The sequence below is a fragment of the Oxalobacteraceae sp. CFBP 8761 genome, assembly GCA_014841595.1.
Taxonomy (GTDB): domain Bacteria; phylum Pseudomonadota; class Gammaproteobacteria; order Burkholderiales; family Burkholderiaceae_D; genus Telluria.
On record JACYUE010000001.1, the window covers coordinates 57672 to 113929 of the forward strand.

Annotated in this window: 55 protein-coding genes (2 of these 55 cut by a window edge); 35 read left to right on the forward strand and 20 right to left on the reverse strand. The window is 64.1% G+C overall.

Annotation, left to right across the window (positions count from 1 at the left end):
• From IFU00_00220 to IFU00_00245, 6 genes are all read left to right on the forward strand, one after another.
• On the forward strand, positions 1-1369 hold the 3' portion of the coding sequence (locus IFU00_00220; protein MBD8540699.1) for an NAD-glutamate dehydrogenase. The gene continues 3338 nt to the left of window position 1, outside the view; only the last 1369 of its 4707 coding nucleotides appear in the window; the start codon falls outside the window, past its left edge; its stop codon occupies positions 1367-1369.
• Between the two features lie 13 nt (positions 1370-1382).
• Positions 1383-2384, forward strand: a complete 1002-nt coding sequence (locus IFU00_00225) for a succinylglutamate desuccinylase (GenBank protein MBD8540700.1) — start codon at positions 1383-1385, stop codon at positions 2382-2384.
• Positions 2385-2697: 313 nt separating this feature from the next.
• Positions 2698-3810, forward strand: a complete 1113-nt coding sequence (locus IFU00_00230; protein ID MBD8540701.1) for an NADH:flavin oxidoreductase/NADH oxidase — start codon at positions 2698-2700, stop codon at positions 3808-3810.
• A gap of 124 nt (positions 3811-3934) precedes the next feature.
• Positions 3935-4798 carry a DUF2807 domain-containing protein gene (locus tag IFU00_00235; GenBank protein MBD8540702.1) on the forward strand — a complete coding sequence of 288 codons (864 nt, stop codon included), beginning with the start codon at positions 3935-3937 and terminating at the stop codon, positions 4796-4798.
• A gap of 140 nt (positions 4799-4938) precedes the next feature.
• The gene (locus IFU00_00240; protein ID MBD8540703.1) at positions 4939-6423 is read left to right on the forward strand and encodes an amino acid permease; all 1485 of its coding nucleotides are present in this window, start codon (positions 4939-4941) and stop codon (positions 6421-6423) included.
• A 16-nt stretch (positions 6424-6439) separates the two neighbouring features.
• Positions 6440-7090, forward strand: coding sequence for a hypothetical protein (locus IFU00_00245; protein MBD8540704.1), 651 nt, complete (start codon positions 6440-6442; stop codon positions 7088-7090).
• A 396-nt stretch (positions 7091-7486) separates the two neighbouring features.
• Here the strand turns inward: IFU00_00245 and IFU00_00250 are convergent, their stop codons facing one another.
• From IFU00_00250 to IFU00_00260, 3 genes are all read right to left on the reverse strand, one after another.
• Positions 7487-9646 carry a S46 family peptidase gene (locus tag IFU00_00250; GenBank protein ID MBD8540705.1) on the reverse strand — a complete coding sequence of 720 codons (2160 nt, stop codon included), beginning with the start codon at positions 9644-9646 and terminating at the stop codon, positions 7487-7489.
• 163 nt (positions 9647-9809) lie between these two features.
• Positions 9810-11087, reverse strand: a complete 1278-nt coding sequence (locus tag IFU00_00255) for a cardiolipin synthase B (protein ID MBD8540706.1) — start codon at positions 11085-11087, stop codon at positions 9810-9812.
• Positions 11088-11157: 70 nt separating this feature from the next.
• Entirely contained in the window at positions 11158-11427 is a 270-nt protein-coding gene (locus IFU00_00260; GenBank protein ID MBD8540707.1) for a GlsB/YeaQ/YmgE family stress response membrane protein, read from the reverse strand.
• Positions 11428-11707: 280 nt separating this feature from the next.
• On the opposite strand from IFU00_00260, the gene IFU00_00265 reads away from it, so the two are divergent.
• A complete protein-coding gene (locus IFU00_00265) occupies positions 11708-13030 on the forward strand; it encodes a hypothetical protein (GenBank protein MBD8540708.1) in 1323 nt (440 codons plus the stop codon).
• 102 nt (positions 13031-13132) lie between these two features.
• On the opposite strand, the gene IFU00_00270 is transcribed toward IFU00_00265, so the two are convergent.
• The 3 genes from IFU00_00270 to IFU00_00280 all read right to left on the reverse strand — a co-directional run bounded on the left by IFU00_00270 (position 13133) and on the right by IFU00_00280 (position 14966).
• On the reverse strand, positions 13133-13702 hold the full coding sequence (locus IFU00_00270; GenBank protein MBD8540709.1) for a polyisoprenoid-binding protein: 570 nt from the start codon (positions 13700-13702) through the stop codon (positions 13133-13135).
• 146 nt (positions 13703-13848) lie between these two features.
• Entirely contained in the window at positions 13849-14421 is a 573-nt protein-coding gene (locus IFU00_00275) for a YceI family protein (protein ID MBD8540710.1), read from the reverse strand.
• A complete protein-coding gene (locus IFU00_00280) occupies positions 14418-14966 on the reverse strand; it encodes a cytochrome b (protein MBD8540711.1) in 549 nt (182 codons plus the stop codon). Before IFU00_00280 ends, IFU00_00275 begins: the two co-directional genes overlap by 4 nt.
• Positions 14967-15237: 271 nt before the next feature.
• Between IFU00_00280 and IFU00_00285 the strand changes: the two genes are divergently transcribed.
• Positions 15238-17097 (forward strand): TonB-dependent receptor, encoded by a 1860-nt coding sequence (locus IFU00_00285; GenBank protein ID MBD8540712.1) that lies wholly within the window; start codon positions 15238-15240, stop codon positions 17095-17097.
• A 72-nt stretch (positions 17098-17169) separates the two neighbouring features.
• Here the strand turns inward: IFU00_00285 and purB are convergent, their stop codons facing one another.
• A complete protein-coding gene (gene purB, locus IFU00_00290; GenBank protein ID MBD8540713.1) occupies positions 17170-18549 on the reverse strand; it encodes an adenylosuccinate lyase in 1380 nt (459 codons plus the stop codon).
• A gap of 157 nt (positions 18550-18706) precedes the next feature.
• On the opposite strand from purB, the gene IFU00_00295 reads away from it, so the two are divergent.
• Together IFU00_00295 and IFU00_00300 are read left to right on the forward strand one after the other, a co-directional pair.
• Positions 18707-19324, forward strand: a complete 618-nt coding sequence (locus IFU00_00295) for a glutathione S-transferase N-terminal domain-containing protein (protein ID MBD8540714.1) — start codon at positions 18707-18709, stop codon at positions 19322-19324.
• Complete coding sequence (locus tag IFU00_00300; protein MBD8540715.1) at positions 19324-20256, forward strand: fructokinase; 933 nt, start codon at positions 19324-19326, stop codon at positions 20254-20256. The genes IFU00_00295 and IFU00_00300 overlap by 1 nt, the downstream gene beginning before the upstream one ends.
• A 55-nt stretch (positions 20257-20311) precedes the next feature.
• Here the strand turns inward: IFU00_00300 and bfr are convergent, their stop codons facing one another.
• Entirely contained in the window at positions 20312-20782 is a 471-nt protein-coding gene (gene bfr, locus IFU00_00305) for a bacterioferritin (protein MBD8540716.1), read from the reverse strand.
• Positions 20783-21031: 249 nt separating this feature from the next.
• A complete protein-coding gene (locus tag IFU00_00310) occupies positions 21032-21241 on the reverse strand; it encodes a (2Fe-2S)-binding protein (protein MBD8540717.1) in 210 nt (69 codons plus the stop codon).
• Between the two features lie 248 nt (positions 21242-21489).
• Here IFU00_00310 and IFU00_00315 point away from each other — a divergent pair, with 248 nt between their 5' ends.
• The 6 genes from IFU00_00315 (at position 21490) to IFU00_00340 (ending at position 25945) form a co-directional block, all read left to right on the forward strand.
• Complete coding sequence (locus IFU00_00315) at positions 21490-21744, forward strand: ferrous iron transport protein A (GenBank protein ID MBD8540718.1); 255 nt, start codon at positions 21490-21492, stop codon at positions 21742-21744.
• 4 nt (positions 21745-21748) lie between these two features.
• Positions 21749-23629 carry a ferrous iron transporter B gene (locus IFU00_00320; GenBank protein MBD8540719.1) on the forward strand — a complete coding sequence of 627 codons (1881 nt, stop codon included), beginning with the start codon at positions 21749-21751 and terminating at the stop codon, positions 23627-23629.
• A gap of 2 nt (positions 23630-23631) precedes the next feature.
• Positions 23632-23892 (forward strand): hypothetical protein, encoded by a 261-nt coding sequence (locus tag IFU00_00325; protein MBD8540720.1) that lies wholly within the window; start codon positions 23632-23634, stop codon positions 23890-23892.
• A gap of 70 nt (positions 23893-23962) precedes the next feature.
• Positions 23963-24643: a glutathione S-transferase gene (locus IFU00_00330; GenBank protein ID MBD8540721.1), complete on the forward strand. Its 681-nt coding sequence runs from the start codon at positions 23963-23965 to the stop codon at positions 24641-24643.
• A 90-nt stretch (positions 24644-24733) separates the two neighbouring features.
• Positions 24734-25516, forward strand: coding sequence for a 5'-3' exonuclease (locus IFU00_00335; protein MBD8540722.1), 783 nt, complete (start codon positions 24734-24736; stop codon positions 25514-25516).
• A 33-nt stretch (positions 25517-25549) separates the two neighbouring features.
• A complete protein-coding gene (locus tag IFU00_00340) occupies positions 25550-25945 on the forward strand; it encodes a response regulator (protein ID MBD8540723.1) in 396 nt (131 codons plus the stop codon).
• 6 nt (positions 25946-25951) lie between these two features.
• On the opposite strand, the gene IFU00_00345 is transcribed toward IFU00_00340, so the two are convergent.
• A complete protein-coding gene (locus tag IFU00_00345; GenBank protein ID MBD8540724.1) occupies positions 25952-26698 on the reverse strand; it encodes a helix-turn-helix domain-containing protein in 747 nt (248 codons plus the stop codon).
• Positions 26699-26865: 167 nt separating this feature from the next.
• Between IFU00_00345 and IFU00_00350 the strand changes: the two genes are divergently transcribed.
• Complete coding sequence (locus IFU00_00350; protein MBD8540725.1) at positions 26866-28644, forward strand: EAL domain-containing protein; 1779 nt, start codon at positions 26866-26868, stop codon at positions 28642-28644.
• A gap of 7 nt (positions 28645-28651) precedes the next feature.
• Here the strand turns inward: IFU00_00350 and mnmA are convergent, their stop codons facing one another.
• Both mnmA and IFU00_00360 read right to left on the reverse strand, forming a co-directional pair.
• Entirely contained in the window at positions 28652-29764 is a 1113-nt protein-coding gene (gene mnmA, locus IFU00_00355) for a tRNA 2-thiouridine(34) synthase MnmA (GenBank protein ID MBD8540726.1), read from the reverse strand.
• A gap of 21 nt (positions 29765-29785) precedes the next feature.
• Positions 29786-30268 (reverse strand): NUDIX hydrolase, encoded by a 483-nt coding sequence (locus IFU00_00360; GenBank protein MBD8540727.1) that lies wholly within the window; start codon positions 30266-30268, stop codon positions 29786-29788.
• Between the two features lie 248 nt (positions 30269-30516).
• Here IFU00_00360 and IFU00_00365 point away from each other — a divergent pair, with 248 nt between their 5' ends.
• The 5 genes from IFU00_00365 to IFU00_00385 all read left to right on the forward strand — a co-directional run bounded on the left by IFU00_00365 (position 30517) and on the right by IFU00_00385 (position 34955).
• Positions 30517-31629 carry a Re/Si-specific NAD(P)(+) transhydrogenase subunit alpha gene (locus IFU00_00365; protein MBD8540728.1) on the forward strand — a complete coding sequence of 371 codons (1113 nt, stop codon included), beginning with the start codon at positions 30517-30519 and terminating at the stop codon, positions 31627-31629.
• A gap of 38 nt (positions 31630-31667) precedes the next feature.
• Positions 31668-31988, forward strand: a complete 321-nt coding sequence (locus IFU00_00370; protein ID MBD8540729.1) for an NAD(P) transhydrogenase subunit alpha — start codon at positions 31668-31670, stop codon at positions 31986-31988.
• A complete protein-coding gene (locus IFU00_00375; GenBank protein MBD8540730.1) occupies positions 31985-33442 on the forward strand; it encodes an NAD(P)(+) transhydrogenase (Re/Si-specific) subunit beta in 1458 nt (485 codons plus the stop codon). Before IFU00_00370 ends, IFU00_00375 begins: the two co-directional genes overlap by 4 nt.
• A 131-nt stretch (positions 33443-33573) precedes the next feature.
• Positions 33574-34179 (forward strand): TetR/AcrR family transcriptional regulator, encoded by a 606-nt coding sequence (locus IFU00_00380; protein ID MBD8540731.1) that lies wholly within the window; start codon positions 33574-33576, stop codon positions 34177-34179.
• Positions 34180-34268: 89 nt separating this feature from the next.
• A complete protein-coding gene (locus IFU00_00385; protein MBD8540732.1) occupies positions 34269-34955 on the forward strand; it encodes a type 1 glutamine amidotransferase domain-containing protein in 687 nt (228 codons plus the stop codon).
• Between the two features lie 111 nt (positions 34956-35066).
• On the opposite strand, the gene IFU00_00390 is transcribed toward IFU00_00385, so the two are convergent.
• The 4 genes from IFU00_00390 to IFU00_00405 are packed head-to-tail and all read right to left on the reverse strand — an operon-like array spanning position 35067 to position 39352.
• A complete protein-coding gene (locus IFU00_00390; protein MBD8540733.1) occupies positions 35067-36215 on the reverse strand; it encodes an FAD-dependent monooxygenase in 1149 nt (382 codons plus the stop codon).
• The gene (gene pepP / locus IFU00_00395; protein MBD8540734.1) at positions 36212-37558 is read right to left on the reverse strand and encodes a Xaa-Pro aminopeptidase; all 1347 of its coding nucleotides are present in this window, start codon (positions 37556-37558) and stop codon (positions 36212-36214) included. The genes IFU00_00390 and pepP overlap by 4 nt, the downstream gene beginning before the upstream one ends.
• A complete protein-coding gene (locus tag IFU00_00400; protein MBD8540735.1) occupies positions 37555-38277 on the reverse strand; it encodes a nucleotidyltransferase family protein in 723 nt (240 codons plus the stop codon). Before IFU00_00400 ends, pepP begins: the two co-directional genes overlap by 4 nt.
• 10 nt (positions 38278-38287) lie before the next feature.
• Positions 38288-39352: a phosphotransferase gene (locus IFU00_00405; GenBank protein ID MBD8540736.1), complete on the reverse strand. Its 1065-nt coding sequence runs from the start codon at positions 39350-39352 to the stop codon at positions 38288-38290.
• Positions 39353-39465: 113 nt separating this feature from the next.
• On the opposite strand from IFU00_00405, the gene IFU00_00410 reads away from it, so the two are divergent.
• The 4 genes from IFU00_00410 (at position 39466) to rsmA (ending at position 45083) form a co-directional block, all read left to right on the forward strand.
• Entirely contained in the window at positions 39466-41742 is a 2277-nt protein-coding gene (locus IFU00_00410) for an LPS-assembly protein LptD (GenBank protein ID MBD8540737.1), read from the forward strand.
• Positions 41743-41817: 75 nt separating this feature from the next.
• Positions 41818-43230, forward strand: a complete 1413-nt coding sequence (locus tag IFU00_00415) for a peptidylprolyl isomerase (GenBank protein MBD8540738.1) — start codon at positions 41818-41820, stop codon at positions 43228-43230.
• Positions 43231-43233: 3 nt separating this feature from the next.
• The gene (gene pdxA, locus IFU00_00420) at positions 43234-44292 is read left to right on the forward strand and encodes a 4-hydroxythreonine-4-phosphate dehydrogenase PdxA (GenBank protein ID MBD8540739.1); all 1059 of its coding nucleotides are present in this window, start codon (positions 43234-43236) and stop codon (positions 44290-44292) included.
• 14 nt (positions 44293-44306) lie between these two features.
• Positions 44307-45083 carry a 16S rRNA (adenine(1518)-N(6)/adenine(1519)-N(6))-dimethyltransferase RsmA gene (gene rsmA / locus IFU00_00425; GenBank protein MBD8540740.1) on the forward strand — a complete coding sequence of 259 codons (777 nt, stop codon included), beginning with the start codon at positions 44307-44309 and terminating at the stop codon, positions 45081-45083.
• A 233-nt stretch (positions 45084-45316) separates the two neighbouring features.
• On the opposite strand, the gene IFU00_00430 is transcribed toward rsmA, so the two are convergent.
• The 3 genes from IFU00_00430 to IFU00_00440 all read right to left on the reverse strand — a co-directional run bounded on the left by IFU00_00430 (position 45317) and on the right by IFU00_00440 (position 46788).
• Positions 45317-45961: a hypothetical protein gene (locus tag IFU00_00430; GenBank protein MBD8540741.1), complete on the reverse strand. Its 645-nt coding sequence runs from the start codon at positions 45959-45961 to the stop codon at positions 45317-45319.
• A gap of 19 nt (positions 45962-45980) precedes the next feature.
• On the reverse strand, positions 45981-46574 hold the full coding sequence (locus IFU00_00435) for a hypothetical protein (GenBank protein MBD8540742.1): 594 nt from the start codon (positions 46572-46574) through the stop codon (positions 45981-45983).
• Positions 46575-46647: 73 nt separating this feature from the next.
• Positions 46648-46788: a hypothetical protein gene (locus IFU00_00440; protein MBD8540743.1), complete on the reverse strand. Its 141-nt coding sequence runs from the start codon at positions 46786-46788 to the stop codon at positions 46648-46650.
• Positions 46789-46807: 19 nt separating this feature from the next.
• On the opposite strand from IFU00_00440, the gene IFU00_00445 reads away from it, so the two are divergent.
• Positions 46808-47569, forward strand: coding sequence for an HAD family hydrolase (locus tag IFU00_00445; protein ID MBD8540744.1), 762 nt, complete (start codon positions 46808-46810; stop codon positions 47567-47569).
• 91 nt (positions 47570-47660) lie between these two features.
• Positions 47661-48677 (forward strand): heat-inducible transcriptional repressor HrcA, encoded by a 1017-nt coding sequence (hrcA, locus tag IFU00_00450; protein MBD8540745.1) that lies wholly within the window; start codon positions 47661-47663, stop codon positions 48675-48677.
• 89 nt (positions 48678-48766) lie between these two features.
• Here hrcA and fur read toward each other — a convergent pair whose 3' ends face one another.
• Positions 48767-49198, reverse strand: coding sequence for a ferric iron uptake transcriptional regulator (gene fur / locus IFU00_00455; GenBank protein ID MBD8540746.1), 432 nt, complete (start codon positions 49196-49198; stop codon positions 48767-48769).
• Between the two features lie 153 nt (positions 49199-49351).
• Between fur and IFU00_00460 the strand changes: the two genes are divergently transcribed.
• The 7 genes from IFU00_00460 to IFU00_00490 form a co-directional block, all read left to right on the forward strand.
• The gene (locus IFU00_00460; GenBank protein MBD8540747.1) at positions 49352-49885 is read left to right on the forward strand and encodes an outer membrane protein assembly factor BamE; all 534 of its coding nucleotides are present in this window, start codon (positions 49352-49354) and stop codon (positions 49883-49885) included.
• Positions 49886-49893: 8 nt separating this feature from the next.
• Positions 49894-50703: a 4-hydroxy-tetrahydrodipicolinate reductase gene (gene dapB, locus IFU00_00465; protein ID MBD8540748.1), complete on the forward strand. Its 810-nt coding sequence runs from the start codon at positions 49894-49896 to the stop codon at positions 50701-50703.
• 1 nt (position 50704) lies between these two features.
• Entirely contained in the window at positions 50705-51031 is a 327-nt protein-coding gene (locus tag IFU00_00470) for a barstar family protein (GenBank protein MBD8540749.1), read from the forward strand.
• 129 nt (positions 51032-51160) lie between these two features.
• Positions 51161-53803 (forward strand): leucine--tRNA ligase, encoded by a 2643-nt coding sequence (locus IFU00_00475; protein MBD8540750.1) that lies wholly within the window; start codon positions 51161-51163, stop codon positions 53801-53803.
• Positions 53804-53805: 2 nt separating this feature from the next.
• Positions 53806-54372, forward strand: coding sequence for a hypothetical protein (locus IFU00_00480; protein ID MBD8540751.1), 567 nt, complete (start codon positions 53806-53808; stop codon positions 54370-54372).
• Between the two features lie 3 nt (positions 54373-54375).
• A complete protein-coding gene (locus tag IFU00_00485) occupies positions 54376-55389 on the forward strand; it encodes a DNA polymerase III subunit delta (GenBank protein MBD8540752.1) in 1014 nt (337 codons plus the stop codon).
• Between the two features lie 81 nt (positions 55390-55470).
• Positions 55471-56258, forward strand: partial view of a glutamate-5-semialdehyde dehydrogenase gene (locus IFU00_00490; GenBank protein MBD8540753.1) — the 5' portion only. It continues 478 nt past the right edge of the window; 788 of the gene's 1266 nt are visible here — the first part of the coding sequence; its start codon is at positions 55471-55473; its stop codon lies beyond the right edge, outside the window.

Consider the following 56258-nt stretch of genomic DNA (forward strand, 5'->3'; position numbering starts at 1 on the left):
TCTGGGCGCGACCCAGGCCGGCCGCATCGAGTTCGCGCTCGCCGGTGGCCGCATCTTCACCGATGCGATCGACAACTCGGCCGGCGTGGATTGCTCGGACCATGAAGTCAACGTCAAGATCTGGCTCGACACCGAAGTCAATGCCGGTCAGTTGTCGGAAACGGACCGTAACCGCACGCTGAACGAAATGACGGGTGAAATCGAGCGCCTGGTCCTGCGCGACAACACGCTGCAGACGCATTTGCTGACGCGCGAAGTGCAGGCGCAAGCCACAGGCGCGGTGGTCGATGGCTACATCGCCCTGATCGCCAACCTGGAAGCCGAAGGCGCCGTCTCGCGCGAGCTCGAACAGCTCCCGAGCGACGCCGAACTGCTGCGCCGCAAGGCGCTGGGCCTGGGCCTGACCGCGCCGGAACTGGCCGTGGTCATTGCCAACGTCAAGAACCGCTTCAAGCGTACGCTGGCTGCACTGCCGCTGACCGACGAAGTCTGGGCCGATTCGCTGCTGCGGCCTTACTTCCCGGCGCAACTGGTCGCCACCCGCGATCCGCTGGACCATCCGCTGGCCAACGCCATCCTGGCCACCGTGCTGGCCAACGAAGCCGTCAACCGCTGCGGTCCGCTGATGCTGCGCGACCTGGCGCTGGAACACCGCATCGACGACACCGAAGTCGTCAAGGCGTGGGCCAAGGCCTGGGCTGCGCTGCACCTGGCGCCGGTGTTCGATGCGCTCGACGCCGACGCCCTGGTGGTGCCGCGCGACGTGTCGGTCTCGGTCGACAACCGCACACGCGCGCTGCAACGCGCCACGATCGAAGGCGTGCTGTCGCTGCCACCTGGCTCGCAAGGCCTGGACGAGCTCTCGACGCTGTTCGCCGAAGCCGACGAGAGTGCGGCCGCCAAGTTCCGCTCCGAGGCCGATGGCCACACGGGCCTGCCGCCGCAGTTTGCAGCGGCCTGGAAGGCGGTCGAGATCATCGAGTCGCAAGCCTCGTTCCTGTTCGCGGCGGTCTCGGTGCCACGGCCAGAGGGCATGTCGCTGCTGCAGTTCCTGCAGGTCGGCACCTTGCTGCGCCAGCAGGTCGGCATCGACACGCTGGAACTGGGCCTGAAGCTGCCGGCGCAGAGCAAGTCGCAGGAACAGCTGCGCAACTACGCGCTGCAGTCGCTGCGCCGCGCGCAACAGCGCCTGCTGCTGCAGGTGATCGAGCATGCGGGCCACAACGGCAACGACATGCAGGCAGCGGTGGACGAAGTGACCGCCGCGCGCGGGTTGACGGGCTTTGCCCCGCCGACCGAATTGGAGCAGGCGATGCTGGACGTGTGGGCGCTGTCGGAAGGCCTCTCGCCAGAACGTCTGGCTGCATAAGGTGAGCACTGAGATGAGCACCGCAGCTGCAGCAGGGTTGCCGGAAGCGGTGCGCGCGCTGGCCGAAGCCGACTTCGGCGCGGTCGCGCAGCGTTTTCGTGACGCCGGCTTTGTCGTCGCGTTGCCAGCGTCGGGCATCCTGACGGTGCGCGCCGCAACGCCGGACGCCAACCGCCCCAGCGTGCTGGTGTCGGTCGGCGTGCATGGTGACGAGACGGGGCCGATCGAGATGGTGGCGTATCTGGTCGACGCGCTGTCGCGTTCCGCCAGTGCGCTGGCGGTGGACCTGATGCTTTGTGTCGGGCATATCGACGCCATTCGCGCCGGCAAGCGTTTCATCGACGCAGACCTGAACCGGATGTTCCGCGCCGAACGCGGCTCCCTCGCCGGGACATTCGAGGCAGGGCGCGCCGATGTGCTGATCGAGGCGACCCGCGCGTTTTTCGAGGGCAGTGGCCCGGCGCGCTGGCACCTCGACCTGCACACGGCGATCAGGCCGTCGCACTATCCGATGTTCGCGATCGTGCCGGAACTGATTGCCGACGCAGCGCGCGAGGGATTGATGGGGTGGCTGGGCGAGGCAGGGATCGAAGCGATCATCATGAACCCCGAATCGGCCGGCACCTACAGTTACTTCACCGCCGAGCATCTCGGCGCGGCCAGCAGCACGGTCGAACTGGGTCGTGTTGGCACGCTGGGGCAGAATGACCTGTCGCAGTTTGCCGCCGCCTCAAGCGCGCTGGATCGCCTGCTGCGCGGCCAACCGGCGCAGCCAGCAACGGCGCCACCGCGCGTGTTCGCAACAGCGCAGTCGATCATCAAGCTGTCCGACGCGTTCAGCATGCGGGTAGGGCGCGAGACCTGGAACTTCACGCCGATGCAAAAAGGTGACGTCATCGCGCAGGATGGTGCAACGACCTACACGGTGCAGCACGACGAAGAACTGGTCGTGTTCCCGAACCCGGATGTCCGGGTGGGACTACGCGCCGGAATCATGGTAGTGCGCATCCGGTAACACCAAGCGGGCCACGGCCCGCTTTTTTCGGTCGACGACACGTATTTTCATAACACAGCCGGGGTCAGGTCTGACATTCGGACACGACCTCAGCCTTACAGCCGGGGTCAGGTCTGACATTCGGACACGGCCTCAGCCTTAGCCACTTCCAACAGTGTCTTTCCCGTATTAGCATGGCCTGGTGCCAGCTGGTTCGCACTACGCGATTGTCGAGATCGTGTCCGAATGTCAGACCTGACCCCCGCTTTTTTGGGTCGACGACACGAATTTTCATGGCGGGCTAGACTGGTGCTCTTGATATGCAGGAGCCACCATGACCATGCTGTTTTCACCGTACTCGCTCGGCCCCCTCGAGCTGTCCAACCGTATTACCATCGCCCCGATGTGCCAGTATTCGGCTGTCGATGGCCTGGCCACCGATTGGCACATGATCCATCTCGGCAGCCTGGCGCTGTCCGGCGCCGCGCTGATCACGTTAGAGGCCACGGCCGTCGTACCGGAAGGCCGCATCTCGCCGAATGACCTGGGCCTGTGGTCCGATGCGCATGCCGCCGCGCTCGCGCCGATTCTGGCAGCGATGCGTCGTCATTCGCCGATCAAGATCGGCATCCAGCTGAGTCATGCAGGCCGCAAGGCGTCGACGAACGTGCCGTGGGAAGGTGGCACGCAGATCGCCCCCGAAGCCGCCAATGGCTGGCAGACCGAAGGCCCGTCCGCCGTGCCGCATACCGGGGGCGACGCCGCGCCGCTGGCGCTCGATGCCGCCGGCCTGGAACGGGTGCGTGACAGCTTCGTTGCCGCTGCACGCCGCGCGCACGCGCTGGGTTTTGATGCGATCGAGCTGCACGGCGCCCACGGCTACCTGCTGCACCAGTTCCTCTCGCCGCTGGCCAACCACCGCACCGACGCATACGGCGGCTCGCTCGAGAACCGCATGCGCTATCCGCTGGAAGTCTTTGCGGCCGTGCGCGCTGCCGTGCCGTCGATGACGCTCGGGATGCGCATCTCGGCCACCGACTGGGTCGACGGCGGCTGGGACCTCGAACAGAGCGTGCGCTTTGCGCAGGAACTGGAGCGCATCGGGTGCGACTTCATCCACGTCTCGAGCGGTGGCGTGTCGCCTGCCCAGAAGATTCCGGTGGAGCCGGGCTACCAGATCGGCTTCGCTGAACGGATCAAGCATGACACGGGCCTGCCAACGATCGGCGTGGGCCTGATTACCGAGGCGCGCCATGCTGAAGCCATTTTGCAGGCGGGCCAGGCGGACGTCATCGCCCTGGCGCGCGCGATGCTGTATGACCCGCGCTGGCCATGGCACGCGGCGGCTGAACTGGGGGCGCAGGTGAGCGCGCCGCCGCAGTACTGGCGCTCGCAGCCGCACGAATTCAAGACGCTGTTCGACACCACGCAGCCTGGCAAGGGCTGACACGGTTCGCGCCGGGGGCATGCAGTCCACGGCGCCGTTTTTGCAGTTCGTCGCATGCAGCACGTTGCAGGGCAGGGCGGTTGGTAGAGTGCCATCACCCGAACAACAACCTGTCAGGACTGCCATGCGTACCCTCATCGCCCTTGCCGCTCTTGCTGCCCTTGCCGGCTGCGCCATCATCGTTGCGCCGCAGGATGGCAGCGACATGCGCTTTCATACGTCGTGGAGCAGCGGTACGACGGAGGGGAACGGTGTCGCGGCGCGTGATGCCCGCGCCATCGCGGCGCTGCCGGCGCTGGACGTGAGCGGCGCGCTGCCGGTCGATGTGCGCGTGGGGCCGGTGGCGTCGCTGGTGGTGGAAGCCGACAGCAACCTGCTGCCGCTGATTCGCACCGAAACGCAGGGCGACACGCTGCGCATCTGGTCCGAGCAGAACCTGCGCAGCAAGACGCCGCTGCGCATCATCTACACGACGCCGCGCCTGACCGAGGTGCGCGCGTCGGGCGCGACCCGCGTCGACGTGAGCGGCCTGAATGGCGCGCCGCTGGACGTGCGCAAGAGCGGTTCGGCCAGCGTGACGCTGGCCGGCACCGCCGGCAACCTGCATGCGCGGGCGAGCGGCTCCGGTCTACTGGATGCGGCCCGGCTCACCAGCAACAGCATCGATGTCACGCTGTCCGGGTCGAGCCGGATGCGCCTCGGACCGGTCAGCGGCGAGGTCGCGCGCATGGAGCTGAGTGGATCGAGTTCGCTCGAGGCCAGTGGCGCGGTGCGCTCGCTCAACGCCCGCGTGAGCGGCTCGGCCAGCGCCGACCTGGCGGGCCTGACGACGCAGGACGCCGACCTGGGCGCGAGCGGCGGCAGCAGCATCCGGGCCACGGTCAGGCAGTCACTGTTTGCCCGTACCTCGGGCTCGGGCGGCATCCGCGTGTATGGCCAGCCGGCCCAGCGCAGCATGACGGGCGAGCGCATCCACCTGCTCGATTGAGGTCTTGTCGCGCGTGCAAACAAAATGTCTTCAGCGACAGCAGAGTCCCCTATAATCGCAGCTTCGTTTTGAGACTGCGTTTGGGGACTGCTTACCGGCGGCATCGAACGCGATTGCAACCGCGTACTGAAGGACTCGCCGTGAATCAGACTCTGGGCCAAAAGCTGCTACGTACCAAACCGGCGGGACGCCATCACGACGAGGGCACATCCGTTGGCGTTGCCGGCGCCTTGCCCGGCCTGCACCGATCGCTCGGGCTGTTTCCGCTGACGATGATCGGCGTGGGCGCCACCATCGGTACCGGCATCTTTTTCACGATGGTCGAAGCGGTGCCGAAAGCCGGTCCGGCCGTGGTCCTCTCGTTTCTGCTTGCGGCGATCACCGCCGGCCTGACCGCGCTGTGCTACGCCGAACTGGCCGGGCGCGTGCCGGCATCGGGCTCCTCGTACTCGTTCGCCTACGCGACGCTGGGCGAATTCGCGGCGTTCATCGTTGCCGGCTGCCTGCTGCTCGAATACGGGCTGGCGGCCAGTGCGACATCGATCGGCTGGTCCGATTACCTGAACAACTTCCTGCTCAACGCGTTTCACTGGCAGATACCCATCGAGTTGCGCTCGCCGATGTTCGTGTCGGACCACCATAATGTCTCGTTCAATCCGGGCCACATCAACCTGCCGCCGATCCTGCTCGTGATCATGTGCGGCATCATGCTGGTGCGCGGGACGAAGGAATCGGCCACGACCAACGCCATCATGGTGATGATCAAGCTGGCGATCCTGGTGTTCTTTGCCGCGATCGCGTTCACCGGCTTTGACGCCAACAACTTCCAGCCATTCTTCAATATGGACGAGAGCAAGGGTTATGCGGGCATGGCCGGCGTGACCGCCGCTGCCGGCACCGTGTTCTTCTCGTTTATTGGCCTGGACACCATCGCCACCGCCGGCGAAGAGGTCAAGGACCCGCGCCGCAACGTGCCGATCGGGATCCTGTCGGCGCTGGTCATCGTCACCGTGTTCTACATGCTGGTGGCGGTTGCCGCGATGGGCGCGCAGCCGGCGCACCTGTTCGAAGGCCAGGAAGCCGGCTTGTCGGTGATCCTGCAAAACGTGACGGGCCAGGCCTGGCCGGCGCTGATCCTGTCGGCTGGCGCCGTGGTGTCGGTGTTCTCGGTGACGCTGGTGACGATCTACGGCCAGACCCGCATCCTGTACGCGATCAGCCGCGATGGCCTGATCCCGAAGGTGTTCCAGAAAGTCAGCCCGCGCACGCAGGCGCCGGTGGGCAATACGATCATCGTGTGCACCGTCGTGGGCCTGGTGGCCGGTACGGTCGACTCGACCTTCTTGTGGGACATGGTCAGCATGGGAACGCTGACGGCGTTCATGGTGGTGTCGATCGCGGTGCCGGTGATCCGCCACAAGCAGGGCCCTGACGCGCCACCGGGCTTCCGCGTGCCGTTTGGTCCGTATGTAGTGCCGGGCCTGTCGGTCCTGGCCTGCCTGTACATCATGAAGGATTTGTCGAGCACGACGTTCCGCGTGTTCTTCATCTGGATGGGCGTGGCGGTCGTGACCTACTTCGTCTACAGCATGCGCAACAGTCGCCTCAACAAACAGCAGGCGTAAGCGGCTGGCGATCACGATGGACAAGTTCGAACGACGGCGCGACCGCTTCGCGCTGTTCGACAGTATGGACAGCCCGGCGCTGAACCTGTGCTTCACGCTGACACTGCCGGACTTTCGTCCCTGGTGCCGCGCGCAGGGCCTGGCGCCATTCCACGTGCTGCTGTGCGCCACGCTGCGCGCGGTGCTGAAGATCGAGAATTTCTGCTACCGCATCGTGGACGGCGAGGTCATTCGCATCGAACGCCTGCGCCCGTCGTTCACCGTCACGAACGTCAACGACGACCTGAATTTCGCGATGTTCGCATGGTCCGACGACCTGCACACGTTTGTCGCCCGCAGCCGCGCCGCCGGCGCCGAAGCGGCAGGCATGACTGCGTTGAACACGCAGTACGCCGCCTTGTCACCGCGCCAGGCGAAAGAGCAAGTCTTCGTCACCTGCATCCCCTGGCTCGACTTCACCTCGATCCAGCATCCGACCGCAACGCTGGCGCAGCCCGACATCCCGTCACTGGCCTGGGGGCGCTTCCGCGATGCGCCGAACGGAGAATTGACACTGCCATTCTCGGTCCAGGCCCATCACGGCTTCGTCGACGGTCTCCACATCCACCGCCTCGCGGAACAAATCACCGCCGAACTCACTACCATCCTCCAATTAGGGTCAGAGTAGAATTATTGGCCAATTGCCCCAGAGATAACTAGGGTCGGAGTCGCATTAACGGCTCATCCGCAAAAGTTGTCAAACAATCCGACTCTGACCCTCATTGTTTTTGGGGTGTTTTTCTGCTTGAGTTTGGTAGAAGTTACGGCACGTCTAAATACTCCCGACATTAATTTCTCGCAGCTACCGATACCGCTGAATTTGACTAAAAAATTAATTAGGGTCAGAGTCGAATTATTGGCCAATTGCCCCAGAGATAACTAGGGTCAGAGTCGCATTAACGGCTCATCCACAAAAGTTGTCAAACAATTCGACTCTGACCCTAATTGTTGGGAATTTCTTTGGGATATTAAAAAGGCCGCGCTCCTTTCGGTAGCGCGGCCTTTGGCAGGATTGATACGCGATTTACAGCGCGTTCATTTCTTTCAGCAGGTTATCTGCCTTGTCGACGTACTGCATATTCCACAGCATGTAACGGGTATCGACCTGGATCGAGCGGGTCATGGCTTTGTTGAAGTCCCAATCCGAAATGATCGAGTCGAGCGTGCCGTCGAATGCAAGGCCGATCAGCTCGCCCTTGGCGTTCAGTGCGGCCGAACCCGAGTTGCCGCCCGTGATGTCCAGCGTCGCCAGGAAGTTCACTGGCAGCGTTTTCAGTTTCGGGTCGACGTACTTGCCGAAGTTCTTCGTCTGGATGGCGGCCAGCTGGTTGTCCGGTGCGTCGAACTCGCCTTCGCCCGTGTGCTTGGCGGTGACGCCGGCAATGGTGGTGAATGCGGTCCAGCCGGTGGTGCCGTCGGCGCCTTGCGGGCGGCCGGCGATCTTGCCGAAGGTGACGCGCAGCGTGCTGTTGGCATCCGGGTAGACGGCCTGGCCGCGGCTGTTCATGTAGGCAATCTTGGCCTTCATGTAGTTGCCGTAGGCTTGCTGGATCTTGCCGGCCGACTCTTCCTGCTTTTCTTCATCCTTCATGTCGGCGTCATACATCGCGACCGCTGCCTTGATGAAGCTGTCGTTCGATGCCTTGAACTCGGCTGGCGTCTTTTTCAGCCACGCGGTGCGCGCTGCCTTGTCGGCCAGTTTCGAGCCTGCATAGATGCGGTCCAGCGCGGCCTTCAGTTCGGCCTCGCTCATGCCGGCGCGGATGCCCAGTGCAGCGTCGAACGCGGCGTCGTGCTCGGCGGCCGGTTGCGCGTTGTACTTGGTCAGGAAGTTCAGCACCAGCGCCTTGTCGACTTTTTCGTCGTAGGTGCGGTCCTGGCCTTCGACGACGGACGTCAGGCGTGGCAGGTCGCGTTCCTGGTAGCCGGTCTTGCGCTCGGCGTCCGGCTTGGTGCGCTCGTTGGCCAGGCGGTACAGCGTGCGTGCCGACGACAGGAACTTCGGTTGCGCATAGGTCTGGAAGAAGCTCTTCTTGGTGCCCGCATCGCGTTCGGCGATCAGCTTTTCGGCCATGTCGATGTCGGCTGCGTACTGCGCCTTGCGCGCGGCGTCGCCATTGACCCAGGCCTTGAGCGCATTGTGCTCGGCCGTTTTACGCTGCAGGAAGTCGCTGCCCTGGTACGAGACCAGCATGCCCTTGCGATTCTTGTAGTAGTTATTCACGCCCGCGATCTGGCCCGCGTATTTCAGGCGGGCAGCCGGATCGGTCTTGGTTTCGCGGTCGATAATGGCCAGCGTCTCGCTCGAGGCCTGGATGAAGGCCGGGTAGTTCCAGTCGAACGTGAACGCCACTTCGGACGGCAGGCGGTGACGGTTGGTGCGGCCCGGGTAGCCCAGCACCATCACGAAGTCGCCTTCTTTCGGATTGTCCTTGGCAATCTTGATGATGTGCTTCGGCTGGTACGGCACGTTGTCCTTCGAGAACTCGGCCGACTTGCCATCCTTGCTGACATACGCACGGTAGAAACCGTAGTCGCCCGTATGGCGTGGCCACATCCAGTTGTCGGTGTCGCCGCCGAATTTACCTACGCCCGACGCCGGCGCATGCACCAGGCGCACGTCGCGGATCTCGAGCTGCTTCAGGCGATAGAATTCCAGGCCGCCGTAGAAGCTGGCCACGGTGCAGCGGTAGCCGGCATCTTTTTCGCAGGCCGCCACCAGGGTTTTCTGGTTCTTTTCGATGGCGTCGATGCGGGCCTTGCCGGTCAGTTTGGCGACTTCAGGGGTGATGACCTGAGCACTGACATTGGCCACTTCGTCGGTGACATACACGCGGCTGCCGGGCGATGCTGGCAGCTCGTCGGCCATGGTCTTGGCCAGGAAGCCGTTGGCCAGCAGGTCGCGTTCAGGCGTCGAGTTGACGGCGATGCTGTTGTAGACGCAGTGGTGGTTGGTCACGACCAGACCTTGCGGCGAGACGAACGACGCCGAGCAGCCACCCAGGCTCACGATCGCGCCCATCGGGAATTCAGTCAGCTTGGTCAGATTTGCCGGATCCAGCTTGAGGCCGGCGGCTTTCAGTTGCTTGGCTACTTGTGGCAGCTGTTGCGGCATCCACATGCCTTCGTCCGCTTGGGCGGCGAAGCTGGTCAGGATGGCGAGCGAGAGAAGGGTCTTTTTCATGCGCTTTGGTCTGGTTGGGAAGGGATATTCATGGACTCCGGAGAGTGTCCGTGAGTATGGTTAATCCGCTATCGGATCGTCAACCTGTATTTCAGCCACACCAATGAAAAAGCCCGCGCCTGTCCCGGCGCGGGCTCCTTTGCAACGGTGCCTGCAACGGCGCTTACAACTGCGCCTCGAACAACGACGCGAACCAGGTGCTCACGTGTTCCCACCATGGCCGCTTGGCGAGGGCATGCGGTGTTACCGGCTTGGCCAGCTTCCAGTCGGCGTCAAAGACGTCCGTCATCTGCGTCGCAAACCCGGCATCGAGCACGTTCAGGTTGGCCTCGTCATTGATACTGAACGAGCGGTTGTCGAAGTTGGTCGAGCCCACCGACACCAGCAGCTTGTCGACGATCAGCGTTTTGACGTGGTACATCGTCGGCTGGTATTCCGAGATATGCACCCCGGCCGCCAGCAACTCGGGCCAGCGATCGCGCGAGGCGGCCCGCACGAGATCCGAATCGATGATGTGGCCCGGCGTGATCAGGCGTACCTTCACGCCGCGCTTGGCAGCGGCGATCAGTGTGCGTACCGTCAGTTCATCCGGCACGAAATACGAGGCCGACAAATCGATCGTCTCGCGCGCCGACGTGATCGCCATCAGGTACATCAGGTGCATGCTCTCGCTGCCGCCCGTGGGCGAGCTGGAGAACATCTGCGCCGGCATCGTGCCCTTCGCCTGCAGCGGCGGGAAGTATGCCGGGCCATCGAGCACGACGCCCGTGGCCTTGGTCCAGTTGTCATTGAACACGGCCTGCATCTGCCCGACGACCGGGCCTTCGACGCGGAAGTGGCTGTCGCGCCAGTGGTCTTCGTCCTGCGCGTTGCCGCGCCATTGGTCGGCAATGCCCACGCCGCCCGTGAAACCGACCAAACCGTCGACGATCAGCAGCTTGCGGTGGGTGCGGTTGTTCATGCGCGCCAGCTTCCACCAGACGGGCTTGTGATAGCGCTGTACCTGCACGCCGGCCGCCTTCATCTTGTCGACCTGGGCATTGTCCATCTTCATGCTGCCCATGAAGTCGAGCATCACGTGCACTTTCACGCCAGCGCGCGCGCGCTCGGCCAGGGCTTCAGAAAACTCGGTGCCGATCGATTCGGACCAGTAGATATAGGTTTCCAGCGTGATGGTCTTTTTCGCCCCGCGAATGGCCTCGAGCATCGCCGGGAAAATCTGGTCGCCATTGAGCAGCGCGTCGACCTGGTTGCCTTCGATGATCGGCGGACCCAGCAAGACGCCAAGCGAGCGGCGGAACTGCGGATCGGCCGTGTCGTACTGCCGTGTCAGTTGCCGTTCGATCTGTTTTTCGCCCGGCATGAAATTCAATGCGAGCACCCCCAGCACGAGGGTGGCGGCCACTGTCAGCAACAGCGTCCAGAACTTTTTTGAGCTCATCAGTAAAATCGCAGAGGAAAAAAAACCAACGCACAAGGCGTTGGTTTTTTATGGGTGGCGAACCACCATATTAGCGAACGCGACCGCGACGCAGCAGATTCACGATTGCCAGCAGGATGACTGCACCCAGGAACGACACCAGGAGCGAAGCAACACTGAAGTCGTCGGAATTGATGGTGCCGGTACCGAACAGTGGCGAGAGCAACCAGCCGCCCAGGAAGGCGCCGATGATACCGACCACAACGTTCAGGATGATGCCTTGCTCGGCATCGGTTTTCATGACCATGCTGGCCAGCCAACCCAGAATACCGCCAACGACGATCCAGATAATGAATAACATGGTGCTTCCTCCTCAAGTAAAAAGACAGATCCCCAGGGCCAACGAATGCCGTGACCATGTGAAAAATTTTAAAGACGCTACAAAGGCGGGTCGGTGCGGCAGCGTACCTTCGATGACGAATTTGCATCATGATGAAAATTCTTTGCGGCAAGATGCTGTCAGTCATCCGAGCGTGCGTCATCGAACAGAGCCGGAACACGCCCAGGCCTAAGGTGAAGGTCCTTGGCAGCAACAGCTCATCCGTAGCCGGCTGCCGAAACCAACCAGCAAAGGATTCATCATGAGCAGCTTCGATACCACCCGCACCACGGATAACCAGCGCATGGTCACTGGCCTGTTCCCTGACCGCGCCAGCGCCGAGCGTGCGTATGGCACCGTGTCCGAGCGCGGCTATAACCGCGATGACGTCAACCTGATGATGTCCGATTCCACCCGTCAAACCCACTTCGCCGACACGGACACCGAACTGGGCACCAAGGCGGCTGAAGGCGCGGGCATTGGCGCCGGTATCGGCGGCACCATCGGCGCCGTGCTGGCCGGTATCGCAGCAGTGGGCACCACGCTGGTGCTGCCAGGCCTGGGCCTGGTCGTCGCAGGTCCTCTGGCAGCGGCGCTGGCCGGCGCCGGTGCGGGTGGTATCACCGGTGGCCTGATCGGCGCGCTGATCGGTGCCGGCATCCCTGAAGAACGCGCACAGCACTATGAAGACGGCATCAAGGGCGGCGGCATCCTGCTGGGCGTGAATGCACGCTCGGATGAAGATGCAGCGCACATCCACAAATCGTGGACCGAACAGGGCGGCTCGCACGTTCTGGGCGCTGGCCTGGGCGTGGCAGGCGGCGCAGCACTGGGCGCGACCGTCGGCACCGTCGCCGGTCCGATCGGCATGGCAGCAGGCGCGGTTGTCGGCGGCATCGCTGGCGGCATTGCTGGCCAGGGCGCAGCTGAAGTCGTCAATCCAAAAGCCAACGACGACCTGTCCGAGCACCATCTGGCCAAGGGCGTGGGCGCAGGTTCGGGCGCAGCAGCGGGCGCACTGGTGGGTGCTGTCGGTGGTCCGATCGGCATGGCAGCAGGCGCTGTCGTCGGCGGCCTGGCAGGCGGTGCAGCCGGCCGTGGCGCGGGCGAAGTGGTCAATCCAAAAGCGACCGATGAACTGAGCGACCATAACCTGGCGCAAGGCGTCGGTGCTGGTGGCGGCGCGACGGTAGGCGCCGTGATCGGTGCAGCAGCCGGCCCACTGGGCGTGGCGGCAGGCGCAGCGATCGGCGGCATGGTCGGCGGCGCAGCAGGCAAGGGCGTGGGCCACGTGGTCAATCCAAAGGCCGAGAATGACTACTGGCGCAACGAGTACCAGACCCAGCCTTACTACACGCCAGGCTACACGTATGACGACTACGAGCCAGCCTATGCACTGGGCTACAACAACTACGACAAGTACGACGGCGGCTACGATGCCAACGAAGGTCGTCTGTCGACCGAGTGGGACCGCTCGAAAGGCAATTCGCGCCTGAGCTGGGACCAGGCCAAGTCGGCCACCCGCGCCGGCTGGCACCGTGTCGAGCGCGCGATCCCGGGCGACTTCGACCGTGATGGCCGTTAATTTGCACTGAGCAGCACTGAGCTGCACTGATTCGTCAGCGCGCTGATCAAAAAAAATCCCCGCCGGTGCGAACCGGCGGGGATTTTTCATGGTCGAACCAGATTACTTTTTCACTGCTTCAACCTGGATTGCCAGCTTCACTTCCGGCGAGAAGTTCGGCAGGCCGAAGCTGATGCCGAAGTCGTCGCGCTTGAAGGTGCCGGTCACGTCCGCGCCGCATGCTTCTTTCTTGAGCATCGGGTGCATGATGCATTTGAACTTGTTGATCTGCAGGGTCAGTGGCTTGGTCACGCCGTGCAGGGTCAGTTCGCCGTCGACCGAGGTCGGCACGTCGCCCGTGAACTTGATCGCCTTCGACTTGAAGGTGGCGGTCGGGTATTTGGCAGCATCAAAGATGTCCGGCTTTTTCGCGTGCTCGTTCATCTTTTCGTGGCCGAAATCGATGCTGTTGATGTCGACAGTGATGTCCAGCGAGCCGGTCTTGGCTTCGCGGTCGATGGTGACGCTGCCGCTCGACTTGTTGAACTTGCCGCGCCATACCGACAGGCCCATGTGGTCGGCTTCGAAGCTTGGGTAGGTGTGGTTCGGCTCGATGTCGTACGTGACTGGCGCGGCGAAGGCCGACGTGGCGGCAAAGGCGGCGGCGGCTGCGATCAGGTGCTTGATGTTCATGGCTGCAATTCCTGTAAAAAAGTTAAAAGGACGGTTTGTTTTTCTGCGTAGGGTGGGCGTTTGTGCCGCCCACGCGTTCAAACTGATCAAGCTTCGTTGAACGCGTGGACGGGAAACCCGTCCACCCTACGTGGTGGTGAAACAGTTTATTTTGCTGCAGTAGCTGGTGCTGCGGTAACGCGAAACTTGATGACAACTTCATCGGCGACCATGCTCGTGTCTTTCCACTCGCCTTCGCCGATATTGAACGCCAGACGCTTGATTGGCAACTGGCCTTCGAACACGGTTTTCGCACCGGCCGCCTTGACCGTCAGCGGGAACGTGACATTGGCGCTCTTGCCTTTCAGGGTCAGCTTGCCCGACACCGTCAGCTTGCCGGCGCCGGCCGGTGCGATGCTGGTCGAGACGAAGGTGGCCTTCGGAAATTGCACCGAATTGAACCATTCTTTCTTGGCCACTTCCTTGTTGTACATGGCGTCGCCGATATCGAAGCTGGCCGTCGTGATCTCGACGCTGGCGCTCGCCGCCGCCGGCTTGGCGGCGTCGTAATCGATCTGCGCCGCGAACGTGCGAAACGGTGCTTCCACCGGCACGTTCATCTGCTTGAAGACAGCCGAGACGCCGCTGGCTGCCAGGTCGGTCTTGAGTGGCGCGGCCTGCACGGCAGCGACGCTGCCGGCAACCAGGCTCGCCAGCAGCAGGGCCTTGATGGAATTCATGATTTTTCCTTCGGGGTAGGGATGGGGAGCATGCGCTGCATGATGCCGTCGCGGTCGATGAGCAGGTGCTTGAGCGCGGCAAGCACGTGCAGCGCCACCAGGCCGGCCAGCAGCATATTGAGCCAGTAGTGCAGGCCGCGCAGCGTCTCGCGCAGCACCGGGTCGGGGCCGATCAGCACCGGCAGCGGGAACTTGCTGAAATAGACGACCGGGTAGCCGGCCGCCAGGCTGAAGAAATAACCGGACAGCGGCACGGCGAACATCAGCACATACAGCGCCAGATGCAGGCCGTGGGCGGCGCCATGCTGCCAGCGCGGCAACCCGGCAGGATACGCAGGTGGCTTGTTGAACAGGCGCCATAACAGGCGCAGCGCGGCCAGCGCCAGGATCGTCACGCCGGCCCACTTGTGCCAGCTCGTGTAGCGCAGCTTGGCCATGCTGATGCCCTGGATGTCGGTCATCACGAGGCCAAGGGTAAAGGTACCGATGATCGCGATGGCCATCAGCCAGTGCAGCACGATCGCTGGAATCGAATAGCGGCGCATTTTTCTTATAAGTAATTAGTACGGGCTAGAACTAACTCACTATAGCAAAAAAGGCCGTCGTGGTGTTGACACGCTTTTTCACGTCCGACAAACCACACGGGATTGCAAAAGATACACCACCACGTTCTGCCGAATGTAATATCTGGTAATGAGCGCATTCATACCCTGCATGCCGTTTGCTGCCAGCCCTCGTGTTGCTGCTGTCTGGGTTGCTCTTGTCTGCGCCGCGCCGGTTCTGGCGCTCGCGCATCGTCAGGCCAACCCTGTCGATCTGGCCGATCTGGCCGACCTGTCGATCGAGGAACTGGCCAATATCCAGGTGACGTCGGTCTCGAAGCGGCCCGAGCGTTTGCAGGACGCATCGGCGGCAGTCTTCGTCATCACCGCTGACGACATCCGCAGCTCCGGCGCCGATTCGCTGCCCGAGGTATTGCGTCTGGCGCCCAACCTGCATGTAGCGCGCATCAATGGCTATGCCTACTCGATCAGCGCGCGCGGCATGAACAGTGGGCCAAGCGTCTTGTCCAACAAGATCCTGGTGCTGATCGATGGCCGCTCGGTGTATACGCCGCTGTTTTCGGGCGTGTTCTGGGATGCGCAGGACGTGCTGCTCGAAGACATCGCGCGCATCGAGGTAGTCAGCGGACCGGGTGGCGTGATGTGGGGCCTGAACGCCGTCAGTGGCGTCATCAACATCAGCACGCGCTCGGCCCGCGATACGCAGGGCAGCATGCTGGCGCTGCACGGCGCCAGCGATGGCGCGGCCGGCGCCGCGTTTCGCCAGGGTGGCACGAGCGATGGCGGCGTGGCCTGGCGCGCCTATGGCAAGGTCACGCGGCGCAGCGATAGCGAACGCATTGGTGACGGGCGCATCGACGACGGCCACCGGCGCGCGCTGGTGGGCGTGCGCGCCGACTGGGAGCAAGGGGCCGATGCCTTCTCGGTCATCGGCAACGTCAATCGCGGGCGCCTCGACCAGCCGGCGCCCGGTGAACTGGCCACGCCGTTCGGCCCGTCCACATTTGGCCGCGTGCGCTCGGACGGTGCCAACCTGCTGGCGCGCTGGCAGCGCACGCTCGACGCGGGCGCCAGCGTGTCGCTGCAAGCCTTTCTCGACCATACGGTGCGCGAATCGCCGCCGCTGTTTGCCGAGCGCCTCACGACCGCTGACGTGCAGTTCCAGCACACGCTGGCCACGAAGGGCCGCCACGATCTCGTGTGGGGCGCCAACTACCGCAGCACGCGTGACCGGGCCACCAACAGCCCCTGGGTCGCGTTTCTGCCGGCGCGCGCACTGCTGCGCTGGGGCAGCCTGTTCGTGCAGGATGAAATCCTGCTGAACGACGACTGGCGCCTGACGCTGGGCGGGCGCGTCGAATACAACCATTACACCGGCATCGAATGGCTGCCGAGCGCTCGCCTGTCGTGGCGCCTCTCGCCGCAGCACGCACTATGGGCATCGGCCGCGCGCACGGTGCGCTCGCCCGCGCGGCTGGACGTCGATGCCTGGGTCCCCGGCCAGCCGCCGTTCATCCTGCGCGGCGGGCCGCAGGTGCGCAGCGAAGTGGCACGCGTGCTCGAGCTGGGCTACCGTGGCCAGCCGGCGGCGGGGCTGTCGTACACGGTCGTGCTGTACCACCACGATTACGACCACCTGCGCGGACAGCAGATCGATCCCACTTTCAGTTATGCCGAGTTTGCCAGTCTGCTCAAAGGCAGCGCCAGCGGCATCGAAACCTGGGGCAGCTGGCAGGCACTGCCGCGCTGGCGCCTGTCAGCCGGCTGGACGGCGCTGCACCAGCGCCTGGCCCTCAAACCCGGTGGCAACGACGTGATGGGCCTGAGCGCGGCGCGGCGCGACCCGTCCCATACGCTGCAACTGCGGTCGCACTACAACATCGACGATGCGCGCGAAATCGACGTCACGCTGCGCCGAACCGGCGAGATGCCGGCGTCGCGCATTGCGTCGTCAACGGCGCTCGATGCACGCTTCGGCTGGCGCTTGCGGCCGGGCCTGGTCCTGTCGGTGTATGGCGAGAACCTGAATAGCGGGCACGCCGAATTCGGCTCGACCACGTATTGGGCAGAGTTCGAGCGGCGTGTGGGGGTGAAGGTCCGGTGGGATTACTGACGCGCCGGGGCCGGCGCATCATGAATGCAGATGCATGCACGATGCCGCCGTGTGGCGGCATCGTGCGCAACATCAGATCTCTGCCGCCAGCTTGGCGGCCAGTCCGATGTAGTTCGCCGGCGTCATCGCCAGCATCAGGTCTTTTGCTTCCTGCGGCACGGCCAGCGTCCCGATGAATTCACGCAGCGCGTCGCGGGTGATGCCCTTGCCGCGCGTGAGTTCCTTGAGCTGCTCGTACGGGTTCTCGATGCCGTAGCGGCGCATCACGGTCTGCACCGGCTCGGCCAGCACTTCCCAGTTCGCGTCCAAGTCCTGCTCGAGGCGCGCCGCGTTCACTTCCAGCTTGTTCAGGCCGCGCAGGCAGCTGTCGTAGGCCAGCAGCGTGTAGCCGAAGCCCACGCCGATATTGCGCAGCACCGTCGAATCGGTCAGGTCGCGCTGCATGCGCGAGACCGGCAGCTTGTCGGCCATGTGGCGCAGCAGCGCGTTGGCCAGGCCCAGATTGCCCTCCGAGTTTTCGAAGTCGATCGGATTGACCTTGTGCGGCATGGTCGACGAACCGATTTCGCCGGCCTTCAGCTTTTGCTTGAAGTAGCCCAGCGAAACGTAGGTCCAGATGTCGCGGTTCAGGTCGAGCAGGATCGTGTTGGCGCGCGCGAACGCGTCGAACATCTCGGCCATGTAGTCGTGCGGTTCGATCTGGATCGTGTACGGGTTGAAGGTCAAACCCAGGCGCGTCTCGATGACGTCCTTCGAGAACGCCGGCCAGTCGAAACCCGGATAGGCCGACAGGTGCGCGTTGTAATTGCCGACCGCGCCGTTCATCTTGCCCAGGATTTCGACGTCGGCGATGCGCTTCATGGCGCGCTGCAGGCGGGCGACGACATTGGCCATCTCCTTGCCCAGCGTGGTCGGGCTGGCCGTCTGGCCGTGCGTGCGCGACAGCATCGGCAGCGCCGCATTGGTGTGCGCGATCTCGGTCAGCCTGGCGATGATCGCCTGCAGCGCCGGCAGCATCACGCCATCGCGCGCCGCTTTGAGCATCATGCCGTGCGACGTGTTGTTGATGTCTTCCGAGGTGCAGGCGAAGTGGATGAACTCACTGGCCGCGACCAGTTCCGGCACGTCCTTGACCTGCTCCTTGAGCCAGTACTCGACCGCCTTGACGTCATGGTTGGTGACCGCTTCGATTTCCTTGATGCGGGCCGCGTCCTTCTCGCCGAAGTTGGCCGCCATGCCGTCGAGGTGGGCGATCGCTTCGCTCGAGAATGGCTTGATCTCGGCGAAGCCGGCCTGCGACAGCGCCTGCAGCCACGCGATTTCCACCTTCACGCGGTGGTGCATGAAACCCGTTTCCGACAGGATGGGACGCAGCTTGTCGGTTTTGGTGGCGTAACGGCCATCGAGCGGGGACAGGGCCGACAGGGTCGGCGACAGAGCAGTAGAGGTCATGGCGGGCGTGTCGGTCAAAAACGCGGATTTTACCACTGGCCGGCCATCCACCTCTTGCTGATGCTGCGATGTTGCAGCGCACCGCAGCGGCGGTGGTGCAGGTTTTGCGGCTGGGCCCGATGCTATACTGAAGGTCGATTTCCACTTGCGTACATCCATGAAACTCATCGGTTCCATTGCCAGCCCATACGTGCGCAAGGTGCGTGTCGTGCTGGCCGAGAAAAAGCTCGACTGCGCCTTCATCCTCGAAGACGTCTGGTCGGCCAACACCACCATCGCGCAGACCAACCCGCTGGGCAAGGTGCCATGCCTGCTGATGGATGACGGCAGCGCCCTGTACGATTCGCGCGTGATCGCCGAATACCTCGACACGCTCACGCCGGTGTGCAAGCTGCTGCCGCCAAACGGGCGCGAACGGGCCGAGGTCAAGGTCTGGGAAGCGCTGGCCGACGGCGTGCTCGATGCGGCCGTGCTGGTGCGCCTTGAAAAAACGCTGCGGCCCGAAGCGCAGCAAAGTCCCGAGTGGATCGCCCGCCAGATGGGCAAAGTAAATGCCGGCCTGCGCGTGATGTCCGAGCGCCTGGGCGAGGGCGCCTTCTGCCGCAGCAACCAGTACACGCTGGCCGACGTCGCCGTGGGCTGCGCGCTGGGCTGGCTCGCCTTCCGCTTCCCCGAGATCGACTGGCGCGGCGACTACCCGAACCTGGCGCGCCTGTTCGACAAACTGGCCGAGCGCCAGTCGTTCAAGGACACCGTGCCTGTCGTCGCCGCATGATGGACAACAACCTGTCCACGACAGTCATCTTCGGCGAAGCGCTCGTCGACGATTTCAACAACGAGCAGATCGTCGGCGGTGCGCCGTTCAATGTGGCGCGCCACCTGTCCGCCTTCATGGCGCCATGCCTGGCGATCACGCGCATTGGCGACGACCGCAGCGGCCAGCTGGTACGTGCCGAATTTGAACGCTTCGCGATGAGCGACGCCGGGCTGCAGGTCGATCCGATCGAAGAGACCGGCCGCGTGCTGGTCGAGCGCGGCCCGCGCGGCCACCGCTTCACGATCCTGCCGCACCAGGCCTACGACTTCATCGACGCCGCCACTGCCGGCGCCGCGCTGGCGGGCGTACAGCCGGCCATGGTCTATTTCGGCATGCTGGCCCAGCGCAATGCGCAGTCGCGCGCCGCGTTGACGGCGGTGCTGGCGGCCAGCAGCGCGCCACGCTTTCTCGACCTGAACCTGCGCGATGGCCAGTACGACGAGCGCGGCGTGGCCTGCTCGCTGGACGCGGCCAACATCGTCAAGGTCAATGAAGAAGAATTGCAGGCGCTGTTCGGCTGGTATTGCCAGATCCAACCCGATGCCCCGGCGCTGTCCGCCGACGAAGTGCGTGCGTCATGCCAGGCCTTGCTGACGATGTTTTCGCTCGACGCGCTGATCGTGACGCTGGGCCACCGCGGTTCGGTGTACTTCGGCAGCGATGGCAGCGCGCTCAAGAACCACGACACGCCGGCGCCGCCATTCGTCATCGACACCGTGGGGGCGGGCGACGCCTTCTCGGCCATTTTCCTGCTCGGTAGGGCGCGCGGCTGGCCGCTGGACGTCACGCTCGCGCGCGCGAACGAATTCGCCGGTGCGATCTGCGCGATACCGGGTGCGGTGCCAAGGGATATGGGGTTCTACGACAAGTGGATGACGCGCTGGCGCTGATGGTGGGCGCTGGCGGCTGAGACGCCGGACTCCCGCGGGGAATCCGGCTGGTGGCTTATTCGCCGATCTGGGTTTGCAGGTAGTTCTGGATACCGATCTTGACGATCAGGTCCAGCTGCGTTTCGAGCCACTCGATGTGCTCTTCGGTGTCTTCGAGGATCATCAACAGCAGATCGCGCGACACGTAATCGGCCGCCGCTTCGCAGGCGCCGATGCCTTCCTTGACCGTCACGTGCGCGGCACGTTCGAGTTTCAGGTCGCATTCGAGCGTTTCCTGCGTCGACTCACCGATCATCAGCTTGTGCAGCGCCTGCAGGTTTGGCAGCGCGTCGAGCATCAGGATGCGTTCGATCAGCTTGTCGGCGTGCTTCATTTCGCCAATCGACTCGTCGTATTCCTTCTTCGCCAGCTTGTCCAGGCCCCAGTGGCGATACATGCGCGCGTGCAGGAAGTACTGGTTGATCGCGGTCAGCTCGTTGGTCAGCTGTGCGTTCAGCAGACGGATGACGTTTGGATCGCCTTTCATGGGGTGCCCTCGGTAATGATTTGAATGACCTCCATGATAGCAAACAGCACGCCATTAAAACGCTAGAAATTGCGCGAAAACAGGTAAAAAAGCGCATTAAATGACACTAAATGCGCTATTTCTGCGCGTAATAGCAACCGTTCTCAGTTCACTGTGCGAACGGTTCTCACTCCCCGGTCAGGCGGTCCCTACCGACGAAAAAAAAGCCCCGCATATTGCGAGGCCGGCAGCACTGGAATGCAGGAAGGATCAGGCAGCCTGCGGCAGGCGGCGCACTTCGGTGACGGTGGTCTTGCTGTCGATGTGCTCGTGCAGCACTTCGCGTGCATAGCTGACACAGGTGCCGCACATGGTGCCCACGCCCAGTTCCTTGCGGAGTTCGGCGATCGACGAGATGCCCAGTTCGGCAGCCTGGCGGATTTCACGGTCGGAGATGTTATTGCAGACACAGACGATCATTGGAGCAACCCTTTTGAAACAACCATTGCAGTTTAGTCTATAAAATGCGAATCATTCTCATTTGCGTTGCTATTTTCTGTAAACTCGACCGTGAACGCAAGCGAAATTTTCGGTTCAACTGTACTTTTTTTGGACTTGACCGTCTGTCAATGACAAGCTGCAAATAGAAATAATTCCTATTTAGGTTTATGATACTGGGATCGTTCCAGTCGCTGTCTCATACGCGCAACAATTTTTCGGAAGCCGCCATGACCCACGCCGCATTGCCAACCCTCGACTCGCTCAAGACGGGCCAGAGCGCCACCGTTGTCCATCTTGCGCGCGGTGCGCAGGAGGGCGGCATCGATGTCCAGCGCCGCCTGATGGAGCTGGGCTTCGTGCCGGGCGAGCGCATTCGTGTGCTCAAGCGCGTGATGGGCGGTCCGCTGGCGGTCAAGGTCGGTGAATCCACCTTTGCGCTGCGCCGTTTCGAAGCCGCCCTCGTCTCGATCCAGGCGGACTAGTCGCATGGGAGTCATGGAATCGCAAGTCGCGTCACGCACGCCGCTGGTCGCACTGCTGGGTAACCCCAACTGCGGCAAGACCGCACTCTTCAACCGCCTGACTGGCGCGCGCCAGAAGGTCGCCAACTATGCCGGCGTCACGATCGAACGCAAGGAGGGCAGCTTCACGTCGCCCGCCGGACGCGCGTTTCGCGTGCTCGACCTGCCGGGCGCCTACAGCCTGAATGCGCAGACGCCCGACGAAGGCATCACGCGCGACGTGGTCGCAGGCCTGCGCGCCGGTGAAGTCCCGCCCGACGCCATCCTGTGCGTCGTCAACGCCACCAACCTGCGCCTGAACCTGCGCCTTGTGCTCGAGCTGCGCCGTCTCGGCCTGCCGATGGTGCTGGCGCTGAACATGGTCGACGTCGCGAAAAAGCGCGGCATCGAAATCGATACCGCCAAACTCTCGCAAGAACTGGGCATGCCGGTCGTCGAGACCGTCGCCATCCAGTCCGGCGGCGAAAAAGCCTTGCTGGCCCAGCTCGACGCGATGCCGTTCGGCGTACCGGTAACGCCCAAGCCGCTGTCGGCCATCGACGAAGTCTCGGTCGAAGACACCCAGCGCGAAGTGCGCCGCATCCTGGCCGCTGCCGTCTCGACGGCGAAGGACACCGGCAACCTGAGCGAAAAGATCGACGGCGTCGTGCTGCACCCGGTTGCCGGTCCGATCATCCTGGCACTCTTGATGTTCGTGATTTTCCAGGCCGTGTTCAGCTGGGGCGACGCACCGATCGAACTGATCGAGGCGGGCATGGGCGCCTTTGGTGAAATGGTCGGCTCGTGGATCGGCGAAGGCATGCTGCATAGCCTCATCGTGGACGGCATCATCGCCGGCGTGGGCAGCGTGCTCGTGTTCCTGCCGCAGATTCTGATCCTGTTCTTCTTCATCCTGCTGCTGGAAGACGTCGGCTACCTGCCGCGCGCGGCGTTCCTGCTCGACCGCATCATGGGCAGCGTGGGCCTGTCGGGCCGCTCGTTCCTGCCGCTGCTGTCGTCGTTTGCCTGTGCCATTCCAGGCGTGATGGCCGCGCGCACGATCCAGAATCCGCGCGACCGCCTGGTGACGATCATGATCGCGCCATTGATGACGTGCTCGGCGCGCCTGCCGGTGTATGCGCTCCTGATCGCCGCGTTCATTCCCGACCGCGTCGTGGGCGGCTTCATGAACCTGCAGGGCATCGTGCTGTTCGTGCTGTACCTGGCCGGCATCCTGTCGGCGATGGCCGTGGCCTGGTTCATGAAGCGCCGCAACGGCTACAAGCAGCACGCGCTGATGCTCGAACTGCCAGCCTATCACTGGCCGCATCCGCGCGGCCTGGCCTCGGGCCTGCTCGAACGCGCCAAGATCTTCCTGATGCGCGTCGGTACCCTGATCCTGGCCATGATGATCCTGCTCTGGCTGTTCTCCAGCTTCCCGGGCGCACCGGAAGGCGCGACCAACCCGCCGATCTACTACAGCGTGGCGGGCATGATCGGCCGCGCACTCGAAGTCGTGCTGGCCCCGATCGGCTTCAACTGGCAGATCGCCATCGCGCTGGTGCCGGGCATGGCCGCGCGTGAAGTGGCGGTCGGCGCGCTGGGCACCGTGTACGCGCTGTCGGGCGGCGATGAAGTGGGCAACACGCTGGCGCCGCTGATCGCCCAGTCGTGGTCGCTGGCCACCGGCCTGTCGCTGCTGGCCTGGTATGTCTATGCGCCGCACTGCCTGCCAACGCTGGCCACCGTGGCGCGCGAAACGGGCAGCCGCAAATATGCCTGGATCATGGCCGGCTACATGTTCGCGCTGGCCTACGTGGCGGCGTTCATCGTCTACCGCGTCACGCTGGCCTTCACCGGAGCATAACCATGCAAGAACTGACCGTCATCGTCATCGTTGCCATCGCCGCGCTGTACCTGGGCGCGAAGTACCTGCCGGCCCCGCTGCGCGCACGCGTGGTGCTGGCGCTGACGAAGGGTGGCCGCCAGTCGGCGCTGGCGCGCTGGCTGGACACCAGCAGCGGCGGCGCCTGCGGTGGCGGCAGCTGCGGCAGCTGCGCGCCGAAAGCCGCGGCGCCGGCGCCACAGGGCGCGGGCAAGCACCGCGTCATCAAGCTGCACCAGCGCTAGCGCTAGCGGGCTGCAGGTGCGTGGCCAACGGTGCTAAGCTGGCCGTCATCTCCACTTTCCCGTCCACGCCATGATTGTCGTCCACCACCTGAACAATTCGCGCTCGCAGCGCATCCTCTGGCTGCTCGAAGAACTCGGACTCGAGTACGAGATCAAGCGCTACGAGCGCGATCCCAAGACGATGCTGGCCCCGCCCGAACTGAAGGCCGTGCACCCGCTGGGCAAATCGCCTGTGATCACCGATGGCGACCTCGTGGTGGCCGAATCGGGCGCCATCGTCGAATACCTCACGGCGCGCGCCTCCGATACGGACGCCCCGCGCCTGGTGCCGGCCGCCCGCACGCCGGCGCGCCTGCGCTACACGCACTTTTTGCACTTCGCCGAAGGCTCGATGATGTCGCCGCTGCTGCTCAAGCTCGTGTTCGACAAGATCGAAAGCACGCCGATGCCGTTCTTTGCCAAGCCGATCGCGCGTGGCATCGCGCAAAAGGTCAAGGGCAGCTTCGTGCTGCCGCAGATCGCGCAGCAACTGTCTTATCTTGAAGCCGAACTGGGCAAGCACCCGTGGTTCGCCGGCGAAGAATTCAGCGCCGCCGACATCCAGCTGAGCTTCCCGCTGGAAGCGGCTGCCTCGCGCGGCGGGCTCGACGCCAAGTACCCGAACCTGACCGATTTCCTGGCCCGTATCCATGCGCGGCCGGCGTATCGCCGCGCGCTCGAGCGCGGTGGCGAGTACGCGTACGCGAAGTAGGGCCAGCCCCCACCACGGTCGCGCATCTTCCCGCGACCGTGCAACCGGTTTATGATGGGCGCCTTCCACGTCTCTTCATGACCACATCACATGTCTAACCCGGGAAAGCTGCTCGCGATCGACGGCCTGAACATCGTGCGCCGCGTCTACGAAGCCAGCCCCGAGCCCGATTCCGACCTGAAGGCCAGCATCGCGCTGCGCCATGCGTTCTCGTCGTTTCGCCACGTGCTCGAGGCGCATGCGCCGACCCACGTGCTGGCCGCTTTTGATTATGGCGGCCCGACCTGGCGCCATGCGCTGTATCCGCGCTACCGCGAGGGCAGGGCGGCGATGCCGTCCGAACTGCGCGCAGCGCTGCCCGAATTTCACGACCGCCTGCGCGCGGCTGGCCTGCATGTGCTGATGGTGCCCGAGGTCGAAGCCGACGATGTGATCGCCACCGGCGTGATGCGCTGGCTGTCCGAAGGCCGCGGCACGGCGGTCGTGGCCACCACCGACAAGGATCTGCATCCACTGATCGCGCACGGCGCGCTGGTGTGGGACCATTTCAAGAACGAGTGGCACGACGACGCCTGGGTCCGCGCACGCTTTGGCGTGGCGCCCGAGCAATTGCACGACCTGCTGGCGCTGATGGGCGACCCGACCGATGGCGTGCCGGGCGTGTCGAAAGTCGGCATGAAAACGGCGGCGCGCCTGCTGGGTGCGTATGGCAATCTCGAGGCCGTGATGGCCGGCGCCGGCATCCTCAAGACGCCACTCGGCGAGAGATTGCGCGCCGAGCGTGAGATACTGGAGATGTCACGCTGCCTGGTGTCGCTGAAACTGGACGTGCGCCTGGGCGTGACATGGAAGACACTGGCGTACGAAAGCTGATTTCTTCAGCGCACTGACAAGGAATGTAAAGCTATGCTCAAGGCGGTCATCGTGGATGCAAACGCCGTCTCGCGCTCGACGCTCGGCACCGTGCTGGCCGACGGCAGCTACAACGTGGTCGGCGCCACGCACACCAGCGCGCTGGGGTTGGCGCTGGCAGTCAAGCACCACCCGCACGTGATCTGCATCGCGCGCGAACAGGTCGAGGATGGCAGCGACGTGGTCGAGCAGTTGCGCGCGACGCTGCCCAAGACGCTCGTGTTTCTGGTGTCGGGCACGCTCGACGCCGCCGCAGTCCAGAGCGCGCTGGGACGGGGCGTGCATGGCTTCATCGTCAAGCCGTTCAAGGCCGACACCGTGCTCAAGACGATCCGCAATACCGTCATCGCCTTCGTCAAGCAGCAGCAGGCGCCGGGCAAGCCGGGCTGAAACAGGCTATGCGCGGCGCTGCACTTCGTCCGACGCGAGCACGGCCAGTTCGCGCAGCGCGCGCATCTCGCGCTCGCGCAGGCGGCGTGGCTCGGTATCGAGCACGCATAGCGAGCCCAGCGCGAGACCGTCGGCGGTGCGTACCGGGTAGCCGGCATAAAAACGGATGAACGGTGCGCCGGTGACCATCGGGTTGTCGGCAAAGCGCGGGTCGGCACTGGCATCCTCGACCACGAAGGGCTCATCCTGCATCAGCGCGTGGCTGCAGAAGGCCAGTGAACGCGTGGTCTCGCGGTTTTCCACCCCGACGCGCGACTTGCACCACTGGCGCTCCGCTGACAACAAGGTGATCAGCGCCATCGGGCAGGCCGTGGCGTGGCCGGCGAGCCACGTCAGGCGATCGAAGGCGGCGTCATCTTCCGAATTCATCAGGCCGCTTTGCGCGAGTGCCGCCAGCCGCTGCGCCTCATTGGCCGGGACCGGGTAGTCCGGCGCCGCCGCCGGCAAGAACTCGGTCGCCAGTTCAGCACCACCCGGCTGCCCGACTGCCTTGACCTCATCCTTTGACGCCACGCGCTCGCGCACCAGGCGCATGACGGCGCTGTAGCGCACACGGCGATGCCCGCCCGGTGTCTTCCAGGCCGGCAGATCACCGCTCTCCATCCATACCTGGGCCGTACTGACAGCAACACCAAGCAACTGCGCTGCTTCGCGGGTAGTCAGTATCGGATCGTTAAATTCATGTGTTTTCATGAGATCGTTCGTGTGATTTGCTGCTTTTATTTTACACGAAGCAACTAAAAATGACGAATACAACGATTCGCTTGAAAATAATGATTGACCTTAAGTTTTTTATTAGCAACAATAGATTCTGTCCGTCATATCCGTCATATTTACGCGCATCGGCGCGTCGTCTTTTCATGAATCCTCCGCTCTTTCAACCGCACTGTGCGTCGCCCCAGTACGAGACTGCCCGTCTCGATGCCTTGCGTCGCCTGGAACTGCTCGATACGCCGCCAAGCGAAGCATTCGATCGCATCACGCGCATGGCGGCGCAGCTGTTCGGGTTGCCGATTGCAGCGGTGTCGCTGACCGACGCCAACCGTCAATGGTTCAAGTCAAAGGTTGGCATTACCCACGACACGATCCCGCGGATGAAAGCGCCATGCGCCATGGTGGCCGATGAGCGCGAAGTGCTGATCGTGCCGGATCTGCTGGAGGATCCATATTTCCGCGACAGCCCGCTGGCGGACGGCGGGATCCGCTTCTATGCCGGCGCGCCGCTCACGACCAGCGAAGGCTTTTGCCTGGGCGCGATGTGCGTGCTCGGTACCGAACCACGCCAGGTCAGCATGGCCGAGCGCCAGGCGCTGACGGACCTGGCAACCATGGTGATGGCGCAGATCGAACTGCAGCATGCGTTCGGCCGCGTCGATCCGGTCAGCGGCCTGCCGAACCGGAACCAGTTCATCATCGACTTCAACGACCTCGAACTGTATGAGCCGAATGGCGAAGTGCGCACTGCAGCCCTGATCAGTCTGGCCAGTCCGCAGGAGCTGAGCGACGCCCAGCGCGTCATGGGTTCGAGCTATCTCGACGACATGGTGCGTGAAACGGTGCCGCAGCTGCGCCTGGGCGGCGCCGGCAAGATCTACCATGTGGGCAGCACGCAGTTTGCGTTCTTCGCGCCGCGCGGCCTGTCGATCGAGCCATTCTGCGAGCAGATGCAGTCGTGGCTCGACGCGCGCGCCAGTTATGGCCAGGCGCGCCTGATCACGACGACGACGGTGGGCATCGCGCCGTTCACGGTCGGCCAGACCGAGGGCCTGGACCTGCTGCGCAATATGCACAGCGCCGCGCACGATGCGCTGGCGGCCGAACGCTGCGTGCGCGTGTTCTCGTCACAGCACGACGCGATCCTGCAGCGCCGCTTCTGGCTGGTGACCGAATTCGGCGCCGCGCTCGCGAGCGACGACGAACTGCATCTGGTGTTCCAGCCCAAGGTCAGCCTTCTCGACGGCGCCTGCGTCGGCGTCGAAGCGCTGCTGCGCTGGAACCATCCGACCGCCGGCGCGATCTCGCCCGGTGAATTCATGCCGGTGATCGAGACGACGTCACTGGCGCGCGCCACCACCGAGTGGGTGCTGCGCGCGGCGCTGCGCCAGATGGTCGCGTGGCGCCTGGATGGCCTGGCGTTGCAGGTGGCGGTGAATGTCTCGGCCGTGAATCTGGAAGAGCCGGATTTCTGCGATCGCGTGCTGATGGAGTTGCAGCACCATGGCCTGGCGCCGTCGTGCCTGGTGATCGAGCTGACCGAGAGCGCGCTGATGCGCAATCCAAAGGTCGCGCAGGCCACGCTCGAGCGCCTCGGGCGCGCCGGCGTGCAACTGGCGATCGACGACTTCGGCACCGGCTACAGCAGCCTGTCGTACCTGCAAAGCCTGCCGGCGAACGTGGTCAAGATCGACCAGAGCTTCATGCGCAACCTGGTCCAGGACGAACGTTGCCGCGCGCTGGTGGGCACGATGATCAAGCTGTCGCACGACCTCGGTCACAAGGTCGTGGCCGAAGGCGTCGAAACGGTGGAAGTGGAAGATTTCCTGCGCCTGGCCGGCTGCGACGAGATCCAGGGCTATCTGCACGCGCGGCCGCTGGCGCCCGCCGTGCTGGTGGAATGGCTGGCGGCGCGCCAGCCTTGATGTGTCGTCAGGCGGCGCTTGAGCGCACGTCGATGATGCCGCCGCCCAGGCACACGTCGCCGTCGTACAGCACGGCCGACTGGCCCGGCGTGACTGCCCATTGGGCTTCATCGAAGTCGAGCGCGAAGCGCGCGTCGCCATCGGCCAGCACGCGGCAGGCCATATCGGCCTGGCGGTAGCGGGTCTTGGCCGACAGCGTGCCGGCCGCCGGGGCGTGGCCGGCGATCCAGCTGGCCTGGCCGGCTTCCAGACGATCCGACAGCAGCCAGGGATGGTCGTGGCCCTGCACGATGTAGAGCGTGTTGGCCTCGGTGTCCTTGCGCGCCACGAACCATGGCTCGCTGATGCCGTCAGCGGTCTTGCGTGACTTCAGGCCCCCGATACCGATCCCCTTGCGCTGGCCCAGCGTGTAGAACGACAGGCCGACGTGCTCGCCCACCTGCGTGCCGTCGTCGAGCCGGATCGGGCCCGGCTTGTAGGCCAGGTAGCGGTTCAGAAAGTCGCGGAACGGCCGCTCGCCGATGAAGCAGATGCCCGTCGAATCCTTCTTGGCCGCGTTGGGCAGCTGGAGTTTTTCGGCGATCTTGCGCACCTCGGTTTTCGGGATCTCGCCCAGCGGGAACAGCGATTTGGACAACTGCGCCTGGCTCAGGCGATGCAGAAAATAACTCTGGTCCTTGGTGGCGTCGAAGGCCTTGAGCAGCTCGAAGCTGCCGCTGGCCGTGTTCTCGCGCACGCGCGCGTAGTGGCCGGTGGCGATCAGGTCGGCGCCCAGCTTCATCGCATGGTCGAGAAAGGCCTTGAACTTGATTTCGGCGTTGCACAGCACGTCCGGGTTCGGGGTGCGGCCGGCCTGGTATTCGCGCAGGAACTCGGCGAACACGCGGTCCTTGTATTCGGCGGCGAAGTTGACCGCCTCGATGTCCACACCGACCACGTCGGCCACGCTGGCCGCGTCGATCCAGTCCTGGCGCGTCGAGCAGTATTCGGAATCGTCGTCGTCTTCCCAGTTTTTCATGAACAGGCCGACCACGTCGTAGCCTTGTTCCTTGAGCATCCAGGCCGCGACCGAGGAGTCGACTCCGCCCGACATCCCGATCACGACTTTTTTCTTGCGCATGTTACGTCCGTAGTGAATTCTTCAGATCCCGCCTTCGAACACCGAAGGGTGGGTGTGCAGCAGGGAGAGCGGTGTGCTCTGGCCGGCCAGGTAGTCGTCCACGCAGCGCAGCACGATCGGGCTGCGGTGGCGGTCGACGGTGGCGGCGATTTCGTCGCGCGTCATCCACATGGTGCGCAGGATGCCCTCGTCGAGCGGCTGGTCGAACTGGCGCCCGACGCTGCCGGCAAAGGTAAAGCGCAGGTAGGTAACGTCGGCATTGCGCGACTTCGAGTGGTAGCGCGACATGTACATGCCCACCAGCGAGTGCGGGATGAACTCGTGCGCCGTTTCTTCGAGCGCTTCGCGCACCACCGCCTGTTCCAGCGATTCGTGCGGGTCGAGATGGCCGGCGGGCTGGTTCAGCTTGATACCTTCGCTCGTCTCTTCTTCGATCAGCAGGAACCGGCCCTCGTGCTCGATGATCGCTGCCACGGTAACCGATGGTTTGAAGATATCGCTCATGCCTGTCCTTGAAAATGAGCCGGTATTCTACCTTGACAAGGCCTGTGTTTGCTCAGCTGCCCCCTCCGTTCGACGTTGGCATGTGGTTAATCGGGCTTGATCTGTCGCAAAAACAACCGTCGTGGCCCGGTGCGCCGTGCGCGGTCTCTACGGATGATCAAATCGGCCACGCAAATTTAATATTTGAACAATCACTGTAAAGACGTGATAGATTTGCTGACGCGGCAGTTCAACGAATGGAGGGATCCATGAGAATTGGTATTCCGGCCGAAACCCGGCCGGGCGAGACCCGTGTTGCAGCCACCCCCGAGACCGTGAAAAAGCTGGCCGCGCGCCACGAGGTCATGGTGCAGGCCGGCGCCGGCCTGCATGCGGCGGCGCCAGATGCGGCGTTCGAGGCCGCCGGCGCCGTCATCGTCGATGCCGCTGGTGCGTTCGGCGCTGACATGGTGCTCAAGGTACGCAGTCCCGCCGCTGGCGAACTGGCCATGATGCGCCGCGACGCAGTCCTGGTCGGCATGCTCGATCCCTTCGATGGTGAGAATCTCGCTGCGCTGGCCACGGCCGGCATCACCGCCTTTGCCCTGGAAGCCGCGCCACGCATCACGCGCGCGCAATCGCTCGACGTGCTGTCGTCGCAGGCGAACATCGCCGGCTACAAGGCCATCCTGCTGGCCGCGAATACCTACGGGCGCTTCATGCCGATGCTGATGACGGCCGCCGGCACCGTCAAGGCCGCGCGCGTGCTGATCATGGGTGTCGGGGTGGCCGGGCTGCAGGCAATCGCCACCGCCAAGCGGCTGGGCGCCGTGATCGAAGCGTCCGACGTGCGCCCGCCAGTGAAAGAACAGGTGGAGTCGCTGGGCGCAAAATTCATCGACGTACCGTATGAAACCGACGAAGAGCGCGAGATCGCGGCCGGCAGCGGCGGCTATGCGCGCGCAATGCCCGCTGACTGGATGCGGCGCCAGGCGCAGCTCGTGCACGAGCGCGCGAAGCTGGCCGACATCATCATTACCACGGCCCTGATTCCGGGTCGGCGCGCGCCGGTACTGATCGGCGAAGACACAGTGCGCGCCATGAAGCCGGGTTCCGTGATCGTCGACATGGCCGTGGCGCAGGGCGGCAACTGCGTGCTGAGCGAGATCGGCACGACGGTCGTCCGGCACGGCGTGCACATCATCGGCGAACCCGATCTGGCCACGCTGGTGCCGGCCGATGCGTCGGCCCTGTATGCGCGCAACGTGCTCGATTTTCTCAAGCTGGTGATCGACGCCGACGACCGGTTCCATATCGACCGCGACGACGAGATCGTGCGCGCGACCCTGATGTGCAGCGCCGGAGAGCTGCTGCGCACATAAGACGTTGGCATCGTTGACAAGAACGGACTGGAGACACCATGGACATCAGCCACACCGTCATCAACCTGATCATCTTCGTGCTGGCGATCTACGTCGGCTACCACGTGGTCTGGACCGTCACCCCGGCGCTGCACACGCCCCTGATGGCGGTCACCAACGCGATCTCGGCGATCGTCATCGTCGGCGCCATGCTGGCCGCCGGTCTGACTGAAGGCTTGACGGGGCGCGTGGCCGGCACGCTGGCCGTGGCCCTGGCGGCCGTGAACGTGTTCGGTGGCTTCCTGGTCACGCAGCGCATGCTGGAGATGTTCCGCAAGAAGGCGCCCAAAGCAGCGTCCAAGCAGGAGGACGCGGCATGAACGCCATCAGCATGAACCTGGTCACGCTGTTCTATCTGGTGGCCTCGGTGTGCTTCATCCAGGCGCTCAAGGGTCTGTCGTCGCCATCGACGGCGCGCCTGGGCAATGCGTTCGGCATGGCCGGCATGGCGATCGCGGTGCTCACCACCATCGCGCTGATGCTCAAGCTGCAGGAGCGGCTGCAGCAGGGTGGGGGGCTGGGATTCGGCCTGGTGCTGCTGGGCGTGGTCGTGGGCGGCGCGATCGGCGCGACCGCCGCGAAAAAAGTCGAGATGACCAAGATGCCGGAGCTGGTCGCGGCGATGCACTCGCTGATCGGGCTGGCCGCCGTCTGCATCGCGATCGCAGCGGTTTCCGAGCCGTGGGCCTTCAACATCACGACACGGGGCGAACCGCTGCCGTTCGGGAACCGGCTCGAACTGTTCATCGGCACGTTCGTCGGCGCGGTGACGTTTTCGGGCTCGGTGATCGCGTTCGGCAAGCTGTCGGGCAAGTACAAGTTCCGCCTGTTCCAGGGCGCGCCGGTGCGCTTCGCGGGCCAGCACATCCTGAACCTGCTGGTCGCCATCGCCATTGTCGCGCTGGGGCTGGTCTTCTGCTTCGCCGACGGCCTTGAACCCGCATGGGGCGCGTTCATCGTGATGGCGGCGCTGGCGTTCGTGCTGGGCGTGTTGATCATCATCCCGATCGGCGGGGCCGACATGCCGGTAGTGGTCTCGATGCTCAACTCGTACTCGGGCTGGGCGGCGGCGGGGATCGGCTTTTCGCTGAACAATGCCATGCTGATCATCGCCGGCTCGCTGGTGGGCTCGAGCGGCGCGATCCTGTCGTACATCATGTGCAAGGCGATGAACCGCTCGTTCTTCAATGTACTGCTGGGCGGCTTTGGCGGCGAAGCGGTGGCCGACGCTGGCGGTACCAAGGAGCAGCGACCCGTCAAATCCGGCTCGGCCGAAGACGCCGCGTTCATCCTGCAGAATGCCGAGTCGGTGATCATCGTCCCCGGCTACGGCCTGGCCGTGGCGCGCGCGCAGCACACGGTCAAGGAACTGGTCGACAAGCTGACCGCGCACGGCGTGACGGTGCGCTACGCGATCCACCCGGTGGCCGGGCGCATGCCGGGCCACATGAACGTGCTGCTGGCGGAAGCCGAAGTACCCTACGACCAAGTGGCCGAGATGGAAGACATCAACGGGGAATTCGGCCAGACCGACGTGGTGCTGGTCCTGGGCGCCAACGACGTCGTGAACCCGGCCGCAAAAGACCCGAAGTCGGCGATCGCCGGCATGCCGATCCTGGAAGCCTACCGGGCCAAGAGCATCATCGTCAACAAACGCTCGATGGCCTCCGGCTACGCGGGCCTGGACAACGACCTGTTCTACCAGCCCAACACGATGATGGTCTTCGGCGACGCCAAAAAAGTCATCGAAGCGATGGTCAAAGCCGTCGACTAAGCAATAGCCCAACAATTAGGGTCAGAGTCGAATTATTGGCTAATAGCCTTCAGGAACGCCGGCCATCCAGCCTCGCGACCCGCTTGCATGCAGTTCTAGACGACTGGTCTAATTTGATGTATAGTGGGTCCATGGCAAAAGCATTGACCTCTGAATCGTCCGGCGTTCGCGACAACATCCTCGACGTCGGGCAGCGCATCATGGCCGGCAAAGGGTTTTCGGCGGTGGGGCTGAACGAGATCCTGGTCTCGGCGGGCGTGCCGAAGGGCTCGTTCTACCATTACTTCGGCTCAAAAGATGCGTTCGGAGAAGCGCTGCTGGCACGGTATTTCGACGCGTATCTGGCAGAGATGGACGTCACGCTGCGCGAGCCAACGGCACCGATGGCCGGCAAATTGCTGACCTACTTCGGGCAATGGCGCACGAACCAGTCATTTGACGATTGCCAGGGCAAGTGCCTGGCCGTCAAGCTGGGCGCGGAAGTGGTCGATTTGTCCGAGCCGATGCGCCTGACGCTCAAGCAAGGCACCGCCGGCATCGTCGCCCGTCTGGCCGAGGCCATCGAAGGCGGCACCACCGACGGTTCGCTGAAGGTAGAGGGCGAGGCAGGGCAGGTGGCGCAGAGCCTGTACCAGCTCTGGCTGGGCGCCAGCCTCATGGCCAAGATCGCGCGGGATGCGGTGGCGTTCGATGCGGCGCTGGCGACCACACGGCGCCTGTTGCAATTGCCCGAATAACATGAATACCAAACGCTTCACATGAAGCGTTTTTTTGACACGTAAGCTAGACGACTGGTCTATTAAACTCAACAGCAAGGAGCCACACCATGAACATCCTGATCGTACTGACTTCGCATGACACCCTGGGCAACACTGGCCGCAAGACCGGCTTCTGGCTCGAAGAGCTGGCCGCCCCATACTACGCGCTGAAAGAAGCCGGCGCCAATATCGTGCTGGCTTCGCCTGCCGGTGGCCAGCCGCCGCTCGACCCGAAGAGTGATGACGCATCGGCCCAGACCGATGACACCCGCCGCTTCAAGGCCGATGCCGCTGCGAACGCGCAACTGGCCGCGACCGTGCGTCTTGACACCGTCTCGCAGGCTGATTTCGATGCCGTGTTCTACCCGGGTGGCCACGGCCCGCTGTGGGACCTGGCCGAAGACCGCAACTCGATCGCGCTGATCGAGTCGTTCATCGCTGCGAACAAGCCGGTGGCGCTGGTCTGCCACGCACCGGGCGTGCTGCGTCACGTGAAGAATGCCGATGGCACGCCACTCGTGCAGGGCAAGCGCGTCACGGGCTTTACCAATACCGAAGAAGCGGCTGTCGAACTGACGGACATCGTGCCGTTCCTGGTGGAAGACGAGCTCAAGGCAAAAGGCGGCAACTATTCGCGCACCGACGACTGGGGTTCGTATGTGGTCACCGATGGCTTGCTGATCACCGGCCAGAATCCGGGTTCGTCGGCGGCCACTGCCACCAAGCTGCTGGAAGCGCTGTCGCGCGCTGCCTGACAGATGCGGCGGCCGCCAATACATCGCCGTTGGCAATGTATTGGCGGCCATTTAACAAAACGTTGTCAAACAATTCGACTCTGACCCCAATTGTTGGGTAATTGCTTGGGGTTAGCGGCGGCCGAACATCATCAGGTCGGCCAGCAGTGTGCGGGCGGGGCGGGTCAGGTCGAGGGCGGCCAGGCCCAGGCCGAGCAGCGGTTGCAGCGGGCCGGGGATCGTGAAGGCGCGGGCCATCGTGTCGGTCAGGCCGATGGTCGTGCCGCGGTCGCCTGCGCGGTCTTGTGTGAAGCAGGCGATTGCTTCGGCATTCGTCCCACGCGCGAGCTGGCGTGCCAGCACGGCGGCGTCGCGCAGGCCCAGGTTCAGGCCCTGGCCGGCCACCGGGTGCAGCGTTTGCGCGGCATTGCCGATGGCGACCGTGCGGGCCGTGGCCCGTGCTTCGGCGTTCAGGCCGAGCGGGAACGCGCTGCGTGGCGATACTTTCGTGAACGCGCCCAGGCGGGCGCCGAACGCCTCGCCCAGCTGCGTCAGGAAACGCGTGTCGTCCAGCGCCAGGATCGCCTGTGCGCGCTCCGGGCGCATGCACCAGACCAGCGCGTACTGGTGGCCATCGGCGCCGTCTTCGGGTAGCAGCGCCAGCGGGCCTTCATCGGTGAAGCGTTCGAACGCGCGGTGCGGGATCGGCAGCGCCGTCGTCACGCGCGCGATGACGGCACTCTGTTCGTAGTCGCGGCTGCGGGCGCGCTGGTCCTGCGCGCCAAACAGGCCGCCTTCGGCCTGCACCGCGACCCGGGCACGCACTGTGCTGCCGTCGTCCAGATGCAGCAGCGCTGCATCGGGCTGTTCATCGAGCGACGTCACGCGCGCCGGGCGCAGCATCGTTACACCCGCCTGCTCGCCGACCTTTGCCAGCGCATCGACCACGGCGCCGTAGCGCGTCACATAGCCCAGCGCCGGGACATCGTGGTCTTCGCGCTTCATCAGGCTGCGACCCAGCTGGCCGCGGCGCGAGACGTGGATCTCGTGGATCGGCGTGGCGGCCAGCGGCCAGGCGCCTACCTCTTGCAGCAGTTGCGCGCTGCCCCACGACAGCGCGATCGAACGCGGATCCGAAATCGCCTGGCCCAGCGACTTGCCGTCGATGAGCGCGATGCGCGTCCCGGCGATGCCACGCCGGACCAAAAAGCCTGCCAGCGCCAGGCCCACCGGCCCCGCGCCGCAGATCGCCACATCGACGTCGTGTGTTTGGTTGGTCATCGTGCTGCCTTCATCCATGCTTCAATCTCCGCCACGTCTTTCGGTACGCCGTCCGTCAGGATGCGCGCGCCCGTATCGGTGACGACGACGTCGTCCTCGATCCGGATGCCGATGTTCCAGTATTGTTCGGGCACGCCGTCGGCCGGCCGTACGTAGATGCCCGGCTCCACGGTCAGCGCCATGCCCGGCTGCAGCGCGCGCGATGGCTTGTCGGGCAGCGCCAGGTCGCGGTACACGCCCACATCGTGCACGTCCATCCCCAGCCAGTGGCCGGTGCCGTGCATGTAGAACTGGGCGAATGCGCGTGTGTCGATCGCGTCGTCGACCGAGCCGACCTTGCGTTGGTCGAGCAGGCCCAGGTCGAGCATCCCTTCGGTCAGTACCCGCACCGCCGCCTCGTGGATGCCGCTGTACGGTTGCCCGGGCCGGACGGCCGCCAGCGCCGCGGCCTGCGCGCGCAGCACCAGTTCGTACAGCGTGCGCTGCGGCGCCGTGAAGCGGCCATTGGCCGGATAGGTGCGCGTGATGTCGGCCGCGTAGCCATCGATTTCGCAGCCGGCGTCGATCAGTACCAGCTCGCCATCGAGGATGCGGCGGTCGTTGGCAATATAGTGCAGCACGCAGGCATTCGGCCCCGATGCGACAATCGACGAATACGCCGGCGCCTGCGCGCCGTTGCGGCGAAACTCGTGCAGCAGCTCGGCCTCGATCTCGTACTCGATCATGCCGGGGCGCGTGGCGCGCATCGCGCGTGCATGCGCCGCAGCCGAGATGGCGCCGGCGCGCGCCATCAGGTCCACTTCGTGCGCGTCCTTCAGCAGCCGCATCTCGTCCAGCAGTACCAGCAAGTTGTGCGTCGTCGCCGGCGCCGTCACGCCCGTGCGGCCCAGCGCGCGCACGCCCTTCAGCCAGCCGGTCACCTGCGCATCGAGCGCTGCGCTGTGCCCCGGCGCGTAGTACAGCGCCGGCGCATTCGACAGCATGCCCACCATGCGGTGATCGAGTTCGTCGACCGGATACGCCTCGTCGAACCCGAACGTCGTGCGCGCCGCATCGGGCCCATAGCGAAAGCCGTCCCAGATTTCATGGTCGGGGTCTTTTGCGCGGCAGAACAGGATCGCGCGGGCAGGGCGCGCATCGAGCGCCGCCACCAGCACGATGACGCTGTCAGGCTCGGCGAAGCCGCTCAGGTAGTAAAAATAGCTGTCGTGCCGGTACGGATACGGGCTGTCGCCATTGCGCATGACTTCGGGCGCCGTGCCCAGCACCGCCACCGCGCCTGGCTGCATCTGCGCCAGCACGCGCGCGCGCCGATCCGCATGCACGGCGCCGGCCGGCATCATGGCGCCGACTTGGCCGGCCGCAGCGGCGCGTTCAGTTCTTCCAGCTGGCCGACGGTGCCGACATTGACCCACTGGCCGTGATACACCTCGCCGCCGATGCGACCCTGCTCGATATACTGGCGCATCAGGGGACCGAACTTGACGAATTCGCCCGCGCGGATGCCGTCGAACATCTCGGGCCGGTACACGCCGATGCCGGCGAAATTGAACTTGACGTCGCCCTCGTTACGCAGCGTGTACATGTCGACTGCAAAGTCGCCTTCCGGGTTGTGCCACGGGTTAGGCGTGAGCCACAGCCAGGCGATGTCGCGCTGGTCGACCGGGTAGACCTGGCCCACCGCATCCTTGTCCTTGAGCGCGTCGAGCGCCTCGGTGAAGTCGAAGTAGGGCGCGTAGATGTCGCCCGACACCGCCAGGAACGGTTCGTCGCCCAGCAGGTGCAGCGCATTGGCCACGCCGCCGGCCGTCTCGAGCGGGCTCGGTTCGTGCGAGTAGACGATGCGCGCGCCGTAGCGGCTGCCGTCACCCAGCTCGGCCTCGATCATGTGGCCCAGGTGCGAGTGGTTGATGACGATGTCGACAATCCCGGCGCGCACCAGGTTCAGCACGTGCCAGGTGATCAGGGGCCGGCCGCGCACCTTGAGCAGGGGCTTCGGGCAGGTATCGGTGAGTGGCCGCATGCGCTCGCCGCGGCCGGCGGCAAAAATCATCGCTTTCATGATGGTTGCCTTAGAAGGTGTAGCCGAACTGCTGCGGCTTGTCATCGATTGCGTCGAGCAGGCGCAGCAGCGGCTTGAGTTCGTTGTAGCGGTTGGCGGTCTTGCGCACGTAGTCGAGCACCGTCGGCAGGTCGCCCATGTAGTGGGCCTTGCTGTCGCGGTAGTTCAGGCGGCAGAAGATGCCGAGGATTTTCAGGTGGCGCTGCAGGGCCATGTATTCGAAGTCGCGGTAGAACGCGTCGATGTCCGGATTGACCGGCAGGCCGACGCTTTTGGCGCTTTGCCAGTAGCGCACCACCCAGTCGAGCACCATGTCTTCGTCCCACTGGATGTAGGCGTCGCGCAGCAGCGAGGCCAGGTCATACGTGACCGGGCCATACACGGCATCCTGGAAGTCGATCACGCCCGGGTTGTGCTGGTCGAGGAACATCAGGTTGCGCGAATGGAAATCGCGGTGCATGAACACCTGCTGCTGCGCCAGCACGTTGGCGGCAATGGCTTCGAATACGCCATTGAGCTGCGCCTGCTGCTTGTCGTCGAGCGTCACGCCCAGGTGCTTGCCCAGGTACCACTCGGGGAAGATGCCCAGCTCGCGCATGACGAAGGCGCGGTCGAACTCGGGCAGCACGTCCGGCTGGCTGGCCATCTGGAACTTGAGCAGCGCGTCGACGGCGTCCGAATACATGAAGGCGGCATTGTCGATGGACAGGCGCGACAGGTAGGTGGTGTTGCCCAGATCGGACAGCAGCAGGAAGCCCTGTTCGACGTTGCGCGCGGCGATCGCCGGCACGCTCACGCCGGCCTCGAGCAGCAAGCCCTGGACGTGGATGAAGGCCGGCACGTTCTCGCGCTCGGGCGGGGCATCCATCGCGACCAGCGTTGCGCCCAGCTTGGCCTGCATGTCGGCCACGACGTCGTAGCGGAAGTAGCGCCGGAAGCTGGCGTCGACGGAGGCGCGGCGGCCGGACGCGACGTCGACCAGGCCGGTCGTGGCCAGCCATTCGTTCAGTTGCGACAGCCGGGTATCTGGCACTGCGTCGGCGGAGGCGGAAAGGTTTTGAGACAAAGATGACATGAAGCGGCCTGATGAATCCGGTTGGTTGAACTAATTCCCCTATAATAAGGGATTCATCCCAAAAAAACCGCCCTTTATGGCGCACGTCGATTCTCCATGAGCTGCGATTTTCCATGAGCTGGTCCTCGGCCCAACCATTCCCACCACGACACGTGCTCGCACTGTATGCAATGGCTTCGGTCACTGCGATGCCTGCGTTCGCCCAGACGCCCGCCACCGTCAACGTCACCGCCCCTGCACCAACGGCCCAGGCCGAGGACGAACTTCCCGTCACCGTCAAGGCCGAGGATATCGCCGGCCGGCCCGACCGCCGGCTCGACCTCTCCCGTAACGTCGAGATCACGCGCGGCCAGACAGGCATGACCGCCGATACGGCCTGCTACCTGATCGTCGAAGACCAGGTCACGGCCACCGGCAACGTCGACATGTGGCGCTTTGGCGACCGCTACAAGGGCGACGAGCTGCAGCTGAACCTCGAAACGGGCAAGGGCTACCTGCTCAACCCGACGTATTTCATGGCGGCGAACAATGCCCAGGGCCAGGCGAGCCGGATCGACTTTCTGGGTGAACAGCAGGCCGTCGTGCGCGACGGTACCTACAGCACCTGCGAAGGACCGGATCCCGACTGGTACCTGAAGTCGAGCACGCTGCGCCTGGACAAGGGCCGTGACGTCGGCACTGCCGGCAAGACGGTCATCTATTTCAAGGACGTGCCGATCCTGGGCACGCCGGCAATGTCGTTCTCGCTGTCGGGCCAGCGCCGTTCGGGCTGGCTGCCGCCGACCGTGGGCTTTGGCTCGCAGGGCAAGGCCGAGGTGATGGTGCCGTACTACGTCAACATCGCACCGAACCGCGACCTGACACTGTACCCGCGCATGATGTTCGACCGCGGGTTCCAGCTGGGTGCGACCGGACGTTACCTGGGTAGCACCTACAACGGTGAAACCCACGTCGAAGTGCTGCCGGACGACCGCCAGACTGGCACCACGCGCTGGCGCGCCGACTCGCTGCACAACGGCGCGATCAAACCGAACTGGTCATACGGCTGGAACCTGCATGGCGCATCGGACGATGAATACCCGTCCGACTTTTCGCGCACCGTCGCCGCCAGCGCCGAGCGCCAGCTGCTGCGCGAACTGCGCACCGATTACTCGGGCCAGTACTGGAGCCTGTCTGCGCGCGCCCAGAATTACCAGGTGCTGCAGGACCCCGCGGCCGCCGCCAATCCAAGCCTGACGGTGCCGCGCCCGTACGACCGCCTGCCGCAGATTAACTTCCGTTCGGCGCGCTACGACGTGGCGGGCTTCGACTGGGCGGTCGACGCCGAGGCGACCCGCTTCGCCCATCCCACCGACGTGGGCGGCTCGCGCGCCGTGGTCCAGGGCCAGGTCAGCTATCCGATCGTGCGCCCGGGCTGGTTCGTCACGCCCAAGCTGATGTACAACGCGGCCCAGTACGATCTGGACGACCACGCGACGCGCCCGGGCAAGCCGACCAAGCTCACGCGCTCGATTCCGACGGTGTCGTTCGACAGCGGCATGGTGTTCGAGCGCGATGCTTCGCTGTTCGGCAAGTCCACCACGCAGACGCTCGAACCGCGCCTGTTCTATGTGTACACGCCGTACGAAAACCAGGACGATGTCCCGCTGTTCGACACGGGCCGCTCGGGCTTCAATTATGCCCAGCTGTTTTCCGAGAACCGCTACGTGGGCCTGGACCGCGTGTCCGACGCCAACCAGCTGACTGCGGCGCTGGTCTCGCGCTTCATCCAGGAAGACGGCGCCGAGCGCCTGCGCCTGGCCATCGGCCAGCGCCTGTACTTCGAAGAGCCGCGCGTGCGCATCGCGGGCGAAGCGGCGCAGCAAAGCCGGTACGACCTGCTGCTGGCCGCCGGCGGCACCATTTCCGAGTCCTGGACTTTCGATAGCGGCGTACAATACGATGCGGCCGGAAGCAGTCTGTACAGCTCGAACGTGAGCGTGCAGTGGCGTCCGGGGAAGATGAAGGCCGTGAATGCCGAGTATCGTTATCAGCGTGACAGCTTCCGCAACATCGACCTGTCGGCGCAATATCCGATCTCGCGGCGCTGGTATGGCGTCGGGCGTGTCAGCTATGCGCTGCGTTCGTATGGCGTGGGGCAGGCGGTCAATCCGTCCACTGGCAGCAAGCTGATCGAGAGCCTGATCGGTCTCGAATACCAGGCCGATTGCTGGGTGTTCCGGATGGGGGCGCAGCGTTTCGTGACCGCAGCCCAGACCACGTCGACGCCGATCTTCTTCCAGCTCGAGCTCAATGGCTTGTCGCGCCTGGGCCTGGGCAATCCGCTCGAGTCGTTCAACAAGAGCGTCCCGGGTTATACGCGACTGAACGCTGGCCTCGGCCGGCCCTAAGTCAAATTTCAGACTCGGTGTCCATACTTCGTCGTCCAACCTGACGTGAACAATCCTCAAATGAGTGCTTTCCAGATGATGCGTACTACCCGTTTGCAGTCTCTCCAGTTGGCAGCCGCGCTGCTGTGCGCAATGAGCGCCGGCCAGGTCCTGGCCCAGGCCGCGGCACCTGCCGCCGGTACGCCGGCCGCCACGACGCCAGCCGCTGCCACGCCGGCCGCCAGCTCGGGCTTCCTGCCGCCTGCCTCGGCCAACGCCAAGGTGGTCGACTCGATCCAGGTCGTCGTCAACGATGAAGTCATCACGCGCAACGAAGTGGCTGGCCGCATGGTCCAGGTGACGGCAAACATGAAGGCGCGTAACGCCCAGATGCCCGACACCGCCACGATGGAACGCCAGGTGCTCGAGGCGATGATCGTCGAACGCGCCCAGCTGCAGCTGGCCAAGGAGATGGGCGTCAAGGTCGACGACCGCACGCTGGACGCCACGATCGGCCGCATCGCCGAGAACCAGAAGCTGTCGGTGCAGGACATGCGCAACCAGATGGAAAAAGAAGGCATGCCCTTCTCGCGCTTCCGCGAAGACATCCGCAACGAAATCATGATGCAGCGCCTGCGCGAGCACGAAGTCGACAGCAAGGTGCAAGTCTCGGAAGCCGAGATCGACACCTATATGGCCGCCGCCAAGGCCGCCGCCGCCGACCGCATCGAAGTCAACATCGCCCAGATCCTGGTGCGCGTGCCCGAGAACGCGTCGCCCGAGCAGATCGCTGCCCGCGCCGCGCGCGCCGAAGAAGTGATGCGCCAGCTGCGCACCGGCGCCGACTTCGCGCGCATGGCCTCGACCTATTCCGACGCACCCGACGCGCTCAAGGGCGGCGACATCGGCTGGCGCGATGCCGACCGCCTGCCGCCGAATTTCTCGACCGAGCTGCGCAAGCTTGAAGCTGGCCAGGTCACGCCGATCCTCAAGACCAACGTCGGCTTCCACATCCTGAAACTGGCCGGCAAGCGTTCGCTGGCCAGCGAGACCGACAAGGCCGTCGTCGAGCAGACCCGCGCACGCCACATCCTGCTCAAGGTCACGCCGACCATGACCGAGGCTGAGGTCAAGCGCAAGCTGCTCGAAATCAAGGAGAAGATGGCCAACAACGCCGGCACCTTCGAAGATCTGGCGCGCCAGTACTCGCAGGATGGTTCGGCCAGCAAGGGCGGTGACCTGGGCTGGCTGTATCCGGGCGACACCGTGCCAGAATTCGAGACCGCGATGAATGCCCTGAAGCCGGGGGATACATCCGACATCGTGCAGTCGCCGTTCGGCTTCCACCTGATCCAGGTCGTCGAGCGCAAGAGCGAAGACGTGACGCAGCAGAAAGAGCGCAACGTGGCGCGCCAGGTCCTGCGCGACCGCAAGATGCAGGAAGCGATGGAAGACTGGATGCGCCAGGTGCGCGACCGCGCCTACGTCGAGTTCCGCGAGGAGCAGTAAGCCATGAGTGCGCCGCTGGCGCACCAACGTCCCACGCTGGCGATCACGGTCGGTGAGCCGGCCGGCATCGGCCCCGAGATCGCGATCCGCGCCGCCTGGGCCATGCGCCATGACGCCAACTGCGTGCTGGTGGGCGACGCTGCCTTCCTGGCGCTCACGGCCAGCCTGATCGATCCCGCCATCCGCCTGGCCGCCCTGTCAACACAGGCGCTGCGCAACGGTGGCCTGCCGCACTTTGGCGCCGCGCGACTGGCCGTCATCGACGTGCCGCTCGACGCCCACGTAGTGCCGGGCCGGCTCGACCCCGAGAATGGCCGCGCCGTGCTGGCCACGCTCGACCTGGCGATTGAAGGCTGCGAGCGAGGCTGGTTCGACGGCATCGTCACCGCGCCGCTGCAAAAAAGCACGATCAACGATGCCGGTGTCGCGTTTTCCGGCCACACCGAATATCTGGCCGAAAAGACCGGCACGCCGAAAGTGGTGATGATGCTGGCCGGCGCGCCGGGCGGGGATCAACCGTACCTGCGCGTTGCGCTCGCCACCACCCATCTGCCGCTGAAGGAGGTTCCGGGCGCGCTCACGCGCGAGAACCTGACCCAGGTTCTCGACATCCTGCACGCCGATCTGACCACCAAGTTCGGCATCGCCGCGCCTGTCATCCTGGTCACCGGCCTGAACCCGCACGCGGGTGAGAACGGTTACCTGGGCCGCGAGGAAATCGACGTCATCACGCCGGTGCTCGAGGCAGCGCGTGCGCGCGGCATCGACGCGCGCGGCCCGTATCCGGCCGACACGCTGTTTCAGCCGAAGTACCTGAAGGACGCCGACTGCGTGCTGGCGATGTACCACGACCAGGGTTTGCCGGTGCTCAAGCACGCGACCTTCGGGCGCGGCATCAATGTCACGCTTGGCCTGCCGCTGATCCGCACCTCGGTCGACCATGGCACCGCGCTCGACCTGGCCGCGCAGGGCCTGGGCCTGGCCGATTGCGGCAGCATGATCGAAGCGATCGGCGCCGCCATGCACATGGTGCTGGCGCAGCGCGCGGCCGGTATCAAATAACAAAGAAAGCATTCATGAAACACGTAGCACGCAAGCGCTTCGGCCAGAACTTCCTGACCGACAAGCAAGTCCTCTCCGACATCATCGACGCCATCGCACCACGCAAGGGCGAGACCATGGTCGAAATCGGACCGGGCCTGGCCGCGATGACGGCGCTGCTGCTCAAGCAGCTCGACCACATGCACGTCGTCGAGCTCGACCGCGATCTGGTCACGCGTCTGGAAAAAGCTTATCCGCGCGAGCGCCTGACCGTGCATTCGGGCGACGCCCTGAAGTTCGACTTCGGTGCGATCCCGGTGGCCGAGGGCCAGAAGCTGCGCGTGGTGGGCAATTTGCCGTACAACATTTCCAGCCCGCTGCTGTTTCACCTGGCGGACTTCGCCCACCTGATCGAAGACCAGCACTTCATGCTGCAAAAGGAAGTGGTCGAGCGCATGGTGGCCGAGCCGGGCAGCAAGACCTACGGCCGCCTGTCGGTGATGCTGCAATGGCGCTACGACATGTCGCTGATGTTCATCGTGCCGCCGACCGCGTTCGATCCACCACCGCAGGTCGAATCGGCCATCGTGCGCATGGTGCCCGTCAAGCAGCAATTGCCGTGCGACGGCAAGCGCCTTGAAGCGGTGGTCGCCAAGGCGTTCTCGCAGCGGCGCAAGGTCATTCGCAATTGCGTGGCAGGGATGTTCACCGAGGCGCAGCTGGTGGAAGCGGGCATCGACCCGAGCGTGCGGCCCGAAGCGGTGAGCCTGGCGCAGTATGTGGCGCTGGCCAATCTCCCTAGCCAGGCATAGTTTTCGCAGCCATCCGGCCAGCATGTCCCAGATCAAAGCGCCTTCAGGGCGCTTTTTTCATGGGCATGCTGCTGGCAACGGGCAAAAAAAAGGCCCGCTACAAGAGCGGGCCGAAATCCAATTCTTTTCTGAGGAGAGTTGGAGGAGACAGGATCAGTATGCTGCGTTACAGCATATAAGTCCAATTTTCCTTTCGCATACTCGACATAAGAATTTCGTATAACTCGTTAAGTCTATGCAGCGACGCACGTCACGTTGACGTTGTTCACCGCAGCGTCACCCATGGTGCCGGTCGGGTTCACGATAGTGCAGACCTGGCCAGCCGGCTGCTTGCTGACCGTGACGCCGTAGGTCGTGCCGAATTTCACCGCAGGCAGCGCGTAGGTAATCGGCGTCGTGGCAGGTGGCGTTGCCGGCGTCGCAGCCGTGTAGGTGCCACCCGTGCTGCCGTTGGCCAGCACCAGGCCGGCGCCGGTCAGGCCAGTGATCGTGCCACCGACGGTGAATTCGTTGATCTCGCAATCAATCGCGATATCGATCGATACAAGGCGGCCCGCCGTGTCGGCGTTATTGGCGTAAAGGCCGCCTTCCGGAGCGCTCGGCACGCAGGTCTGGTGTGCCGGCTGCGTGGTCACGGTGACGGCATAGGTGTCGCCATATTCCAGCTTGTCGGGGAAGGCAAAGCGTACCGCTGCGCCGGCAGTCGTTGGCGGTGCAACCTTTAATGGAACGCCGGCATTGCTCAGGACCAGGCCATCATAAACGAGTCTGGTCACCGAACCGGCAACGGTGAACTCGGCTTTGTCGCTGCCACCACAGGCGGCCAGGCTTGCAGCCAGCGCCAGCGCAAGCGCCGGGCGGATCAGGGAAGACTTCATGCGTTTGACTCCAGGAAAATTAAGGTGCGCACGTGACGGTCACGTTGTTCACATCGGCTGCGCCCATGGTGCCGACGCCGTTGGCGATGGTGCAGCTCTGGTTGGCAGGATTCGTCAGGATCGACACACCATATGGGGCGTCTTGTGCAACACGTGCCATGGTGAACGTGGTCGCGCCGGCGGGAACGATGACGCGGTCGGCGCCGTTGATCAGGACCAGTTCGCCCTTGAGATTGCTGACTGTGCCGCCGAGGGCTTGCGTCCTGAAGGCGCAAGAGATCTGAATGTTGGTGACATCGAAGCCGGCGCGACCTTTGTTGTAAAGGTATTGGCAAGTAGTGATGTCCACATTCGACGGCACGCTCTTGACCTGCACATCGTACTTGTCATCCGACGAAATCAGCTCAGGAAAGCGGAACGTGGTCGAACCGGTGCCGTTCGACGGAACCGGCACCTCGAACTCCGAGCCGCCGTTATTCATCAGGACCATGCCCGGCTTGGTCACGCCGGTAATCGTACCAGCCAGCAGTAGTTGACCATCGCTACCACCGCACGCCGTCAGCAGGACCGCGCATGCCAGCGCTGCGCTTGCGCACAGGTAGGAACTCTTCATATATTCTCCAAATAATCTAGCGGGAAAGCGCAGGCTGCGCGGTTGGAATCAAAAAATCGCTCAACATTTTAGTTCATTTATTAGGCAACCGGTCCATTTGCGTCCCATTTCCATGTGTATCAGGTTGTAAGCACAATGTCATATAAGCAACGCGCAGGCCGTGCGGTTTGCTTTTGGCCGTATGCATCGCTATGCTGGCGTAGCGTTTTTTCATGCCCGTTCCCTGGAAGCCGATGACCCGCCATCCCTGGCCCAAAGCCGTACTGTTTGACCTCGACGATACCCTGTGGCCGATCGTGCCCGTGATCCGGGCTGCCGAAACCATTCTGTATACGTGGTTGCAGCAACATGCGCCGCGCGTGGCCGGGCGGTTCACGATCGACAGCCTGCGCCAGGCGCGCCTGGAATTGCTGGCCCGCGAGCCCCGGTACGGGATCGACCTGAGCGCGCTGCGCCACGCCGGCCTGGTCGCCGCGTTCGAGCAGGCGGGCGAAGACGTGGCCCGGGTGGACGAGGCCATGGTCGTCTTCGTTGCCGCGCGCAATGCCGTGACGCTGTATGACGATGTAGCGCCGGGCCTCGCGCGGCTCCGGCAGCGCGCGCTGCTGGGCTCGGTCACGAACGGCGTGGCCGACCTGGTCACCATCGGCCTGGCCGACCAGTTCCAGGCATCCGTGGCGGCGCGCGACTTTGGCGCCGCCAAGCCGGATCCGGAGATTTTCCTGGCAGGCTGCGCTGCGCTGGGCGTGCTGCCGGCCGATACCCTGTATGTGGGCGATGATCTGCTGCTCGACGTCCAGGGCGCCCAGCAGGCGGGCCTGCGCGCCGCCTGGATGAACCGCAGCGGCAAGATCAACGAGCTGGCCGACCAGGTGCAGCCCGATGTCGAGGTGGACAGCATCGATGCGCTGCTCGACTGGCTCGATGCGGCGCATGAGCTGCCGCAGGAGCCGTCACACGAGTTGCCACGCGGATCCGCGCCGATGCGCGTATAACACTGGGACGGACCGCAGGCCTTGCGCTGCCGTACCGCGCCCCAATTTGATTCTTATCCCAGCACCACAGAAAAAGACGCTTCCCGGAACCATGCAACTCGATCACCGTGCCCAAACCCTGCTCAAAGCGCTTGTCGAACGCTATATCGCCGACGGCCAGCCGGTCGGCTCGCGCGCGCTGTCCAAGCTGTCGGGCCTGGAATTGTCGCCCGCGACGATCCGCAACATCATGGCCGACCTCGAGGACATGGGGTTCGTTGCCAGTCCCCACACTTCGGCCGGCCGGATTCCAACACCGCGCGGCTACCGCGTGTTTGTCGATACCTTATTGACCGTCAAGCAACTCGATGAAACGACGGTTGGCGCCGAGCGCATGCGCCTGCCGCTGCAGCATCCGCAAAAGCTGATCGCCAACGCAGCCCAGATGCTTTCGTCGCTGTCGCAGTTTGCCGGCGTCGTGCAAAGTCCGCGCCGCGAATCGGTGTTCCAGCAGATCGAATTCTTGCGCCTGTCTGAAAAGCGCATCCTGCTCGTGATCGTCGATCCCCGTGGCGACGTTCAGAACCGCCTGCTCCTGACCGATGTCGACTACACGCCAAGCCAGTTGTCGCAGTCGGCCAATTACCTGAACCAGAACTTTGCCGGCCAGTCGTTCGACGGCGTGCGCCAACGCCTCAGTGGCGAACTGCGCCAGCTGAGCGACGACATGGGGCGCCTGATGCATGCGGCGGTCGAGGCCGGCAGCGAGGCCATGGCCGAGAGCGACGACGTGGTCATTTCCGGCGAGCGCAACCTGCTGTCGGTGACCGACCTGTCGTCGAATATGAGTTCGCTGCGCCAGATGTTCGAGATGTTCGAGCAAAAGACCGGCCTGATGCAGTTGCTCGACATGTCGAGCAAGGCCGGCGGTGTGCAGATCTTCATCGGCGGCGAATCGAACCTGGTGCCGATGGACGAGATGAGCGTGGTCACTGCACCGTACGCCGTCGATGGCCGGATCGTCGGCACCCTGGGCGTCATTGGCCCCACGCGGATGGCGTACGAGCGGGTGATTCCCATCGTCGACATCACCGCCAAGCTGCTGTCGAACGCACTCAGCCAGCCTTAACAGTTTTTTACTCTTGCCAAGACGCAAAAAGGGCGCACGGAAAATCCGATGCGCCCTTTTGCTGTGCAGCCTTGCCGGCTGCGAATAACTCAGCTTGCCTTGCGCGCCGCCTGGCACTGCGGGCAGCTACCGTAGATCGCCAGCGCGTGGTCGACGATCGTGTAGCCGTGGGTTTCGGCGATCATTTTCTGGCGCTGCTCGATTTCGTCGTCATAGAATTCTTCGACCCGGCCGCAGGTGACGCAGACGAGGTGATCGTGGTGCGAGCCGGCGTTGAGTTCGTAGATGGCCTTGCCGGTTTCGAAATGGTTGCGGTTGAGCAGGCCGGCCTGCTCGAATTGCGTCAGGACGCGGTAGACGGTAGCCAGGCCGACGTCCATGTTTTCAGCCAACAGGATCTTGTAGACATCTTCGGCGGTGAGGTGACGCACGGCGCTGTTCTGGAAAATTTCCAGGATTTTCAGGCGCGGGAGCGTGGCCTTCAGGCCGCTTGCCTTCAGGTCGGTCGGATTGTTACTCATGTTTGTTACTCGCATATTGGCGGAGTGCTTTATGATATAGCGTTTTGAAAGCTCCCGCTCGATTTGAGGTTACCTATGCGCGTCAAACAAGCCGTATCCCATCGATTTTCCGCCAAGGCGGTGCTGGCGGCAGGTCTCGTCTGCACGCTGACGCTGTCCGGCTGCGCGTCCTGGCGCAACCAGACCCGTCCGGCGCCACCGGTGGCAACGGACTCGGCGGCCACCGCGGCCGACGCCGACAAATCGGCCGCCATCGCCAATGCCGGCGCGCAGACCGTGCAGGCTTCGCGTCTGCAAAAGTTCCTGTGGATCTTCTCGCCTTATCGCCCGGACATCCAGCAGGGCAACTTCGTCTCGCAAGAGATGCTGAACCAGCTGAAAGCCGGCCAGACGCGCGATCAGGTGCGTTTCCTGCTCGGTTCGCCTTTGCTGCTCGATGCGTTCCACGCCGACCGCTGGGATTACCCGTTCTACCTGGCCCGTGGCAATGGCGAGCTGACCACCAGCCGCGTCACCGTGTTCTTCAAGGATGACGTGGTCGAGCGCTTCGAAGGCGGCAACCTGCCAAGCGAGCGCGATTACATTGACCGTATCGCCGGCCCCGCGAAGGTGCCGAGCAAGAAAGAAAAGCCGGAAAGCCGTCCGGTCGCACCGATCACGGTGACTGCCCCGGCAACCCAGCAGTAAGGATTGCCATGACGATGTTGAATATCGCCGTAGCCGGCGCCAGCGGCCGCATGGGCCGCATGCTGATCGAAGCCATCCAGTACGCACCTGACGCCCGCCTGGCCGGCGCCCTCGACATGCCCGGTTCGCCGTTCATCGGCCAGGATGCCGGCGCCTTCGGGGGCTTCCTCACTGGCGTGATGATCGAAGACAGCATCAAGCACGGCCTGCACAACGCCGACGTGCTGATCGACTTCACCCGCCCGGAAGGCACGCTCGCGCACCTCGCGTACTGCGCCGCCAACGGCAAGCAGATGGTGATCGGCACCACCGGTTTCGATGACGCGGGCAAGGCCGAGATCGCCGCCGCCGCCGAGAAGATCGGGCTCGTGGTCGCACCGAACATGAGCGTGGGCGTGAACGTCACGCTCAAGCTGCTCGAAATGGCGGCCAAAAGTTTTGCCGAAGGCTACGACATCGAAATCGTCGAAGCGCACCACCGGCACAAGGTCGATGCACCATCGGGCACCGCGCTCAAGATGGGCGAAGTGATCGCCGACGCCATCGGGCGCGACCTCAAGGAATGCGCCGTGTACGGCCGCGAAGGCGTCACCGGCGAGCGCGATCCGTCGACGATCGGCTTTGCCACCGTGCGCGGCGGCGACGTCGTGGGCGACCACACCGTCATGTTCCTGGGCACGGGCGAGCGCATCGAGATCAGCCACAAATCCAGCAGCCGCGTGACCTACGCACACGGCGCGCTGCGCGCCGCGCGCTTCCTGGCAGACAAATCCAACGGCCTGTACGACATGCAGGACGTGCTGGGCCTGAAAGCCTGATATGGCCGTTGCAGAACTGAACGGCGCCGCGATCGTCGACGAAGCGTCGTTTCATGCGCAAAGCCGGGCCGCCTTTGGCTTCCCAGCGTCGTATGCGAACAGTATCGACGCCTGGGTGGACTGCCTGAGCTACCTGCGCGACGACGAAAACATGACCAGCTTCCAGCTGGCGCCGGACGAAGTGCTCGAGATCGTACTCCGCGACGCCGCAGCCATGAAGGCCGCCGCGCCGGATCTGTTCGAGGAGCTGGCCTTTTGTATCGGCGGCATCAACGAGCGGTATGAAGATTATGGCGAAACGCCGGCACTGAAACTCGTGCTGCGCTGAATTACCCGGGGCAGCGTCTAGCGGACGCTGTCTCATTGCACCATCCTTCCTGCACCACGCCACGCCGTAGTGCAAAATCAACAGGTTATAATGACCGGTTCCATCTCCCACATTACGTCTGCAGAAATCATGCAAGAAAAATATAGTCCAGCCGAAGTCGAACAGGCCGCCCAGGCCTACTGGAAATCGATCGACGCCTATAAAGCCGTCGAACACGATCCGCGTTTCCCTAAGGGCAAGTATTACGCCTGCTCGATGCTGCCTTACCCATCGGGCAAGCTGCACATGGGCCACGTGCGCAACTATACGATCAATGACGTGATGTACCGCTACCTGCGGATGAACGGCTACAACGTGTTGATGCCGATGGGCTGGGATGCATTCGGCATGCCGGCGGAAAACGCGGCCATGGCCAACAACGTGCCGCCCGCCGAATGGACCTATTCGAACATCGCCCACATGCGTGGCCAGATGGAGTCGATGGGCCTGGCGATCGACTGGTCGCGCGAGATGACCGCCTGCAAGCCGGACTACTACAAGTGGAACCAGTGGATGTTCCTCAAGATGCTCGAGAAGGGCATCATCTATCAGAAGACCGGTACCGTGAACTGGGACCCGGTCGACCAGACCGTGCTGGCCAACGAGCAGGTCGTCGACGGCCGCGGCTGGCGTTCGGGCGCGCTGATTGAAAAGCGCGAAATCCCGATGTACTACGTGCGCATCACCGAATACGCCGACGAGTTGCTCGACCATGTCGACAACAAGCTGCCGGGCTGGCCCGAACGCGTGCGCACGATGCAGGCCAACTGGATCGGCAAGTCGACCGGCGTGCGCTTCGCGTTCCCGCACACGATCGCCGATGACACCGGCGCACCGATCGACGATGGCAAGCTGTACGTGTTCACCACGCGCGCCGACACGATCATGGGCGTGACCTTCTGCGCCGTGGCGCCGGAGCACGCGCTGGCCCAGCACGCGGCAAAGAACAACCCGGCGCTGCAGCAGTTCATCGCCGAGTGCAAGCTCGGTTCCGTGATCGAAGCCGACATGGCGACGATGGAAAAGAAAGGCATGCCGACCGGCCTGTTCGTCACCCATCCGGTCACGCAGGAACAGATTCCGGTCTGGGTCGGCAACTACGTCCTGATCACCTACGGCGATGGCGCCGTGATGGGCGTGCCGGCGCATGACGAACGCGATTTCGGCTTCGCCAAAAAATACAATCTGCCGATCAAGCAGGTCGTGGCCGTCGAAGGCCAGGAATTCTCGCTCGACGCCTGGCAGGAGTGGTACGGCGACAAGGACAACGGCCGCACGATCAACTCGGGCAAGTACGACGGTCTCGATTACACCTCGGCCGTCAACGCGGTCTCGGGTGAATTGGCAAGCCAGGACCTGGGCGCCAAGAAGGTCACGTTCCGCCTGCGCGACTGGGGCATCTCGCGCCAGCGCTACTGGGGCACGCCGATCCCGATGATCCACTGCGCCGAGTGCGGCATCGTGCCGGTGCCCGAAGCCGACCTGCCGGTCGTGCTGCCCGAGCACCTGGTCCCGGACGGCACCGGCAACCCGCTGAACAAGGACGAAGCGTTCCTCAAGTGCGACTGCCCGACTTGCGGCAAGCCTGCGCGCCGCGAAACCGACACGATGGACACGTTCATCGATTCGTCGTGGTACTACATGCGCTATACGTCGCCGGGTTCGAACGACGCGATGGTCGACGAGCGCAACGATTACTGGATGCCGATGGACCAGTACATCGGCGGCATCGAACACGCCGTCATGCACCTGCTGTACGCGCGCTTCTGGACCAAGGTGATGCGCGACTTCGGCCTGGTCAAATTCGACGAGCCGTTCGTGAACCTGCTCACGCAGGGCATGGTGCTCAACGAAACCTACTACCGCGAAGACGCATCGACCAAGAAGACCTGGTTCAATCCGGCCGATGTCGAGCTGACCTTCGACGACAAGGGGCGCCCGCAAAGCGCCGTGTTGAAGGCCGACGGCCAGCCGGTGGAAATCGGCGGCACCGAAAAGATGTCGAAGTCCAAAAACAACGGCATCGATCCGCAAGCGCAGATCGAGCAGTACGGCGCCGATACCGCGCGCCTGTTTACGATGTTCGCATCGCCACCGGAGCAGACGCTCGAGTGGTCGAACAGCGGCGTCGAAGGCGCCAGCCGCTTCCTGCGCCGCGTGTGGGCCTTCGGCTATGCGCAGCGCGCGCGCATTGCCGCCGCGCTGACCGGTGAAGTGCAGGGCACGCACACCGACGCGCAGAAAACGCTGCGCCGCGAAGTGCACAAGATCCTGCAGCAGGCCGACTACGACCTGAAGCGCATCCAGTACAACACGGTGGTCTCGGCGTGCATGAAGATGCTCAACACGCTCGAATCGGGCAAGCTCGATGACAGCGCAGCGTCCAACGCCATCATCGCCGAAGGCTTCTCGATCTTCCTGCGTTTGCTGAACCCGGTCGCCCCGCACATCACGCACGCGCTGTGGCAAGAACTTGGCTTTGCCGGTCTCCATGGCGACCTGCTCAACGCCCCATGGCCGGAAGTCGATCCACAGGCGCTCGAACAGTCCGAGATCGACATGATGATCCAGGTGAACGGCAAGCTGCGTGGTTCGGTCAAGGTCGCAAAGGATGCCGACAAGGCGACCATCGAAGCGGCTGCGCTGGCCAGTGAAGCGGTGCAGAAGTTCATCGAAGGCACGCCGAAGAAGGTCATCGTCGTGCCGGGCAAACTTGTCAATATCGTGGTCTGATGATGAACACCTCGAACAACAACTACCTCGTGCGCGCCCTGGGTGCCGTCCTGCTGGTCGCGATGCTGGCAGGCTGCGGCTTCAAGCTGCGCGGCAGCGACGGCCAGTACAACGTGCCGTTCCAGAGTCTCTGGCTGTCGTTCAACGAAGCCTCGCCGCTGGGCACGGAGCTCAAGCGCAACCTGCGCGCGGGCGATAACCTGCGCATCGAGTCCGATGCGTCCAAGGCCGAGGCGTTGTTCGATGTGATCAGCGAGTCGCGCGGCAAGTCGATCCTGTCGCTCAACAGCCTGGGGCGCGTGCGTGAATACTCGCTGAGCTACACGCTGGTGTTCCAGGTGCGCGACGCCAACAACCGCCAGCTGCTGGCGCCGACCGAGATCACCCTGCGCCGCAATATCGCGTTCGATGAATCGCAGGTGCTGGCCAAGGAATCCGAAGAAGCGCTGCTGTACCGCGACATGCAGTCCGACCTGGTGCAGCAGATCCTGCGCCGCCTGGTGGCGATCAAGCCGTTGGCACCCGTGACGGCGCCAGCGACGCCGGCAGCCGCCTTGCCGACGCCGTAAGCGATGCAACTGCGGCTCGAAGCGCTCGACGGTCACCTGGCCAAGAACCTGGCGCAGCTGTACGTGATCGCCAGCGATGAGCATCTGCTGGCGCTGGAAGCGGCCGACCGCATCCGCAAGGCCGCGCGCGCGCAAGGTTATACCGAGCGCGATGTGCTGAGCGTGGAGCGCACCTTCAAGTGGGGTGAGCTGCTGGCGGCGAATCAGGCGCTGTCGCTGTTTGGCGACAAGAAGCTGATCGAGCTGCGCATCCCGACCGGCAAACCGGGCAAGGATGGCAGCGCCGCACTGCAGGCGTATGCAAAAGACCTCAGCCCCGACAATCTGACCCTGATCACGCTGCCCAAGCTCGACTGGCAGACGGCCAAGGCGTCATGGGTGACGGCGCTGCAGCAGGCCGCGGTCTACATCGACATCCCGAACATCGAGCGCGCGCAGTTGCCGGCCTGGATCGGCAACCGTCTGGCAGCGCAGGGCCAGAGCGCCGAGCGCCAGAGCCTGGACTTCATCGCCGACCGCGTCGAAGGCAATCTGCTGGCGGCGCACCAGGAGATTCAAAAGCTCGGCCTGCTCCACGAGCCGGGCAAACTCACGTTCGAGCAGGTGCACGACGCCGTGCTGAACGTGGCGCGCTACGACGTGTTCAAGCTGTCCGAAGCGATGCTCACGGGCGACACGGCGCGCCTGGTGCGCATGCTCGAAGGCCTGAAGGGCGAAGGCGAAGCGCTGCCGCTGGTGTTGTGGGCAGTGGCCGAAGAAATCCGCACGCTGCTAAAATTGAAGAGCGGGATGAGTCAGGGCAGGCCGCTGAATGCGCTGCTCAAGGAATACCGGATCTGGGGACCGCGCGAGCGGATGATGGAGCCGGCGCTGCGCCGCGTGTCGCTCGCGACACTCGAAGCGGCGCTGCAAGAGGCAGCGCAGGTTGACCGTATGGTCAAGGGCTTGCGTGCCAAACAATTCGCGGGCGACGCGTGGGATGCGATGTTGCAGCTGGCGTTGCGGGTGGCGCGGTAAGCCGCTCGCAGTAGAGCCTTGGCTCGACGCCGCTGTACAGCGCCGCCTTGCGCGAGCCAGGTTAATGCAATGGGAAACTCGATGGACATCACCGCACACATGCACACGCTGGGCCAGCAGGCCCGCGCCGCCGCGCGCGCCATGGCACGCGCCGACACCGCCACCCGCAACCGCGCCCTGCACCTGATTGCCGATGCGATCGAGCGCGATGCCGATGCTCTGCGCGCCGCCAATGCCCGTGACCTCGAGGCCGCCCAGGCGGCAGGCCTCGCCCCGGCACTGATGGATCGCCTGGCATTGTCCGACGCGGCGATTTCGACGATGGTCGCCGGCCTGCGCCAGATCGCCACCTTGCCCGACCCGGTCGGCGAAATCTCGAACATGAAGGTGCGTCCGAGCGGCATCCAGGTCGGCCAGATGCGCGTGCCGCTGGGCGTGATCGGCATCATTTATGAGGCGCGCCCGAACGTGACGGTCGATGCGGCGGGCCTGTGCATCAAGAGCGGCAACGCGGCGATCCTGCGCGGCGGCTCGGAAGCGATCCACTGCAACCGCGCGCTGGCCAAACTGGTCGCCGAAGGCCTGGCTGGCGCCGGCCTGCCACAGGCCGCAGTGCAGGTGGTCGACACGGTCGACCGCGCCGCCGTCGGCGCGCTGATCACGATGCCGCAGTACGTGGACGTGATCGTCCCGCGCGGCGGCAAAGGCCTGATCGCGCGCCTGATGGCCGAAGCCACGGTCCCGATGATCAAGCACCTCGATGGCATCTGCCACGTCTACATCGACGACAAGGCCGATATCGACAAGGCACTGGCCATCGCATTCAACGCCAAATGCCACCGCTACGGCACCTGCAACACGATGGAAAC

Bases quoted from the DNA above. Each gene is read 5' to 3' on its own strand.
- IFU00_00345 (MBD8540724.1), bottom strand. From the start codon at position 26,698: ATGAAAACACATGAATTTAACGATCCGATACTGACTACCCGCGAAGCA.
- IFU00_00275 (MBD8540710.1), bottom strand. From the start codon at position 14,421: ATGAATTCCATCAAGGCCCTGCTGCTGGCGAGCCTGGTTGCCGGCAGC.
- IFU00_00255 (MBD8540706.1), bottom strand. From the start codon at position 11,087: ATGAGCTCAAAAAAGTTCTGGACGCTGTTGCTGACAGTGGCCGCCACC.
- IFU00_00300 (MBD8540715.1), top strand. From the start codon at position 19,324: ATGGACAACAACCTGTCCACGACAGTCATCTTCGGCGAAGCGCTCGTC.
- IFU00_00270 (MBD8540709.1), bottom strand. From the start codon at position 13,702: ATGAACATCAAGCACCTGATCGCAGCCGCCGCCGCCTTTGCCGCCACG.
- IFU00_00445 (MBD8540744.1), top strand. From the start codon at position 46,808: ATGACCCGCCATCCCTGGCCCAAAGCCGTACTGTTTGACCTCGACGAT.
- IFU00_00260 (MBD8540707.1), bottom strand. From the start codon at position 11,427: ATGTTATTCATTATCTGGATCGTCGTTGGCGGTATTCTGGGTTGGCTG.
- IFU00_00245 (MBD8540704.1), top strand. From the start codon at position 6,440: ATGGACAAGTTCGAACGACGGCGCGACCGCTTCGCGCTGTTCGACAGT.
- IFU00_00370 (MBD8540729.1), top strand. From the start codon at position 31,668: ATGGACATCAGCCACACCGTCATCAACCTGATCATCTTCGTGCTGGCG.
- IFU00_00325 (MBD8540720.1), top strand. From the start codon at position 23,632: ATGCAAGAACTGACCGTCATCGTCATCGTTGCCATCGCCGCGCTGTAC.
- IFU00_00330 (MBD8540721.1), top strand. From the start codon at position 23,963: ATGATTGTCGTCCACCACCTGAACAATTCGCGCTCGCAGCGCATCCTC.
- IFU00_00350 (MBD8540725.1), top strand. From the start codon at position 26,866: ATGAATCCTCCGCTCTTTCAACCGCACTGTGCGTCGCCCCAGTACGAG.
- hrcA (MBD8540745.1), top strand. From the start codon at position 47,661: ATGCAACTCGATCACCGTGCCCAAACCCTGCTCAAAGCGCTTGTCGAA.
- IFU00_00430 (MBD8540741.1), bottom strand. From the start codon at position 45,961: ATGAAGTCTTCCCTGATCCGCCCGGCGCTTGCGCTGGCGCTGGCTGCA.
- IFU00_00435 (MBD8540742.1), bottom strand. From the start codon at position 46,574: ATGAAGAGTTCCTACCTGTGCGCAAGCGCAGCGCTGGCATGCGCGGTC.
- IFU00_00360 (MBD8540727.1), bottom strand. From the start codon at position 30,268: ATGAGCGATATCTTCAAACCATCGGTTACCGTGGCAGCGATCATCGAG.
- IFU00_00380 (MBD8540731.1), top strand. From the start codon at position 33,574: ATGGCAAAAGCATTGACCTCTGAATCGTCCGGCGTTCGCGACAACATC.
- IFU00_00440 (MBD8540743.1), bottom strand. From the start codon at position 46,788: ATGAAAAAACGCTACGCCAGCATAGCGATGCATACGGCCAAAAGCAAA.
- IFU00_00390 (MBD8540733.1), bottom strand. From the start codon at position 36,215: ATGACCAACCAAACACACGACGTCGATGTGGCGATCTGCGGCGCGGGG.
- IFU00_00415 (MBD8540738.1), top strand. From the start codon at position 41,818: ATGATGCGTACTACCCGTTTGCAGTCTCTCCAGTTGGCAGCCGCGCTG.
- mnmA (MBD8540726.1), bottom strand. From the start codon at position 29,764: ATGCGCAAGAAAAAAGTCGTGATCGGGATGTCGGGCGGAGTCGACTCC.
- IFU00_00365 (MBD8540728.1), top strand. From the start codon at position 30,517: ATGAGAATTGGTATTCCGGCCGAAACCCGGCCGGGCGAGACCCGTGTT.
- IFU00_00480 (MBD8540751.1), top strand. From the start codon at position 53,806: ATGAACACCTCGAACAACAACTACCTCGTGCGCGCCCTGGGTGCCGTC.
- rsmA (MBD8540740.1), top strand. From the start codon at position 44,307: ATGAAACACGTAGCACGCAAGCGCTTCGGCCAGAACTTCCTGACCGAC.
- pdxA (MBD8540739.1), top strand. From the start codon at position 43,234: ATGAGTGCGCCGCTGGCGCACCAACGTCCCACGCTGGCGATCACGGTC.
- IFU00_00310 (MBD8540717.1), bottom strand. From the start codon at position 21,241: ATGATCGTCTGTGTCTGCAATAACATCTCCGACCGTGAAATCCGCCAG.
- IFU00_00265 (MBD8540708.1), top strand. From the start codon at position 11,708: ATGAGCAGCTTCGATACCACCCGCACCACGGATAACCAGCGCATGGTC.
- pepP (MBD8540734.1), bottom strand. From the start codon at position 37,558: ATGATGCCGGCCGGCGCCGTGCATGCGGATCGGCGCGCGCGCGTGCTG.
- IFU00_00475 (MBD8540750.1), top strand. From the start codon at position 51,161: ATGCAAGAAAAATATAGTCCAGCCGAAGTCGAACAGGCCGCCCAGGCC.
- IFU00_00340 (MBD8540723.1), top strand. From the start codon at position 25,550: ATGCTCAAGGCGGTCATCGTGGATGCAAACGCCGTCTCGCGCTCGACG.
- IFU00_00385 (MBD8540732.1), top strand. From the start codon at position 34,269: ATGAACATCCTGATCGTACTGACTTCGCATGACACCCTGGGCAACACT.
- IFU00_00405 (MBD8540736.1), bottom strand. From the start codon at position 39,352: ATGTCATCTTTGTCTCAAAACCTTTCCGCCTCCGCCGACGCAGTGCCA.
- IFU00_00230 (MBD8540701.1), top strand. From the start codon at position 2,698: ATGACCATGCTGTTTTCACCGTACTCGCTCGGCCCCCTCGAGCTGTCC.
- IFU00_00225 (MBD8540700.1), top strand. From the start codon at position 1,383: ATGAGCACCGCAGCTGCAGCAGGGTTGCCGGAAGCGGTGCGCGCGCTG.
- IFU00_00375 (MBD8540730.1), top strand. From the start codon at position 31,985: ATGAACGCCATCAGCATGAACCTGGTCACGCTGTTCTATCTGGTGGCC.
- purB (MBD8540713.1), bottom strand. From the start codon at position 18,549: ATGACCTCTACTGCTCTGTCGCCGACCCTGTCGGCCCTGTCCCCGCTC.
- IFU00_00235 (MBD8540702.1), top strand. From the start codon at position 3,935: ATGCGTACCCTCATCGCCCTTGCCGCTCTTGCTGCCCTTGCCGGCTGC.
- IFU00_00335 (MBD8540722.1), top strand. From the start codon at position 24,734: ATGTCTAACCCGGGAAAGCTGCTCGCGATCGACGGCCTGAACATCGTG.
- fur (MBD8540746.1), bottom strand. From the start codon at position 49,198: ATGAGTAACAATCCGACCGACCTGAAGGCAAGCGGCCTGAAGGCCACG.
- IFU00_00250 (MBD8540705.1), bottom strand. From the start codon at position 9,646: ATGAAAAAGACCCTTCTCTCGCTCGCCATCCTGACCAGCTTCGCCGCC.
- IFU00_00400 (MBD8540735.1), bottom strand. From the start codon at position 38,277: ATGAAAGCGATGATTTTTGCCGCCGGCCGCGGCGAGCGCATGCGGCCA.
- IFU00_00485 (MBD8540752.1), top strand. From the start codon at position 54,376: ATGCAACTGCGGCTCGAAGCGCTCGACGGTCACCTGGCCAAGAACCTG.
- bfr (MBD8540716.1), bottom strand. From the start codon at position 20,782: ATGAAAGGCGATCCAAACGTCATCCGTCTGCTGAACGCACAGCTGACC.
- IFU00_00280 (MBD8540711.1), bottom strand. From the start codon at position 14,966: ATGCGCCGCTATTCGATTCCAGCGATCGTGCTGCACTGGCTGATGGCC.
- IFU00_00410 (MBD8540737.1), top strand. From the start codon at position 39,466: ATGAGCTGGTCCTCGGCCCAACCATTCCCACCACGACACGTGCTCGCA.
- IFU00_00470 (MBD8540749.1), top strand. From the start codon at position 50,705: ATGGCCGTTGCAGAACTGAACGGCGCCGCGATCGTCGACGAAGCGTCG.
- IFU00_00320 (MBD8540719.1), top strand. From the start codon at position 21,749: ATGGGAGTCATGGAATCGCAAGTCGCGTCACGCACGCCGCTGGTCGCA.
- dapB (MBD8540748.1), top strand. From the start codon at position 49,894: ATGACGATGTTGAATATCGCCGTAGCCGGCGCCAGCGGCCGCATGGGC.
- IFU00_00295 (MBD8540714.1), top strand. From the start codon at position 18,707: ATGAAACTCATCGGTTCCATTGCCAGCCCATACGTGCGCAAGGTGCGT.
- IFU00_00315 (MBD8540718.1), top strand. From the start codon at position 21,490: ATGACCCACGCCGCATTGCCAACCCTCGACTCGCTCAAGACGGGCCAG.